This window comes from Nocardia kruczakiae NBRC 101016 (assembly GCF_001612965.1).
In the GTDB taxonomy this organism is placed as follows: domain Bacteria; phylum Actinomycetota; class Actinomycetes; order Mycobacteriales; family Mycobacteriaceae; genus Nocardia; species Nocardia kruczakiae.
The window spans coordinates 57,672-115,342 of the sequence record NZ_BDBL01000001.1 but is presented as its reverse complement, the minus strand read 5'-3'; the positions used below and the strand labels follow the sequence as shown (position 1 = coordinate 115,342).

23 protein-coding genes (2 of these 23 cut by a window edge) are annotated in these 57,671 nt (G+C 68.6%); 14 read left to right on the top strand and 9 right to left on the bottom strand.

Going from position 1 to position 57,671, the window contains the following annotated elements:
- From NK1_RS00230 to NK1_RS00220, 3 genes are all read left to right on the top strand, one after another.
- Positions 1-9,015, top strand: the 3' portion of a protein-coding gene (locus NK1_RS00230; protein WP_157104014.1) for an MFS transporter. 25,575 nt of this gene lie to the left of the window's left edge; the window shows 9,015 of its 34,590 coding nt (coding positions 25,576-34,590); its start codon lies off the left edge, out of view; its stop codon occupies positions 9,013-9,015.
- A 129-nt stretch (positions 9,016-9,144) separates the two neighbouring features.
- Positions 9,145-9,390 (top strand): DUF2630 family protein, encoded by a 246-nt coding sequence (locus tag NK1_RS00225; RefSeq protein ID WP_063006624.1) that lies wholly within the window; start codon positions 9,145-9,147, stop codon positions 9,388-9,390.
- A 16-nt stretch (positions 9,391-9,406) separates the two neighbouring features.
- Positions 9,407-10,927 carry a carboxylesterase/lipase family protein gene (locus NK1_RS00220; protein WP_063006623.1) on the top strand — a complete coding sequence of 507 codons (1,521 nt, stop codon included), beginning with the start codon at positions 9,407-9,409 and terminating at the stop codon, positions 10,925-10,927.
- Position 10,928: 1 nt separating this feature from the next.
- Here the strand turns inward: NK1_RS00220 and NK1_RS00215 are convergent, their stop codons facing one another.
- From NK1_RS00215 to cobF, 3 genes are all read right to left on the bottom strand, one after another.
- A complete protein-coding gene (locus tag NK1_RS00215) occupies positions 10,929-11,795 on the bottom strand; it encodes an Fpg/Nei family DNA glycosylase (RefSeq protein ID WP_063006622.1) in 867 nt (288 codons plus the stop codon).
- A gap of 62 nt (positions 11,796-11,857) precedes the next feature.
- Positions 11,858-12,814: a hypothetical protein gene (locus NK1_RS00210; protein WP_157104013.1), complete on the bottom strand. Its 957-nt coding sequence runs from the start codon at positions 12,812-12,814 to the stop codon at positions 11,858-11,860.
- 131 nt (positions 12,815-12,945) lie between these two features.
- Positions 12,946-13,698: a precorrin-6A synthase (deacetylating) gene (cobF, locus tag NK1_RS00205; RefSeq protein WP_063006782.1), complete on the bottom strand. Its 753-nt coding sequence runs from the start codon at positions 13,696-13,698 to the stop codon at positions 12,946-12,948.
- 71 nt (positions 13,699-13,769) lie between these two features.
- Between cobF and NK1_RS00200 the strand changes: the two genes are divergently transcribed.
- The 7 genes from NK1_RS00200 (at position 13,770) to NK1_RS00170 (ending at position 18,484) form a co-directional block, all read left to right on the top strand.
- Positions 13,770-14,582 carry a thymidylate synthase gene (locus NK1_RS00200; RefSeq protein WP_063006620.1) on the top strand — a complete coding sequence of 271 codons (813 nt, stop codon included), beginning with the start codon at positions 13,770-13,772 and terminating at the stop codon, positions 14,580-14,582.
- The gene (locus NK1_RS00195) at positions 14,579-15,085 is read left to right on the top strand and encodes a dihydrofolate reductase (RefSeq protein ID WP_063006619.1); all 507 of its coding nucleotides are present in this window, start codon (positions 14,579-14,581) and stop codon (positions 15,083-15,085) included. The genes NK1_RS00200 and NK1_RS00195 overlap by 4 nt, the downstream gene beginning before the upstream one ends.
- Positions 15,086-15,216: 131 nt before the next feature.
- The gene (locus NK1_RS00190; RefSeq protein WP_030517171.1) at positions 15,217-15,543 is read left to right on the top strand and encodes a cupin domain-containing protein; all 327 of its coding nucleotides are present in this window, start codon (positions 15,217-15,219) and stop codon (positions 15,541-15,543) included.
- Positions 15,544-15,607: 64 nt separating this feature from the next.
- Complete coding sequence (locus NK1_RS00185; protein ID WP_063006618.1) at positions 15,608-16,660, top strand: Dyp-type peroxidase; 1,053 nt, start codon at positions 15,608-15,610, stop codon at positions 16,658-16,660.
- Positions 16,657-17,457, top strand: coding sequence for a family 1 encapsulin nanocompartment shell protein (locus NK1_RS00180; RefSeq protein WP_063006617.1), 801 nt, complete (start codon positions 16,657-16,659; stop codon positions 17,455-17,457). The genes NK1_RS00185 and NK1_RS00180 overlap by 4 nt, the downstream gene beginning before the upstream one ends.
- A gap of 32 nt (positions 17,458-17,489) precedes the next feature.
- The gene (locus NK1_RS00175; protein WP_245660283.1) at positions 17,490-18,080 is read left to right on the top strand and encodes a hypothetical protein; all 591 of its coding nucleotides are present in this window, start codon (positions 17,490-17,492) and stop codon (positions 18,078-18,080) included.
- 5 nt (positions 18,081-18,085) lie between these two features.
- Positions 18,086-18,484 carry an NUDIX hydrolase gene (locus tag NK1_RS00170; protein WP_036505547.1) on the top strand — a complete coding sequence of 133 codons (399 nt, stop codon included), beginning with the start codon at positions 18,086-18,088 and terminating at the stop codon, positions 18,482-18,484.
- Positions 18,485-18,521: 37 nt separating this feature from the next.
- Here NK1_RS00170 and NK1_RS00165 read toward each other — a convergent pair whose 3' ends face one another.
- Positions 18,522-20,267 carry an MFS transporter gene (locus NK1_RS00165; protein ID WP_063006616.1) on the bottom strand — a complete coding sequence of 582 codons (1,746 nt, stop codon included), beginning with the start codon at positions 20,265-20,267 and terminating at the stop codon, positions 18,522-18,524.
- 139 nt (positions 20,268-20,406) lie between these two features.
- Positions 20,407-20,889, bottom strand: coding sequence for a MarR family winged helix-turn-helix transcriptional regulator (locus NK1_RS00160; RefSeq protein ID WP_036505548.1), 483 nt, complete (start codon positions 20,887-20,889; stop codon positions 20,407-20,409).
- A 104-nt stretch (positions 20,890-20,993) separates the two neighbouring features.
- Here NK1_RS00160 and NK1_RS00155 point away from each other — a divergent pair, with 104 nt between their 5' ends.
- From NK1_RS00155 to NK1_RS33355, 4 genes are all read left to right on the top strand, one after another.
- Entirely contained in the window at positions 20,994-22,109 is a 1,116-nt protein-coding gene (locus tag NK1_RS00155) for a GDSL-type esterase/lipase family protein (RefSeq protein WP_063006615.1), read from the top strand.
- A gap of 250 nt (positions 22,110-22,359) precedes the next feature.
- Positions 22,360-22,797 (top strand): hypothetical protein, encoded by a 438-nt coding sequence (locus NK1_RS00150; RefSeq protein WP_157104012.1) that lies wholly within the window; start codon positions 22,360-22,362, stop codon positions 22,795-22,797.
- Positions 22,797-25,193, top strand: coding sequence for a TPR repeat domain-containing protein (locus NK1_RS00145; RefSeq protein WP_063006613.1), 2,397 nt, complete (start codon positions 22,797-22,799; stop codon positions 25,191-25,193). Before NK1_RS00150 ends, NK1_RS00145 begins: the two co-directional genes overlap by 1 nt.
- A 9-nt stretch (positions 25,194-25,202) precedes the next feature.
- Positions 25,203-25,769, top strand: a complete 567-nt coding sequence (locus NK1_RS33355; protein ID WP_167354203.1) for a DUF3558 family protein — start codon at positions 25,203-25,205, stop codon at positions 25,767-25,769.
- Positions 25,770-25,840: 71 nt separating this feature from the next.
- On the opposite strand, the gene NK1_RS00140 is transcribed toward NK1_RS33355, so the two are convergent.
- The 4 genes from NK1_RS00140 to NK1_RS00125 form a co-directional block, all read right to left on the bottom strand.
- Entirely contained in the window at positions 25,841-27,418 is a 1,578-nt protein-coding gene (locus tag NK1_RS00140; RefSeq protein WP_063006612.1) for a hypothetical protein, read from the bottom strand.
- Positions 27,403-28,170: an ABC transporter ATP-binding protein gene (locus tag NK1_RS00135; RefSeq protein ID WP_063006611.1), complete on the bottom strand. Its 768-nt coding sequence runs from the start codon at positions 28,168-28,170 to the stop codon at positions 27,403-27,405. Before NK1_RS00135 ends, NK1_RS00140 begins: the two co-directional genes overlap by 16 nt.
- 109 nt (positions 28,171-28,279) lie before the next feature.
- Entirely contained in the window at positions 28,280-28,873 is a 594-nt protein-coding gene (locus tag NK1_RS00130; RefSeq protein WP_245660299.1) for a Uma2 family endonuclease, read from the bottom strand.
- 147 nt (positions 28,874-29,020) lie between these two features.
- Positions 29,021-57,671 carry the 3' portion of a non-ribosomal peptide synthetase gene (locus tag NK1_RS00125; protein WP_063006779.1) on the bottom strand. The gene runs 15,275 nt beyond the window's last position, so the window shows 28,651 of its 43,926 coding nt (coding positions 15,276-43,926); the start codon falls outside the window, past its right edge; its stop codon occupies positions 29,021-29,023.

Below are 57,671 nucleotides of genomic sequence, written 5' to 3'. Positions count from 1 at the left end.
GTCAGGCGGGGCCGAGTCTCCCTCCGAATCATCACACGAGGCCGCGGGTGGCTCGGGCGATTGTCCCGCGCGCCGCGGGCCGAACCTGCCGAGGCGGAGCGCGCTGCAACGAACGCCACCCGCTCCACCGAGACTTCGGACGAATCCGCGCACCCGGCCGAGAACAGCCGGGTCTACCACCGCCTCATGGCCCAACTCGGTGACCCGCGCATCGCGCGCGACCTCGCCGCCAAAGCCCACGCCCGCGCCCAGCGAGAACAACAACCCACCGACCCCGACGCCGCCGCACAACACCTGCTCCACATCGCCGACATCATCCTCGCCGAACACCGCGCCGCCATGGCACAACTCGACGACGCCGTGGACCACGAACCCACCCCCAGAAGACAACAACGCCTCACCCCCTTCCAACACGGCGGCGTCTTCTTCCACAACCAACCCGATGAGCCCCGGGACGGTGTGGGCTCGGACGGTGTTCCGGCGGAACCGAATACACATCGCCTGACCGACCGCGAGATCGAAATAGAACAGCAACGGAGCGAAACAGACCGTGCGCGTGTGGATCTCGCGAGGCTACTCGGCGTGGACCCGCGCCTAACAGGTCTGCGAGGGGCGCTACTACAGGTCCTCGATCAGGTGCAAATGGAGTTGCGCCTCCTCGACGACGAGGACTGGCCCGGGATCCGAGCCGAGAAACTTCCCGGCTGGCTGGGACGAGCTCTCGACCGTGAGTACCGCGCCCAGCGCGCGATGAGCGATGGCGCCACCGCGGAAGAACTCGCCCGGCTGGATGCGGATACCCGCCAACTCGAAGCAGATCTCCCCGCGATTCTCGGGCAAGAGCAATTGGCCCCCGGTTGGCGCGCCGCCGACAGCGACGACAAGCTACACGAACTTCGGCGACTGGCCACGCGCGCAAACGCGCCACAAGAGATCGCAGATCTCGTCGATGCGGCCGCACGCTTCCTCGGCCTGGCCCGGCCGACCCCGCCTGCCACGGATTCGCCGACCGTGGCAGGAGCGCGCGCGAGCATTCGTGAATTGCTCACTGCCGAAGCCGATATCGCCGCGGTCGAGCACATGCTCGATGCTCTGGTTCGCACGGCGGAGGGTCCGGTCGCAGTCCGGGTACGGCAGGAGGGAACCGGGAGCGTGCGGGTCGAGGTGCTCGACCACAGCCGGAACTTGCCGGTGCGTGATGAGCCGGATGAGGCGACAGGGCAAGTGATGCCGACGGAGGCGGGTAAGGTCACCGCGCTGTTGGACAAGTCCGGCCGGTGGGGCTTCCGGATGCACACCGACGGGTCGCGCACCCGATGGTTCGCTGCCGGCCGGACCCAGGCGGTATCGGCGTCGACCGAACCCGCGGTGCGGATGAGGTTCGAGCGGGGGCAGGTTCGGCAGGGCGTGGCGCGGGCTCGCGGGGATGTCGGCCGATTCCTGTCGGACAACACCCGGCTGCCCCAGACGACAATCGACGCCGCGGTGCTCGCCCTGTCGGAATTGCTGGGGAACTCCGCGCAGTACGCGAAACAAGGGGGAGCGGAAGTCACCGTCGAGGCGGACGACACCCGCGTGCGGATCGGCGTCACCGACACCTCACTCGGATTGCCGAAGTGGCGCATCGAGAGCGACGTCGATGCATCCGACGAGGTGGCTCCCTCACCCACCATCGACCTCGACGACGTCGACGCGTTCCTGGCCGGTATCGACCTGGCGGCGCTGGACTCCGCCCGGGCCGACCCGAACGAACTGGGGATCCGTGCCGATGGCGAGCACGGGCGGGGCGCGCGAATCGTGAGAGACAAGGCTTTCGCCGTCGGGACCGACGTGACCCGACACGGCAAAACCGTCTGGGTCGAATATCGAACTCCCCCGAAGAGCTATCCGGCATCCCCGGACGACGCGCTCGACCTCCCCTACGGGGGCGCGACCCGCGCCGACGGGGCTGTGATCGCCCCGTCACCGTGGACGAAGCGAGGACAGGCCGCAGAAGGGCCTTTCGCTTTCCGCACACCGCCGGGGAACACACCGGGTGTCGGGTCGATAGGCTCCAGACCGCGTGCGCTCCGAGACACATTGACCCGAGTCGATGAGAGCGGCGTCGATCCGACGACCGCGGCGCAGGTCAAACAGGCCATCGTCCGCCGCTACGAGCAGCAGCACCGGAGAAACACCACGAACGGTCGATCGCAGAATTCGGCAAGTGGTGAAGCCGTAGCACAGACCATCCGGTGGCTCGATGGCCTCATGCTTTTTCGGGCGCTCGAAGTTCTCGCATCCTCCGGCCGAGCGATGCCGGCGCCCCCATATACCGGCCCCACAGCCGAGGACCTCGCTCGTGACCCCAGTCGATTGCCGACCACGCTGGCGACGGCGCTCTCCGGCCTCACGAACGCCAATTCCGATACCACGGTGGCCGAACAGGCGAAACTCGCCGTTCTCAATATATTCAACGAATACCTGCAGTCGGCCACCGCGTCCATATACCGCGATCACCAGCTGAACAAGCACAACTCGTCGACAGACCTCGGCTTCCCGGAAAACGTCGCGGGTGTGCTGGCCCAGCTGTCAGCCGATTCTTTTATACGGACAGAGAAGGCCCACGCACTGGTCGCAGACGTCGCTGCGAAAATTACGACCCAGTGGCTCGACAAGACTCGTAGAAGGGCCGAGCGGAGCGAAAGCGACCTGGCGGACCTGCTGGCCGACATCTACCGGCGCAATCACATGCCCCTGTCGCCGGCGCGGCGACGCGAACTCCGGGACCGGTTGCGCGACATACGAGCCGAATTCGAGGAATTGGCACCCCGCCGAGCGGCTGTATTAGCTCGGGTTCCGGATGTGGCAGAGAGAGACGCGGCACGCTGGCCCGCGGGTTTCCTCACCGGACTCGCCGAGGTCGAACAGCTGTCCATCGCGGTCGACGCCTGGCTCGCCAGCGGGGTTCCGATCACCCCCCGCATGCTGAAGGAGATCATGAGCAGCGACCTCGCCCAGCTCGGCGGAGCCAAGGGCGAGGTCACGTTGGCCGAACAGCTCCAGGAAATCCACGCGCTGGGCACTCCCGTCCACGCCGAAACGCCGGATGGCGGTCGTTTGGAGAGCGAAGTCGACGTCTCGACCGACGGAGGCCGAGCCTGGCACGAGGCGAAGAATTACACCCTCGAGTGGCAGCGGCAGCGCCAGAGCAGACTCGAGGCACAGGCACGCAAGCAACTCCGCATCGCATATTCGAATCGCGATTACTGGGTGGATGGCTTCCCACCACAGATCAAGTGGCACTTCACAATCGGCGTCGACTCGGCGGTCCGGGCCGCCCTGGAGGCCATACGGATCGAAGACGAGAACGGGCGGACCCTCGACGATTACCGCATCGAGGTGATCGATGGTTCCAGCACCGTGAGTTCCGATCACCTGAATGTGCTGCTGTGGATCTCCCAGGGGTGGACCGATCCGGAGATCACCGAAGCGTTGCCGGACACGGGCATGGCGGCGACCTATATCCGGGAGTTGGCGGCGGCGCTCGAAATTCCCACCAAGCGCTATCTGATCGCCGCCGAAGGCGCACGTCGCGGGCTCGTTTCCGTGCAAGCGCCACTGACCGATCTCCGGGAGGTACTGACCCCGCGCCAGATCGTCGTGCTCGCGTACCTGTCTCGTGGACTCAGCAGACGGGAGATCGCCGACAAGCTGTCCATCTCGATTCGTACCGTCGACGAACACGTCGAGCGTTCACTGCCCCGCATCGAATCTCCCAGTCTGGTCACCGCCATGCCGCGGATCGTCGGCGCGCTCGACGCATTCGACGAGGACGAACTGACCAGGCTCGCCGAATCCGCGTCCGGCCCGGCCGCCCCACCGGGCGATGGCCACCCCTTGGCCCGCGCCCGCAAAAAGGTCGGGGATTCCTCGGAACGCCGGGCCGCGGCCTTGCTGGAAGAGCAGCGAGCCCGCCGCGCCGCCGGCGAGGATGCTCGGGCGTTTCGGCAATCGTCCGTAGGTTCGCCCGTTCCCGCACCCGACTCCGCGGCAGGAGCGCCGAATGCCGCCGGACGGATTCCCGAGATCGAGGATGCCCTCGACCTGCCCCGTGGTACGAACTCCCGCACCGACCGCACCGGACTCGTCGCACACCTGAGCACAGACCCCACCATCGTCTTCGCCGACGATCCGCGGGTCGGCGACGAGGGCCACGCCAACCCGGCACGCCGGAAGGGCGAGCAGCCGGACCCGGGCACCGGCACCGCCGGGCGGACGACAGCCGCTGCCGAAGCGAACGGATCGCTGCTCCGCCTGGTCCGCAACAGTGCCGAGGCGCGAACCCTCTTCTCCGGCCAACTGGTAGCCGAGATAGGCACCTCGGCGTCCCAGAACGCCCTGATTTTGCTGATGATGGGCATCGATCCGCAAACCGCGGCCGTCGTCGCGGGGCTGTCGGATGTGCCGAGGATCGTTCTGGCTCCCTTCATGGGCTACCTCGCCGACACCATAGAACCCACCAGGATGATGAAGGGTGCCAAGCGGGTCATGTTCGGCGCCTCCGCCGTAGCCGCTGCCACATCCGGATTCCATACGCCGTACATGGTTCCGCTCCTGCTCGGCGCGAATCTTGTGAACACCGCCGCCGACACGCTGTACGCGCCGGCCGCGACCCGGGTCAACCGCGCGATCCTCGGATCCGACATACGCTTGCAGCAGGGTTTCAGCCAATACAACGCCTTCGTGACCAACCTCTCCCGGACGATCGGCACCAGTCTCGCGGGGGCGTTGCAACCGTGGTTGATCTTCGGACTCGACTCGGCGGCCTCCGGCGTCAACGTGGCGGGGCTGCGCAGGGTTCGCACTCTGGCGCCCACACCCGGACAGACTGAGCCGCAATCGTTTCGAGGCCGTTTGCGCGAGGTGTTCGTACCCGGTTTCGAAGCGTTGCACCAAGACAAGATCCTGCGCAACTACACCTGGAATCTCGTCGTCACCAACGGATATCTGGGCGTACAACATTTCTTTTTCATCCACTCGCTGTCCGCGGCCGGACTTTCCGGCGCCCAGACCTCCGCGGCATTCATCCTGCCGTCGATCGGCGGCATCATCGGCAATTCCTTGCCCAAACGATGGTTGAGCAAGGTCGACATCCACAAACTGCTGGCCGCCAGGTACGTCGGTCTGACCGGGATGGCGGCCGGCGCCTTGATCACCGCGTTCACGAACGACCCGTACATCGGCGGCGCCGGTTACGCGGCGGGCTGGGTGGCCCTGGGAGCCGCCGGCGTGCACACCAACGCCTACTTCAACCGAAACGTGCCCGACGATCGGCTCGGGCGCGCGCAATCCTTCCTCACCGTCAGCCGAATCGCCGCCTACTCCCTGGCCGGTCTCGCGGGCGGCACGCTCATCGCCAACCAAGGAGCGACACCCACCGCGATCGGAATGACGGCGGCCATGGGCACCATCACCGCCGGATCGGTGATACGCCGATTCGATGTACTGGGCAAGGTGAGATACCTGGCCGCATCGCTGGACGGCACCTACGACACACCGGCTACACCGGTCCACCACCAAGTCCCGACCGAACTAGCCGCCGAACGAGGCACACGAGAACAACTGACCCGAGCGCATGTCCGGTCTGTCGACGGCACATGGGTGGTGGATCCGCTAGGCCGACCCGCCATCCCGGACGGCACGTACACGGTGACCTTCCCCACCGGCGAGATGCCCGGACGCCAACCAGTCGGGGCCGACGCTCTGGACGCCGCTCCGCGCAGAGTCGACGCGGCCCCGGCGATCGGAACGGTTGCGGGCGGCGTAACGCCATGGACCGGCACACGTTTCGATCCCGGTCGACCTCGTAACCCGGAGCAGCCCCACACCGAGCGTCCCGGCGCATCTCCCGAAAACCCGATGCCGCTCCAAGCCGGGGAAGCGACGGGCCGGGTGGCCGAGGACGGCGAAATCGGCTCAGCGCCCCGATCCGAGGAGACGAACAACGACGTTCCGGCACCCCCTCCGCGTTCGCTGATCGTCGCAGTAGCTGCTCGTCTGTACGCGGGTGCGGCCACTGATTCACCTGAGCCCACTGGCTACGGCTCCCCCCTCGGCACAACGACCGCCCCGGCCTGGATCGACGCGCACAACGGCAGCAACCGAATCTCGCCGGCCACCACGGAATTCCACGACCTCCCGAACGATGTGCTGTCCGAACATCTGCGATTGGCGGAAATCGCAGTGCCGATCGTGCTCGCCGCGCTGGATTCCGGGACAGACATTTCGACCGACGACTTCCTCGACGACCTGGGCAGCCGGATTCACAATGGCCGGCTCCAACGCCATTGGCGCATCGCCACCCCGCAACAGCGATTGCCATTCGATGATCCCGGCTACCCGGAGGAATTGCGTGAGCAGCATCGGCGTCTGGCTCGCGCGGCACGTGATTCGGTGGTGGCGGCCGGTGCAGTCGACCGGGCTGTGGCCGACCCGTTCGCATCCTGCACAACGGGCGCCGCGGTAGCCGCAGAGTTGTGGGACAGACACGCCATCCACATGTTCGGAATCGACATACCCGGCGTAACAGTGGAACTCGTTCGTGAGCTCGCTCGGGCGACACACCGGCTGTTGACGAAATACCCTTACGTTCAACTACACCGGATCGGGTTCGGCCCCATCCCCGAGCCGCGTTCGCTCGCCGTGAGCGACCATGTCGCCGGAACCGACACGAGTTACCCCTACACGCGGTCGATCACGATATCCGACGCCGTCGCGGCCGACCGAGCGCTCTTCGCTTCGGAATGGGCCGACATGGTGAACAGCGGCCGCGCTGTGGGATCCGTCGCGGAGCCGATAGTCGGGCTGATTCGCCGTGAGTTCGGCTACGCACTCGATGTCGCGACTCGGCTGATCGCACGACAAAAAGCCAAGACGACGCTGTTGGGCCACCATGAGAACAGTCACCAGGGGCCGATGCGCTGGTCTCCCCGTGAGGGATTCGCTTGGTCCAACAGCCAATTCCGCGAATACGGCCCCGATGGGAAAGGACGATTGAACTCGGCCGAGGCGCTGGCGGGAGCCTTCGCGGCCATGGAACACGATCCACGGGACACATCGGTCGGGGAGCAGGTGCTACACAACCTGCTGACTGTGCACGCGCCGCAGCGCCAAACCGGGAAAGACCGGGACCGAGAACAACTCACGGCCGAGTACCACCCGATCACGCCGATGGAACAACAGGCCAAGCTGGCCATGGCGGCGGCGCTGCGAGCCGATTACGGCGTCGACATCATCGGTCTCGACAACCCGGGCATTCCCGCGGCCACCGCTGGTGAGCTCGTCGCGGCTATACGGCACATGATCGCGCGATTCCCGATCCTCGGCGACTTGTCCGAGATCAGAATCGCTCCCGGGGACATCGGCGAATTCGCCCACACCTCCGTAGACGGCATCGAATTCAACGAATTGTGGATGACCGCACCGGCGCGAATGCACGCCGACGCGATAAAGCAGTTGACTGCCGAACGGCTGCGCCTCGATCTCGATCGGGTGTACTTCTGCTTGGCCATTCACGAGTTGGCGCATCTGCTGCGCAGACTCCTGCCCGTCCACGCGCCGAGGGCGTATGAGGTGGTCAGCCGGGCCTTCGAGGAAAGATACGGGTCCAACGACATTCCGGCTCTACGGGCCTGGATGGCGACCCAATTCAGCTCGTACGGCATCCGCCAGCAGGACGGGGCACTCGAACCGGACGAGGCCGAGGCCGAAGCAGTCGTGGCTGCCGAGGTCGACAGCCTGACGCCGACCGAGGGCGAAGCGATAGTCCACCGCAACATCAGCACGCTGGCCGCGGCCGAGGCCGAACGACGCGGCTCGACTGCGACCGACCCCCGCATCGGGAGGCGGCCGTCGTCCTCGACCGCATACGCACCCCAACCCGACCGGCTCGCCACGGAACTACTCGGTTTCGGGCCGAGCTTCGACTATGTCGAGGATCTGCTGCGCATCGCGGCGGGTGAACAGCACGGCCCGGCCTGGATCGACAGCCCCGACTACTGGGATTGGCAGCTGAACTGGCTGGCCGAACGCGGGCCACGGCTGAGTGCGCTCGCGGCATTCTCGGCCGCCGCGCTGGAGGCGGAAGCGGCTCTCGGCCTTCCCAATACGAGCGGCCGAAGGTTGCTGCTCGAACAGTCGCGACCCCGGACGCCCGGTGAGATGCTGCGCATCTACAAATACGGGACGATGTGGGGAGGTGAGCTGGAGCAGCCCAGCGGACCCGACACAGCGGCACATGCCAGCGCCATCGGCCGCGTGCAGCGCGACCTGTCGCTCGACGAGCTTCCACAGTATCCCTACCTCGCGATGATAGCGGCACGGCCGATCCTCCAGGTCGATCGTGACCTGACCCGGAAACTCTTGCGGCCGGAGGAGTTCCGGCATTTCGATCCCATTCCCCGCGACGGTGTCTACGGATTGAACTATCCGGGTTGCCGAGCCCTGGACCGGCAGACACCGGCATACTTCCGAGCACGATACGCGGGCGACAGCCTGCTTCCGATGATCGCCTGCCGCGCGGTCTACAACCGCTTCCTGAACCACTGGATCGAGCCGTATCAGCTGCGTCACGCCATGCGGTTGCGCGACGGATTCCAGGGCACGACATCGGTGGAGGGGCGAATTGCCCAGTGGTTCACCTCCACCGTCGCGAATGTGCTGGCCGCCGCACCGGATGCCGCTCCCGAGATACTCGACGACGCCCTGCGCACACAACTGCGCCGAACCCGCCCATCCACCCCCGCGAACGAGAGGCTGCGGCTGTTCGCGGCGGCAACGCACGAGTTGCTGGGTGGCGACTACGACTTCGGCCACTACCTGCGGCGCCGCGATCATCCGGAAGCCGGAGGGTACATCCGGACCGTGCGCGAAACCGTCCTGCGCCGCCATCCGGCCGCAGCGGTCGCCCGAGTCCCTTTCCTCGCCGGCATCATTGATGCGACCGGTACCCGCACGGCGCTCAGCGCCCCGTAAGGCCCCGAGCCCACGGTGCCGAGCGCCCTGGTCACGTGGGGAATGCATGAAGTCGACGATCCGGGGCCCGACCCCGTCGGCGCTCGCCGCCACAGTCCTGCCCGCCGACGCGCGCCGTACCATGGCCTCATGACCGAACAGGACATCCTTGCCCATATCCAGGACCTGGTGAAGCAGGAGCATCAGCTGCGGTCCAAGGCCACCAGCGGGGAACTCGATCACGAGACCGAGCGGGCCAAGCTGGCCGATCTCGAGGTGATGCTCGATCAGTGCTGGGATCTGCTGCGGCAGCGGCGGGCCCGCATCGAGCAGGGCGGCAACCCCGACGAAGCCCAGGCCAACCCCGTGAAGCAGGTCGAAGGGTATCTGCAGTAACGGTTACCATCGGGTAATGGTTGACATCACGACCGCCGACGGCGTTGTTCGCGGTCTCCGGCGGCGTCGCATCGCGCAGTGGCGTTCGATTCCCTTCGCCGCACCGCCCGTCGGCGATCTTCGTTTCCGCGCGCCGCAGCCCGTCGAGAGCTGGTCCGGGGTGCGCATGGCCACCGAATACGGATTCGCCGCGATGCAGCAACGCGACGGCGCCCGCATCGGCCCGCGCGGCCCGCAGCCGACGAGCGAGGACTGCCTGACCCTGAACGTCACCGCGCCCCTGGAACCGGCCACCGCCCCCCGGCCGGTCATGGTGTTCATCCACGGTGGCGGTTATGTGCTGGGCACCTCGGCGCTGCGGCTGTATTCCGGCGCCCGCCTGGCATTGCGCGGCGATGTGATCGTCGTGTCGTTCAACTATCGGCTGGGCGCCTTCGGCTACGTCGACTTCAGTGAATTCTCCACGGCGACACGGCCGTTCGAATCCAATCTGGGTCTGCGCGACCAGGTGGCGGCCCTGCAGTGGGTGCAGCGCAATATCGCGGCCTTCGGCGGTGATCCGAACAATGTGACCATCTTCGGCGAATCGGCCGGCGCGCACGCGGTGGTCAGCCTCCTCGCCACCCCGGCCGCGGCCGGGCTGTTCCATCGGGGCATCGCGCAGAGCGCGCCGGCGGACTGGTCGCTGACCGCCGAGGAGGCGCGGATCTTCGCCCGGCGCTGCGTCGAAAATCTGGGCGTCGACAATCCGGCTGCCACGTCGCACGAGGCGGCCGAGGCGCTGAGCAGCGCCGGTGCCAACGACATCCGCAAGGCCGCCGACCGCGCGATCGGCGATGTGCTGTGGCGGCAGCCGGGCAGCTTCCCCGCCGCCCCGGTCGTCGACGGCGAGTTCCTGCCGATGGATCCGATCGATGCCATCGCCGCCGGGCGCGCCCACGCCGTCCCCCTGATCATCGGCACCAACCGCGACGAGGCGACCCTGTTCAAACGCTGGGACCGCAGCCTGCCCACCACCCCCGGACAACTGCACGTGGCGCTGTCGCGATGCGGCGACGCCGACCTCGAAAAGCGGGTCGTGGCAGCCTATCCCGGCTATCCGTCACGGCGGGCCGCCGTGCGCATGGGCGGTGACTTCGTCTTCTGGCGTCCCACCGTGGAGGTGCTCGAGGGCCACAGCCGCCACGCCCCGACCTACGCCTATCGGCTCGACTACGCGCCGCGCGCGGTCCAGTTGGCCGGCTTCGGCGCCACCCACGCCCTCGATCTGATTCCGGTGTTCGGCGGGGTGGACAGCCCCATCGGACGTGGCCTGACCGCGGCGGGCGGCTATCGGGACTTCCTCGCGGTGCAGCGCGAATTCCAGGACAACTGGCTGTCGTTCGCCCGCAAGGGCGAGCCGCTGCCGTCCTGGCCGCAGTACACCGAGCAGCGCCGCAGCACCCGCATCATCGACAGCCCGGCGCGGGTGGAGGTCGATCCGGATCGCGCGAAACGGCTCGCGTGGCACGGAGTCCGGGTTCCGGCGCTGGTCTGAACTACTTGAGCAGCCGGGACATACGCCGATCGGCGAGGATCTTGCCGCCGGTCTGGCAGGTCGGACAGTACTGGAACGATTTGTCGGCGTAGGCGACCTCGCGCACGGTGTCACCGCAGACCGGGCACGGCAGTCCGGTCCGCGCGTGCACCTGCATGCCCGACCGCTTCTCCCCCTTGAGCCGCGCCGCGTCCTGGCCGACGGAGCGAGTGATCGCGTCGGTGAGGATGCCGCGCATCGCCCGGTACAGCTCGGCGACCTTGTCGGCGCCGAGGGTGGACGCGGTGGCGAAGGGCGAGAGCCGGGCGGCGTGCAGAATCTCGTCGGAGTAGGCGTTGCCGATGCCGGCCAGCACGGTCTGATCGGCCAATACGGTCTTCAATCGCTGCGAGGTGCCGGCGAGGAGTTCGGCGAAGTGGTCCTCGGAGATCTCGAGCGCGTCGGGGCCGAGGCGGGCGATTCCGGGCACCGACTGCGGGTCCGCGGTGATCCAGACGGCGAGCCGCTTCTTGGTCCCGGCCTCGGTGAGGTCGAAGGCGGGCGTCGCGCCCTCGGGGGTGAAGAAGTGGACCCGCAGCGCCAGTGGGCCTTTCCCCGGTTTCGGCGGCGCGGCACCGGGTTCGTCGATCCAGCGCAGCCAGCCGCCGCGCGACAGATGCGTGATCAGCCACAGCCCGTCGCAGTCGAGGCCCAGATGCTTTCCCCAATGCCCGGCGCCGGTGACATCACGCCCGGACAGCGCGGTCACCGGCGGATCGAACGTCTTGAGCACACTCAGCGCCGCGACGTCGACCCGCCCGACAACCGCGCCGACGGCATGCTCGACCAGAAACTGTTCGAGCGCCATGATCTCCGGCAACTCGGGCATTCCCGCAGCCTACCGGCGTCCACCGACAACCGGCCGCATTCGCGCGACGGCCACGGCCCGGATCACATCTGCGTGGGAGCCGCCTGCGGCGGTGTGGCCACACCGGGGGCGACCGCACCCTCGATCGCGCCTACTCCGGCCCCGATCGCGGCACCCGCGGCAGCGGCCGGCGCCGCGATCACCGCGTAACCGATGGCGGCGCCGACGACCGGCATGACGACCAGACCTGCGGGCAGGAACGGGATCCCGGCGATGAAACCGGCGACCGCGCCGACGACCGCGCTGGTGCTCGCGATCGGGCTGCTGACGATATTGCCCACGCTGGACCCGATCACCGCCCCGCCGAGGGTGTCCGCGGCGATGCGGTCGGAGCGCGACGGCTCGAATCCGGCCGAGTCCAGCGTCTGCGCCAAACCCGCCTCGGTCTGCGCGGCCGAATCGTTGATCTGCGCGGTCAGCTGCGGATCGATGAAATCGGGCCGGGGCGTGACGACCGAACCGATCCGGATGGTGCCCTCGGGCGCCTTGATCGGCGCCACCGGCGGCGCCGGATGGGCGAGGTCGGGCATATGCAGTGCGCCCGGATTCACCATGGCCGGCGCGGTGAGATCGGGGACCGCCCGAGTGCTGTCAGCGGCGTTGCGGGTCGTCGACACGGTGCCCGGGGCGGGCGCGGCGGCCGGCGCTTCGGCGGAGGCATTCGGTTCGGCATCTGCGACCGGGGCGGCGAAGGGCGGTACGGCCGGGTCGGTCGCGGCACTCGGCTGGAACTGCCACGGGTTGGCCTGCGTGACCACGCGGGCCACGGCATCCGCCGCGTTCGAGACGCCGGCGGCGACGGTCCCGGTGTCCGGCAGCATCCCGGCGGCCGGCGCCACACCCGAATCGGTGGTCGGCGCGGCCGCCCCCGCCACACCCGTCTGCCACAGCGCCACTGTCAGTGGCAACGCCCCGATGACGAGTGAGGAACCAACGCGCCGGCACCACTGTCCCGATGCCGCCGAATGCTGCCCTGCCATGAAAACCTCCAGTCGGATTTCGATCGAATGACAGTGATTCGAACCGGCCGGTGGTCTGGATCACATTCGTATCGATTTATTCCACAGCAATTTTGGGGCTATTTCGGACATATCCGCGGCACGAACACCCGCTAATCGACTCTGCGCAAGAGATATATGTCCATCACCCATCCTTTGGCGTCCCGAAGTTCGTTGCGGCGCCGGATGATTCGATCCTCGACCGCGCGCAGCGGACCCTCGATCAACGTCTCGTCCGGCATCCCGAGGTAGGCGCCCCACCAGATGTGCAGATCGTCGCCGGGCACCTGCGTGAACGAGCACTCGCCGTCGAGCATCACCAGCGTCGACCCGTCGACCGCCACGCCCTCGGTGCGCAGGCGGCGACCGGTGGTGATGTGCACCGGTTCGCCGATCTCGTGCAACACGATGCGATGCGCCGCCGCCAGGGCCTGGGCGCTGGTGACGCCCGGGATCACCGCGTACTCGAATCTCGTTCCCGCGTCCAGCACTCGCTGCACCATCCGCAGGGTGCTGTCGTAGAGCGAGGGATCACCCCAGACCAGGATGCCGCCGACCCCCTCGGTGGCATCGAATGCCTCGGCGAGCAGTTCGGCGCGGCGGCGATGCCAGTCCTCGACCACCTCGCGGTAATCGGCGGCGCCGGAGACCGTGCGTTCGCGCGGCGGATCGGCGATGGACACCACGCGATGCTCCGGATCGGCGTGTCCGGCGAGGATCGCGGCGCGGACCTCGGTCAGTTCCCGCTTGGTCTCGCCCTTGCCGATGACGAAGAACGTGTCGACCTGCCGAATCGCCTCGACGGCCTGCACGGTCACCTGCCGGGGATCACCGGCGCCGATTCCGATCACATAGAGCATGCGCACGGTGCCCCAGGCTAGCCAGCGGACCACCGGGCGATGAGGGCGGTGGTCGCCCGAAGGCTAGGCTTGCGGATATGGACGGCGCGCCCGGAAACGACACTCAGTACGAGGATCTGCTGCGGCTGGTACTCGAGCGCGGTACGCCGAAATCCGACCGCACCGGGACGGGTACGCGTTCGATTTTCGGACATCAGCTGCGCTACGACCTCTCCGCCGGATTCCCGCTGATCACCACCAAAAAGGTGCATCTGAAGTCGATCGTCTACGAATTGCTGTGGTTCCTGCGCGGCGATTCCAATGTCCGCTGGCTCCACGAGCACGGCGTCACGATCTGGGACGAATGGGCCGACGCGCACGGTGAACTGGGCCCGGTCTACGGGGTCCAGTGGCGTAGCTGGCCCACGCCGGACGGCACCCATATCGACCAGATAGCGCAGGTCCTGCAAACCCTGCGCACCGACCCGGATTCCCGCCGGATCATCGTCTCGGCCTGGAATGTGGCGGAGCTGCACAAGATGGCGCTGGCCCCCTGCCACGCGTTCTTCCAATTCCACGTGGCGGACGGAAAACTGTCCTGTCAGCTCTATCAGCGCAGTGCCGACCTCTTCCTCGGGGTGCCGTTCAATATCGCGAGTTACGCCCTGCTCACCCATATGGTCGCCCAGCAGACCGAATTGGAGCCCGGCGATTTCATCTGGACCGGCGGCGACTGCCACATCTACGACAACCATCTGGCCCAGGTCCGCGAACAGCTGAGCCGCGAACCATATCCGTTCCCCCGGTTGCATCTGCGGCCCGCGCCGAGCCTGTTCGACTACACCTTCGAGGATGTGGAGGTGCTCGACTACCGCCATCATCCGGCGATCAAGGCGCCGGTGGCGGTATGAGCCGCATCGGGTTGATCTGGGCGCAGACCCCCGCCGGCGTGATCGGCGCCGACAACGCCATCCCGTGGCGAGTGCCCGAGGATGTGGCGCATTTCAAAACGGTCACCGCCGATCATCCGGTGCTGATGGGCCGGCGCACCTGGGATTCGCTGCCCGCGCGCTTCCGGCCGCTGCCCGGCCGGCGCAATATCGTCATCACGCGGCAATCGCAGTGGTCGGCGCCGGGCGCCGAACGCGCCGATTCGGTGGCCGGCGCCATCGCACTGGCCGCCGCGGAGACCGTGTGGATCATCGGCGGCGGCGAAATCTACCGGCAGGCAATGGATTACGCGACCGATCTGATGGTCACCGAAGTCGACACCGATATCCCCGGCGACGCCTACGCACCCGCGATCGAGGGCGAGTGGCAGGTGGAGGACGCGCCCTGGTCGCAGTCGCGGTCGGGCCTGCGTTACCGGATCCGGCACTTCGCCCGCGACACCGCCCCGGCGACCGTCGGCTGAACGGGCCCGGCAGGTCTCGAACCCGAATCGCATCGGCGAAACGCCCGACCGGGCGAGGTGGGTCCGGCATACTCAGCGATATCCAGCCTGTGACCACAGCCCGATCCCGGCTGAACCGCGAGAGGCAGATCATGGACAAGAAATCGCTGACGGCGGCGGCTCGCCAGCAGCTGAAGCTGGCCGCGTCCGCCACGAGTGGACGCAGTTCGCAAACCCTCTACGGCGGCCACACCCACAGCCTGCGCCAGACCCTGATCGCGCTGACAGCCGGCCAGAGCCTGGCCGAGCACGAAACTCACGGTGAAGCCACCCTGCAGGTTCTGACCGGAACCCTGATTCTGATCTGCGGCACCAACGAGTGGAAGGGATCGCCCGGCGATCTGCTGGTCATTCCGTCGGCCCGGCACAGTGTGAAAGCGATCGACGACGCGGTATTCCTGCTGACCGTCGCGAAGTGAGGCCGGTCTCGCCGGGCCGGGCCGTCCGCACGCGCTGTCGGGCGGGCACCGTACCCTGTTGATCATGGGTGAGCCGCAGCCGATCCTCGATCCGCTCTCGCGCGCCGCGATCTTCCTCGTCGCGACCATCGACGAGGGCGGTGAGCCGGTGGTGCGCGATCTGCTCGCCGATCTGGCGGGACTGCGGCGCTCGATCGGATTCCGGGTGCCGCAGACGCGGCTGTCCTGCGTGACGAGTATCGGTTCCGCCGCCTGGGATCGGCTGTTCGCCGGTCCGAAACCCGCTGAACTGCACGAATTTCCGGGCTACGCCGGGCCGAAGCATCAGGCCCCGGCCACGCCGGGCGATCTGCTGTTTCACATCAAGGGCGAATTGCCGGACGCCTGTTTCGAATTGGCGATGCTGATCGGTTCCCGGTTGAAGGGTGCGGCCACGATCATCGACGAGACGGTCGGATTCCGCTATTTCGAACAGCGCGATCTGCTCGGCTTCGTCGACGGCACCGAGAATCCCGAGGGACCCGCCGCGGTCGCCGCGGCGCTGATCGGTGACGAGGATCCCGACTTCGCCGGCGGAAGTTATGTCGTCGTGCAGAAGTATCTGCACGATCTGGAGGCGTGGAGTTCGCTGACCGTCGAGGAGCAGCAGCTCGTCATCGGCCGTACCAAACTCGAGGATCTGGAACTGTCCGACGAGGACAAGCCGGCGGATTCCCATGTGGCGGTCAACACCCTGATCGATCCGGACGGCACCGAACGCCAGATCCTGCGCGCCAACATGCCGTTCGGCAGTGTCCGCGAGGGCGAATTCGGCACGTACTACATCGCTTACGCGGCCACCCCGGATGTCACCGAGCGAATGCTGGTGCGCATGTTCCTCGGCACCGACGAAGCACCGTACGACCGGATTCTCGATTTCTCCACCGCGATCACCGGCACGCTGTTCTTCACCCCGGCCAACGATTTCTTCGACGACCTTCCCGACGCCCCCGAGCAGGAGGCGGATGCGGAACAGGACCTGGAACTCGGGGCAGCCGGTATCGCCGAGCTGTCCGCGGCCGCGCCTTCCGGCGACGGCTCTCTCGGTATCGGCACGTTGAAAAGGATTCCGCAATGAACAATCTGCACCGTGAACTCGCGCCGATCACCTCCGAGGCGTGGTCGGCCATCGAGGAGGAGGCGACGCGTACCTTCCGGCGTCACATCGCCGGTCGCCGGGTGGTGGACCTGTCCGGTCCGCACGGCACCGACTACTCCGCGGTCGGATTGGGACGCACCACCGTCATCGACGCGCCGGATCAGGGCGTGCAGGCCCGCCAGCGCCTGGTGGCGCCGCTGGTCGAGCTGCGGGTGCCGTTCACGCTCTCGCGCGAGGAGCTCGACAACGTCGAGCGCGGCGCCGAGGACGCCGATCTGGATCCGGTGAAGGATGCCGCCCGCAAGATCGCGTTCGCCGAGGACCGCGCCGTCTTCGAGGGCTACCCCGCCGCCGGGATCACCGGCATCCGGGCGGCCGTGTCGAACACTCCCGTCACCGCGCCGAGCGATCCGCGCCTCATCCCCGAGGCGATCGCCCAGGCACTGAGCAAGTTGCGGCTGTCCGGTGTCGACGGGCCGTATTCGGTGCTGCTGAGCGCCGATCTGTATACCGCCGTGAGCGAGACCTCCGACCACGGCCACCCGATCCGCACGCATATCGAGCGGCTGATCCCCGAGGGCGAGATCATCTGGGCGCCCGCCATCGACGGCGCCTTCGTGCTGACCACCCGCGGCGGCGACTTCGATCTGCAACTGGGGCAGGATCTGTCGATCGGCTACCTGTCCCACGACGCGGAGACCGTGCAGCTGTACTTCCAGGAAAGCCTGACCTTCCTGGTCTACACCGCCGAGGCCGCGGTCCCGCTGCGCGGCTGAGCACGGCGCGAACGATCTTTCGAGGTGTCACCATGAGCGACGACGTCCCGCCCGTTTCCGGACCCGATGTCTCCCGCCGGTCCCGCGGGCCGATGCGTGCGGTGCGGGCCGGTGTCGTCACCGGCCGCCGCACCCTCACCTACAGTGCGCTCGCCGTGCTGTCGGTCCTGGTGATCTGCGGTGCCGTGGTGGTCCTGTTCGGCGTGAACCGGATCTTCACCGGACTGCTGGCCGGGGCGGTGGCGGGTATCGCGTTACTGGTGGCGCTGTTCGGTCGCGATGTCGTCGTGCTCACCGACCGCGCGATCTATCGGCGCACCCCGTGGGCCGAATCGCGGCTGGAGTGGGATCGGGTGGTGGCGGGCCGGTTCGCCCTCGACGAGCGGGCCCGCTGGTCGCTCGCGCTGGATCTGACCGGCGGCGACGAACCGCACGACGAGCTGGTCCTGCTCAGCATTCCGCCGGTGCGGCATCCGGTGTCCAACGCCTACGAACACCGCAAGCGCGAACAGGTCGCCGAGATTCGCCGGATCCTGCGCGAGCAGCGGATACCGGTCACCTTGTTGCCCGAGATCGCCTCGGCCCTGCACGAACACTGGAAGCTCGCACCGGCCGCGCAGTGAGCTCCATGATTCGCACCGCCGCGCTCGCCCACATCCGGAATCGTCGTCTGCTGCAGACACGGTCGACCGGCAAAGAGGTGTTCTACATGGCGGGCGGGAAGATCGACCCCGGCGAATCGGCGGTGCAGGCGTTGTATCGCGAGGTGCGGGAGGAACTGGGTGTCGACGTGACGGCCCACGACGAGCTCGGTGTCTTCGAATGTGAGGCGTACGGGCACACGCCGGGCACCGCGCTGCACATGACCTGTTTCACCGCGGATCTCACCGGCGAACCGACGCCGACGAGCGAGATCGCCGAACTGCGCTACTTCACGGTCGGCGAGTACGCGGCCATGCCGCATGTCGCGCCCGGCTCGATGCTGGTCTTCCGGCGCCTGCACGAACTCGACCTGATCGACTGGTGACGGCGACGGGTGATCCCGTGCGGTGACCGCGAGAGGTTTACGTCGCCTCGCCGCGTTCGACCGGCGCGGCGCCGTCGCCACCGATGTCCGGAGGCGTCTCGTCCGGCCGCTCGAGGTCTTGATCGCGGGCCACCGCACCGGGCGGTTCGGCACCGGTCCGCTCGGCGTCGAACTGTTCGGTGTCGGACGGGATGCGCGTGGCCACCACGAACGCCAGGAGCAGCACGACCGCGACACCGAGCAGGGCCACGCGAGTCGCGTCGGCGAATCCGTTGGCCAGCGCGTCGGTGACCGGGGCCGGTGCGTGCTGGGCACGCAGCCCGACGATCGCGCCGCCCGCCGAATCGCGGGTGGCCGCGCCCACGGCCCCGGCGGCGCGGGTGGCCAGACCCGGGACGTAGCTCAACCGGTCGGGCAGGAAGTGGCCGAGACCGATCGAGAGGGTACTGCCGAGAACCGCCACACCCAGCGCGGCACCGGCGGGCCGGGCCGTGGCCGCCGTGATCGAACCCGGATCCGATGCCATGGCGCCCGCGCCGGTTCGCATACTCGCCGTCAGCGGGGCGGCGGCCAGCCCGAGACCGATTCCGTAGCAGGCCAGTAGCACGGTCGGCACCCACGCCGAAATCGTCGAGGTCAATGCCAGCGCGGTCACCGCCATCGCGAGCAACGCGATCGCCAGGCCGATCCGCACCAGCCACAGCGGAGGCACCGCTCGCAGTGGTCCGGCGGTCAGTACGGCCGAGATGAGCGCGCATCCGGTCAGCACCACGAGGATCGAACCCGTTCGCAGCGTGGACAATCCGAGACAGTTCACCAGGTACAGCGGCAGCACGAAGAGCAGTCCGAACTGTGCCGCCGCGATCAGCAGGGCGGCGCCGTCACCCCAGTGCCGGGGATCGCGCAGCTGCGAGAAGTCCACCAGCGCGGCATGTTCCACCTTCACCCGATGTCGTTCCCAGAAGACGAACAGCACCAGCAGCAGCACCCCCACGCCGAGTACGAAGGGGATGGGCGAGCTCGCCGATTGGGTCGACCAGGTCACGCCGAACACGGTGAACTCGCGCCGCGGCCGCAACCAGCCGTAGCGCTGCCCCTCGATGAGGGCGAAGATCACCAGCGCGAACCCGGCGGTACTGAGCAACCATCCGTCCACGTCCGGTCCGGTGGCCGCGGCGCCGATGCGGGTTTCGGGCACGAGCACGGTCCCGATCAGGACGACCACCGCGAGCGGCACGTTGATCAGGAAGATCCACGGCCAGGTGAAGGAGTCGACGAACCAGCCGCCGAGTGCCGCGCCGACGACCGCCGCGGCGGCCGGAGCCACCACCCACGCGGTGAAGGCGATCACACGTGCCCGGCCGTGGAACATCGCGGCTACCGTGCCCAAGGATCCCGCCACGACCGCCGCACCGCCGATGCCCTGCACGAGCCGTCCCCAGATGAGCGGGCTCGCCGTATCCGCGGAGGCGGACAACAGGCTGCCGCCGACGAAGATCAGCACTCCGAGCGCGAAGAGGACGCGGCGGCCGAAGCGGTCGCCGATCCGGCCGACGGTGATCAGCAGGACCGCGAGCACCACCGAGTACACGCAGAAAACCCACTGCGCCTGGGTGAAATCGAGTCCCAGGTCACCGATGATCGCCGGCAGCGAGACACCGACGACGGTGCCGTCCAGCGTCACCATCGCGAGCCCCAGCGCGAGGACCGCGAGGGCGTACCACCGTCTGGCACCGGTGGGTGGCGAACCGAGCTCAGCGTCTGTTCGAACGTGATCAGCCATGCGCCGCTCCCGTCGTCGACCGATGTCGCTGGGAAGTAACTCGTATCGGTCGAGTCTACGAGCCGAACCGGGCGAATCTCGGCAATAGGGACCGGGCGATACCGGACCGTGCGGTGAACGCGAGCGTTCGGCTACCGGATCAGTCGGAGAGCCGGCCCGCCTCGGGGAAGGTGGCGTCGCGGATGATCCGCAGACCGCTGATCAGCGCCTCGCACTGCTCCGGGGTGAGCTGACCGTAGAACCAGGTGTCGAGGATCTTCAGATATTCCGGCAGCACCTTCGCCAGGCGCGTGGCACCGGCGGCGGTGAGGGCGGCATAGGAGCTGCGGCGATCGTTCGGATCGGATTGGCGGCGGGCGAATCCGTTGCGTTCGAGCCGATCCACCAGGCGGGTGACACCGCTGGTCGACAGCTGGGCCTGATCGGCCAGATCGGTCATCCGCAGCCGGCGGCCGGGCGAGCGGCTCAGACGCATGAGCGCCGTGAAGTCCAGCACCGACAGCCCGTGCGCCGACCAGGTCGGTTCGAGTTTGCGGCGGATGCCGCTCGTCGCCTCGAACAGCATCCCGATGTCGGAGAGGCGCGGGTCGTCGAAGACGTCGGCGTCGTGCGTGTGCTCCATGCGGTCAGCCTAACGCACTGTTGTTGTGCGGATAGTTGACATGAGGAATATCTTTCATATTATTGCTGCGAGGATATTCCTCACAGCAACTAAATGGAGATGTCATGACCAGCACCTGGCTCGCCGGATTCCGCTCCGCGATCATCAGCCCCTACGAGCAGTTCCAGTTGACCGAACCCCGCGGGTTCACCGATCGGACCGTGCGCCAGGTGCTGCACATGGCCGGCGGCGGGCGGCAGCTTCGGGTGCGATTGAGCAATCGGTACGGACGCGACGCGCTCGAGATCGGTGCCGCTCGAATCGCCTTGCGCAAGACCGGGCTCGCGACTGTCGCCGAGACCGATACCGTGCTGCGTTTCGACGGAGCGGACCGGGTGCGCATTCCGGCAGGTGCCGAAACAGTCAGCGACGCCGTCGATCTCGTGGTGAACGGCGGCGACGACCTCCTGCTGAGCCTGTATCTGCCCGGGCCGACCGGACTCGCGACCTTCTCCCATCAACCGATGGAGATCTCCGCCGTGGTGGCCGGTGATCGCACCGCCGATCCGGACCTGTCCGAGGTCGAGGAGGTTGCCTCGCGTTTCTACGTGACGGGCGTCGACGTACTGGCCGACGCGGCCACCCCCGTGGTGGTGGCGTTCGGTGACTCCTGGTTCGACGGTGCCGGCACCACGGTCGGCGCGAATCGCCGCTCGGTCGACGCGCTGAATTCGCTGCTGACCCGCGGCTGGGTGGTCAACCAGGGCATCGGCGGCAACCAGTTGCTCACCGACGAGGTCGGCGAACACGCCCTGGCCCGGTTCGACCGCGATGTGCTCGCGGTGCCGGGCGTCACCCACGTGGTGGTCAATCTCGGTATCAACGATCTCGGGCTGGGTGACGTGGCCGCGGCCGACGATCTGATCGCCGGCTACACCGAACTCGCCGCGCGGGCACACGCCGCCGGATTACCCGTCTATGCCAATACGATCGGCCCCTTCGCCGGGGTGATCTATCCGGAGGTGAATGTGGATCCCGCGCTGCCGGTGCGCATCGTAGTCAACGAATGGCTGCGGACCACAACGGTTTTCGACGCCGTCTTCGATGTGGCGGCCGCCGTGGCGGATCCGGAGCGGCCCGATTTCATCCGCCCGGCTCTCGACAGCGGCGACGGACTGCACCTCAACGACGAGGGCGCCCGCATCATGGCGGAGACGATGCGGATCCCCGGACTGCGCTGAAGCACCGCAGAGGCTCGGACCGGCTCCACGCTCCCGCGCCGCCAGCTCGACAGGTACCTGCGCGAGTATCGCCAGGGCACGGCTCACGAACGGCACTGTCGGCGTCCGTGATTCGAAAACCCCCACGGCCCGGCACTGATCTCCGCCCCGACGAGTGGGACACATCCAACACCGCCCTGAAAGCAGTCCACCTCCACCGGTAACCCCCCGGCGCCCGCCAGCACCCGCCCCGGCAGCGGGCGCAACCGGGGTGTTCGAGACCGATCACGAGCGCGCCGCCCTTCGCCGCCGCGAACGGGTTGCCGATCAGCCCGCTCTGCACAACTGGGTTAGTGTCTGGGGTCGTTCGTTCGATCAGGTGGGGAGGATCTCGATGGCACTTCTGAAGGCAGATGTCGACGAGCTGCACAAATTGGCAGGCACGCTGGCCGGCGCCGCGATGAACATCACGAAAGTCGACGCCGCCGCGGCCGCCGCCGGTATCGGCGCCGCACTCGCGGGCAGTGGACTCGATGGGGTATGCACCCAGGCCGCCCAGTTCGTCGATGGCGCCTACCAGCGGGTTGCCGGCAAGCTGACCCAAGTCTCGGGCAAGATCGAGACCACATCGCGGTGGTATCTGGAAACAGACGACAGCTTCGCCGCCGAGATGCGCAAATTCGACGTCCACCACGCAGGCGGCCACTGATGGTCGCTCCGGGAACGACATCGCTACTGCGGTCGCAGGTCGAGAAATGGAGCGTCACCGCCCTGGCCGACCTCGGGGCCGCGATCGCAACAGCCAATAACGACACCTTCCTGGTGAACATCGACAACACGAAAAAGTTCTTCACCGATGCCGGCAACTCCTGGCAAGGTGTGGCCTACAACGCGGCCTACGATCGCGTGGGTGAGGATCATGATCAGGCCCGAAGGGTCTGGGCTTACGTCGACGACCTCGCCACGGCGATCAAAACCGCTGCGTCCGATATTGATTCACATCGCACGGTGCTGATCGGCAAGGTCGCCGAAGCGAGCGAGGCGGGACTTCGAGTGGCGGACAACTGGGTGGTCTGCGAGAAGGAAGGCGTTGCCGCGGACGTCATCACTTCTCATCAGGACGCAATCAACGGCGCGTTCCACCCGTTCTCCGATGCAGTCTCCACCGCGTGTACGAAAATCGCTGAGGCGGCCGAGCTCGTCCGTGCCGCCGGCGACCTGTTCGGCTCCGATCTCGATGTGAACGACGCGAGCACGCAGAGTGGTCGGCTCGGAGACGAGGACGGCAAGGAAGCCGCCGACGCGGCCAAGAACGGAGATCAGGCCAAGCTCGATGAGGTGGCGTCGCATCTGCCTACCTACGTGCTGACACCGGATCAGATTCAAGCTCTCTCCGAGGGCAAAGACGTGCCGACGTTGCCAGCTGAAGTACAGGACTATTACAAGCATTTCTTCAATTCGGCCGGCAAGGACGGTCTGCTGGCGCTGAACGATCATCTGCAGGAGCAGGCCACTGCCACCCCGGATCATCCGGCCAGCACCGTCGCGGCCTCTCAGCAGCGCGCGTTGGCCGACGGCATGATGGCGATCACCAACGAACACCTGGGAACCGGCACCGGCCCGGACGGCAAACTCACCTCGGCTGGGGCCTACACCAACCTGCCACCGGACATCCGCCAGGTGCTTTCCGGCCGTGCGGAAGAACGCAACAGCGACGGGACACCGAGCCCCAACGCCAACCGTCAGACCATGCTGGACAAGGCCCGGCTCGCGAACCTGCTGTCCAAGTCGGATCCGAATATGGTGGGCGGCACCACCTTCAGCATGGAGGCCGCGCGCCAGGGCGCGAGCCTCGCGAACTATGTGGACAACGTCGACAAGAACACGAACGGCGTGATGCCCCCCGGATTCCAGGACGGCGACAAGGACGCGCTGAAGAACGCGGCTTCGCAATACCTGGGAGTCGGCGTCCGCAATCATGTTGCCGACTACCAGTTGATGACCGGCCTGGATGCCACCACTGGCAACAAGATCCCCGACGACCTGTCCTTCGGCGCCCAAGGCGACAAATACCTCGCTCACGGCAACTACGATCCGCAGAAGTTCAACAGCGTCGTCTTCGGCCATGACTGGGGTGACCAGGGCAAGACCGCATCGGAAATGTATGGCTGGACGGCGGATCACGCCCACGAGCAAGGACCCCAAGGAGACCTGGCCCGCAAGACCATGAGCGCACTGCCGGAAGTCTTCGCCCCTCGCGACGGTGACAAATTGATCACCGACAAAGACGGGAAACAGCTGTTCCAGCAGACCGTTGAAGATTTCAACAAGAATCCCGAGCTCGCGAATGCGCTTGCGCGGGTCGATGCATCGAACATCGATGCCTTCTCCCAGGTCGGATCCGACCCCAATGCGCCGAAGCCGGCCGCTCCCATGGAGGTGCGCGACGCCCAGCGCATGGCGTTCCTGGCAAGCCAGACTCAGGACGGACGGACGACGCTCGATCTAGCTCGCCAGACATACGACAACGCCACGCTCTACTCGATCACTCATGGCGGCACCGGTGGTGATGTGGCCGCACAGGATGCCATCCAGAAGATGGCCAGCATGGATGGAATCATCGGCGACGCACAGCGAAACGCTCTGATCTACCAAGACCACAATGAGGTCGCGGACCATAACGAGCAGGCACAAAAATCGCACGATGACAAACAGGAGATCGGCGACAACGTCAAGAGGGTTGTCGACGCGATTCCTGTGCCGGGCGGAACAGCAGTGAACACGGTAAAGGACTTCGTGGAGGATCCGGCGTATAAAGCCTTGATGAAGGATATAAATCCTGATCCCACGCCCAGCACCGTTCAGTATCCATCTGTTCTACAGGTCGAGAAGGACGGTCAACAGGAATTTCGAGACCGTTTCGACAGGTTCAACGTCGATAGCGATCATCCGCTCGACGAGGCCACACGCGAAAAATATCGCGCGACATACGATTGGGAATACAACGCCACCGTATCCGCAGACCAGGTGCATGACAATAATTCGTTGGACGACCTGGTCAAGGGTGGGGCGCAGGCACCCGATAACTCGGGCCCTAAGAAATAGGATATGCCGATGGTCAGTTCACCGATCTGCCCCAGGGTGCGCATAGGTACGCTGTTACTTCTCGCAGCGATTGTTCTCGGAATCCCGACGATGGCCGCGTGCGGAACCGCTCACGACAATTCGGCACAGAACACCATACTGCCGACCACTTTGTCCAAGGTATTCGATCCGTGCAACGACATCCCCGCAACGGTCATGGAGTCCGAGCACCTGAATCCGTCCGGCACACCAATTCCGCCCAGACTGGGCGGCGACGGCGAGCAATACAGGGGGTGTCGATTCCGGGCACAAGATGACGCCGAGTCAGAGCTCGGTCCCGGCATATCGATTCAACTGACAAACATGACGATCGAATACTTCACTCGCAATTTTGCACCGGGACGAAAGTTCACAACACTGAAGATCGGCGGGCGGGATGCAGCTACGGCCGGCCAAGATGACGGCTATTGCACGATGCTGGTTGCTCTTGAAACCGGCGGAGTGTATCTCACCGGTTTGAGTTCAAAAAAAGACACATGCCTGATCGTGACCGACGTAGCGAATGCGATCGCGCCAGCGATACCCCCAGGGGCGTGAGAGAAGGCTTGGGGTGCAGCCAGCGTTGCCGGCCAGTGCAAGTGCGGACGGTGGCTGGACCGGCAGCATTCTTACCGGGGTTTCACCTCGGCGAGCAATTCCGGACCCCTGGATTCCACTCGCCGGGTGACCAATCGGGCGGCCAGGAGGGTGGCGCCGAGGCCCAGGGCGAGGCCCACCGGGAATGCGCACCATGGGATGAATGCGTTGTGTAGATACGTGCCTACGCCGAGGATGGCGAGGACGGGGAGGTTGACGACCAGCTGGCCGAAGCCGACGGTCAGCTGGACCAGAGCGCGGGCGCAGCCGGGGTTTCCGCTGTTGCCGGCGAAGGGGTTACCTCGTTGCTGGGGAAGCGGATACGCGGCGTAGACCGAGAGGTAGAGGGCGGCTGCCACACCTACGCCGAGTACTACCGGGAGGGTCGAGACGGCCCAGGGGTACATGGTCGAGCGGCCGGTCACGCCCGGGAGGACGAGTGTGAGAACCACCGCCAGGGGGCTGACCACCAGCAGCCAGGCGATCATGCGACCGCGGACGTCGGCGCGCACGGCGCCCGGAATCACCAGGGTGTGCCAGAGGGCGGTGCCGTCGAAGGCGTACATGTTGGCACTGGCCATCGCGGCCATCCACACCACGAACACGCCCGCGAAAGGCAGACTGGCACCACCGTTCTGCAGTCCGAGAAAGATGGGCAGGACCACGCCGATGAGCATCAGCGGTAGCAGCGCCGCCCGCCGCCGGCCGTCGCGCGACCAGGTGCGTAACTCTTTGAGTACCACCGCGCCGACCGGTGTCGGGCGGACGAGCCGGTCGAGGCGTCCCGAACCCGCCTGTGCGCGAACGGGTCCGGCGGGCGCGGCGGCGGTGGTGAGACGCCGGCGCAGCAGGACCGCCCACGCCTGCCACAGCAGCGCCGACAGGGCGGCGAGTCCCGCCAAGGCCCCGACGCCGAACAACCAGTGACCTTCCTCGGCTGCCTGCACCGCGTAGGGCGCCCATCCCGAGGGCAGGACCCGCAATGTCACGCCCAGGCCGGGCGACACGTGCTCCAGGCGCGGCCCGAGATAGGACACCAGCAGTTGCAGTGGGTAGTACGCCAGGCCGGTCAGGCCCGCCAGCACCACACCGAGATCGCGGCCGCGCCGCGAACGCATCGCGGCGCCGATCCACGCGAGTACCGCGCGGGAGAGCAGCACCACGAAGATCAGCTGCAGACACATCCCGGTGACAGCGAACAAGGTTGGTACCACGCCCAATTGGGCCGCGAGCGCGACGAGCCCGGCGAAGGCGATCAGATTCACCGCACCGGCCGGACCGGTGAACGCCACCGCCGCGAGGCCGATCGAGAGTTGGCGATAGCTCAGCGGCAGCAGCCGGAAATGTTCGGGCTGCAGCGTTTCGTCGCTGCTGCCGGTGATGATCGGGCCGGCCAGCCAGCCGAGCGTCCACACCGCATACAGCGTCGCGGCCACGTTGATCGCCGCGCGGGTATCCCAGGCGTGGCCGGCCGATGCCATCACCACCGCGGTGGCGACAGCGGCGAGTATCCCGAAGACCAGACCGATCCAGAAGCCGACCGCCGCGCGTCCGTGGCTCATCGCGCGGACGGTCAGCCGCCAGCGCATCCGGATCAGGACGCCAACCACGACAGCCCCTCGTCTCCCCCGATGCGACCGCCGACCAGACGGACGAACGCCTCCTCCAGACTGCCCTCGCCTCGCACCTCGGCGACCGAGCCGGCGGCGACCACCCTCCCCTTGTCGATGACGGCGAGGTGATCGCACAGATTCTCCACCAGCGCCATCACGTGACTGGACAACACCACCGATCCTCCGGCGGAGACGAACCGCTGCAGAATCGTGCGAATAGTACTGGCCGACACCGGATCCACCGCCTCGAACGGTTCATCGAGCACCAGCAGCTTGGGCCCGTGCAACAGCGCGGTGGCGAGCCCGATCTTCTTGCGCATCCCGGCCGAATAGTCCACGACCAGAGTGTTTTCCGCCTCGATCAGCTCCAGCACCGAGAGCAATTCCTGCGCGCGATCGGCCACCGTCCCCGGCGGAAGCCCGCGCAAAAGTCCGGTGTAGGTGAGTAATTCGCGTCCGGTGAGCCGCTCCGGCACGGCCAGACCGTCCGGCAGTACCCCGACGATCGTCTTGGCCCGCACCGGATCCGCCCAGACATCGGCGCCGAAGATCTGCGCCTGCCCCGCATCCGGCCGCAGCAACCCGACCGCCATCGACAACGTGGTGGTCTTACCGGCGCCGTTGGGCCCCACCAGCCCGAAGAACGACCCGGGCGGCACCACCACACTCACCCCGTCGACCACCCACGGCCCACCGAATCGCTTGTACAGCCCGCTCAATCGCAGCGCGGGCGTGACATCGGCTTGCATATCCCCTCCTCCACGGGTGACGCACCCGCTCCCTGACAGATATCGCCCCCGCGAGGACATCGTTGCGAATCGCGACGACCGTATATGGCGGTAACCGCGGTGGAACCTGCTATCGAAGTAGGGTTTTGGGGTCGACCGTGAATTCGAAGGGCGCATGTAAGGTGACCTCCGCGCCGGCAGCCGCACGTTGAACGAGTTCGTATTCGTTATCCTCGTTCAAGGCGTAGGCGAACAAGACCGGAAGGTCTTCACCGGGCAGGCGCCCCTTGACGGAATTGATCTCGATGCGCCAGTAGTTCGGAATGCCCGCTTGCGCGTAGACGATCGGCTTGACCATCCTGTCCTGCAATGTCGTAGAGGCTGACACGATCTCCACCGCCAAGTCGACCTGCTCGGCGTGAACGCCGCGCTCATCCTTGTCGACGGCCCCTCGGCCCGCGACAAGGTCGGGAATCGGCTCGTCATCGCCGATGAGGACTCCGACCCCGGGCAGGACCCAGTGATCCTGCGGCATCGCCGAGGTGAGCGCAATCAGCAGCCACGTCAGCAATTCCTGATGCCGCGGTTTGGGCGCTGCGTTCACGATGAGCTGGCCATTCAGCACCTCGTAGCGGATTCCGTTATCGGGCAGATGCGCCAGATCGGCGGAGGTCCAACGGTCCGCCATCGGCTGCAGCATCGAGGACGCATCAGGTGTCGGCATCGCCACGGAAACCACCTCCACTCCCTCTGATCTGGGCGAACGTTTCTTCCTACGCTTGGCGAGTCTATCGGACCCGCGGGCCGAAAGCCGGTGCCGGAGAGCAGCCGCACCCCGTTCGGGCAGCCGCACCCCATGCACCGGCCTCGTTCACTCCGCCTCGATCACCCGCACCTCGCCGTCGGCGGCATCGGTCGCCTCGCCCGGCACGGTGAACCAGTGGCTGACCTCGCCCTCGGCCAGGTCGCCGGCGATGTCACCGCTGGGCAGGACGGAGAGGGCGCCCGCGGTCGCGGAGGTCAGGAATTCCGCGAGCGCTGCCGGGCCCGCCGCCGCCGTGGTGTACGTGGTCGACTCGTAGTCGATCTCGTGCTCGGCGCGCAGGGCGTCGGCGTGCTCGAGGGCCTGCTCCTGGGTCAGCGTGCGCAGGGTGCCGTCGGCTGCCCGGACCACGAAGGCCGGATGGTCGTCCTGCAGGACCCGGACCCGGTCGGCGTAGGACACCGGATGTGCCTGCGCCGCATCGATTTCCGCGCGCACCTTCGGATCGGTCGGGACCAGCCAGCGCACCGACTTGGCCGCCGGTTCCAGCGCGATACCCCAGCCGGCGCCCGCGGCGACGATGTCGCCGAAGGACAGGCCGTCGGCGAACAGCGCCGCGGCGCCGGCCTTCTGGATCGCCCACAGCGCCACCACGGCATCCACCGAATGCGGCAGCGCCACCGCGACGATGTCACCCGGTCCGACACCACGCCCGATCAGCACCCGGGCCAGCTTCGACGACCGCGAATCCACCTCGTGATAGGCGATTTCGGCGTCACCGGACAGCAGCGCGGGAGCCTGCGGATCCTCCTCGACCACATCGCCGAGGGCCTTGGCCACCGTACGGCTGCCGACCCGGCCGGGCTCGGCGACCGGTTCGGCGGTCACCGCGGCGCCGGCCAGGATGCGCGCCCGCTCCTCGGCGTCGAGGATGTCGATATCGCCGACCGCGGCCGTCGGATCGCCGATCAGCGCGTCCAGCACCCGGCCCAGTCGCTCGGCGAGAGTGTGTACCTCCTCGGCGGTGAAACGACTGGTGAGGTACTTCCAGGTCACCTCGATCGTCGATTCGGCGGTCACCAGCAGCGTCAGCGGGTAGTGGGTCGCGTCGTTCGTGCCGACACCGGTCACCGACATGCCGTCGATCGAGCTCGCCGCGGCGATCGCGTCGGTATCCATCGGATACGACTCGAACACCAGCAGTGTGTCGAATTGTGCTCCGGCACCGGCGATCCGCTGGATATCGGTGAGGCCGACGTAGTGGTGGTCGAGCAGATCGGCCTGATCGCGCTGCAGGCGCTGCAGCAGCTCACCGACCGACAGGCGGTCGTCCACACCCACCCGCACGGGCAGCGTGTTGATGAACAGGCCGACCATCGATTCCACCCCGGTCAGCTCCGGCGGGCGGCCGGAGACCGTCGCGCCGAACACCACGTCGTCGCGGCCGGTGAGCCGGCCGAGCAGAATGCCCCACGCGACCTGCACCAGCGTGTTCACCGTGACCCCGACCTCGGCGGCGTACTTGGTGATCCGGCGCGTGCGGTCCTCGTCGACCTCGGCGACGAACTTCTCGATCTCGTAGTGCTCGGGTCCGCGCGCGGGCGGTGCGAGCTGGGTCGGCTCGTCCGCACCGGCCAGTGCCCGCGACCAGGTGCGCAGCGATTCCTCGCGGTCGCGCCCGGCCAGCCAGCTCAGGAAGTTCCGGTACGAGGACACCCGCGGCAGCGCGGCGGTATCCCCGCGCACCGCGTAGAGCACCAGCAGATCCCGCATCAGCAGCGGCATCGACCAGCCGTCCACCAGGATGTGGTGGGTCGTGATGGCCAAGTGGAAAGCATCACCGTCGGTCCGGTACAGCGTGAACCGCAGCAGCGGCCCCCGCGACATGTCGAAGTGCGTCGCCCGATCCTCTTCGAGCAGGCGCTTCAACTCCGGAATCCGCTGCGGCCGATCCAGATCCGTCAGATCGACCGTCTGCCACGGAACCTCGACCCGATCCGAGATCAGCTGTACCGCCCGGCCACCGGCATCGGTGACGAAGGAGGCGCGCAGGTTCGGATAGCGGTCCAGGATGGCCTGGCCGGCCGCCCGCAGCCGGTCCTCGTCGACCACGCCGCCCAGATCCACCACGGCCTGCATGGTGTAGACGTCCACGGTCTGCTGGGTCATCATCGCGTGGAACAGCAGACCCGACTGCAGCGGCGAGAGCGGCCAGACATCCGACAGACCCGGATACTGCTGTTCCCACTCGTCGATCTCGGACTGCGCCACCTCGACCAGCGGCAGATCGGACGGCGTCAGACCGCCCGCCTCCGGCTGCCGGACGTGGTCGGCGAGCGCGGTCAGCGCCGCCACCCACAGATCCGCGAACTCCTGCACGCGCTGCTTGCCGAACAGCCCGGTCGGGAACGCGAAGGAGGCGGACAACTGCGCGCCCTCGGGCCCGTCGGTGACGATCGCGTTGATGTCGATCGCGGCGTTGGCGGGCATATCCGGATCCATATCGGCATCCAGCTGTCCCAGGTCCGCCACCGGCGCCCAATCGAAACCGACCGGGCCCGAGGCGGTTTCGGCCGTCTCGGCGCCCGCACCGGTATCCGCGCGGCCCAGATAGTTGAAGCTGATCTGGGGTGCGGTGCCGGTCGCCAGTTCGGTTCCGGTCGCGGCATTCAGGTAGCGCAGCAGGCCGTATCCGATGCCCTTGTCCGGCACCGCGAGCAGCTGCTCCTTCACCGATTTCACGATGTCGCCCAGCGCTTTTCCACCGCGCAGGGCGGCGGCCACATCGGCGTCGCCCAGATCCAGCCGCACCGGATAGGCACTGGTGAACCAGCCGACCGTGCGCGACAGATCGGCGCCCGGAACCACGCTTTCCTCGCGGCCGTGGCCCTCGAGCTTCACCAGCGCGGCACCGCCCGCGGATGCACCGCGCCACGTGCTCACCGCCAGCGCGAGCGCCGACAGCAGACCGTCGTTGACGCCGGCCCGGTACTTGTCCGGCACGCCGGTCAGCACCGCATCGGTCACCTCGGCCGGGAGCAGCACCTCGACCCGATCGACGGTGGCGAAGGTGTCGACCGCCGGGTCGAACGCCCGCTCGCCCAGCACCGGATCATCGACCGCCGAAATCCGCTGCCAGAACGGTAGTTCCGCGGTCCGCGTGGCCGCGGCGTCGACCAGGGCGTGCGCCCAGCGGCGCATGGAGGTGCCGTTCGCCGGCAGCGTCACGGCCTGATCCGACTTCAGCTGCGACCAGGCCACCGCGAGGTCCGGGATCAGGATGCGCCACGACACACCGTCGACCACGAAGTGGTGGGCGACGATCACGAGCACGTCCCGGCGACGCGGCGCGGCGTCGTCCTGCGCACCGGTGAAGGCGAACCACAGGAACTGCGTCATCACCGCGTTCGCCGGATCGAGGCGACCCAGCGCGGCGTCGTATTCGGCGCTGGCCCGGCGCGACAGTTCCGCCTCCGAGATGTCGCCGGGCAACTCGACCCGACGCACCAGGGCGTCGACATCGATCGCGCCCTGCTCCAGCGCCTCGAACGTCCAGCCGTCCGTGGCGTCCGCGGGAGCGGATTCGTCGCGCCGCAACCTGGTTCGCAGCACATCGTGGTGATCGACGACCGCGGCGACGGTCGCGACCAGGGTCTCCCGGTCGGTGTCGTCGGGCAGTCGCAGCGCCATGGCCTGCGAGAACCGCTGATACGAGGAGCCGGTGCCCAGGATCGAGGCCATGATCGGCGTCAGCGGGATCTCGCCGACACCGCCGCCGGGCAGTTCGGCCAGCACCTGCTGCTCGGCCTCACCGGCGCGGGTGGCGATCTCGGCCAGCGCGGCCACGCTGCGCCGCTCGAAGACCTGCCGCGGCGTGAACAGCACACCGCGCGCCTTGGCCCGCGAGACCAGCTGGATCGACAGGATCGAGTCACCGCCGAGCGCGAAGAACGAATCGTCGAGCCCGACCTGATCGACGCCCAGCACCTCGGCGAACACCTCGGCGATGGTCGCCTCGAGCGCACTGGTCGGCGCCCGGAACTCGCGCGGCGCCAGCTGAGGTTCCGGCAGCGCCTTGCGGTCGAGCTTGCCGACCGGGGTCAGCGGAATCTCGTCCAGGACCACGATCGCCGAGGGCACCATATGCGGCGGCAACACCGCGGCCACATGGTCGGTGACCGCCGCGGGATCGACCGCACGCCCCGGCACGCCGAGCACGTAGGACACCAGAATCGTTGCACCGGCGGCGGTTTCGCGTCCGATGGTGATCGCGAATTCGACATCCGGATGCCGTCCGAGCACCGCGTCGATCTCACCGAGTTCGATGCGGAAGCCACGGATCTTCACCTGGAAGTCGGTGCGGCCGACGTAGTCGAGTTCCCACGGCACCTCCGGGCGGGCGATGTTGCCACCGCGCACATCCGGTTCGGCGTACCACCGCACCACGTCACCCGTGCGGTACATGCGGGTTCCGGGCTCACCCCACGGGTTGGCGACGAACCGCTCCGCGGTCAGCCCCGGCCGCTGTTGGTAGCCGCGGGCCACCGCACCGCCGGACAGGAACAGCTCACCGGCCACACCCGGCGGCACCGGGTTCATCCGGGCGTCGAGCACCAGCGCCGACATACCGTGCACCGGGGTGCCGATGGTGATGTGGTTACCCGGGAACAACCGCGCGTACGAGGAGATGATCGTCGTCTCGGTCGGACCGTAGGCGTTGAAGTACTTGCGTCCCGGCTGCCACTTCGCCAGCAGTTCCGGCGTGGTCACGTCGCCACCCACCGACGTCACCAGCAACTGCTCCTGGTCGGCCGGGTCCATCGTGCCCAGCACCGCGGGCGTGATGATGGTGTGGGTGACCTGCTCGGTGCGCAGCAGCTCCGCCAGTTCCGGGCCACCGATGATCTGCGACGGCGTGATCACCAGGGTGGCGCCGATGTAGAACGCGCACACCCATTCCAGCACCGAGGGGTCGAAGCTGGGCGAGCAGATGTGCAGGAACCGATGCTGCGGCTCCAGGCCGTACAGGCTCGTCGCCACATCCGCCAAGCCGCCGAGACCGGCATGGGTCACGGTGACGCCCTTGGGCTTACCGGTCGAACCCGAGGTGTAGATGACGTACGCGGGGTGCGCCATCCGCAGCGGGGCGCGCCGGTCGGCGTCGGTCACCGGCGCCGCCGACTGCGCGGCGCACAGCTCGTCGGTCGCCGGATCGTCGAGGACCAGCCAGTCCACGTCGCCGGGCAGATCGCCGACATACGCCGAGCCGGTGATACCCAGCAGCGCACCGGAATCGGTGAGCATGTGGCGCACCCGATCCTCGGGGTAGTTCGGGTCCACCGGCACGTGCGCGCCACCGGCCTTGGTGACGGCCAGCACGGCCAGCACCATCTCGTAGGACCGCGGGAACGAGACCGCGACCAGTTGCTCGGGTCCGACACCGCGTTCGATCAGCACCCGCGCCAGGCGCGAGGACCGGTCGTCGAGTTCGCCGTAGGTGATCGATTCGCCGTTGTAGCGCACCGCGATTCGATCCCGGCCGAGCCGGACGCCGTGGCTCATCAGATCCGGCAGCAGGCCGGTCGCCATCACCTCGTCGCCGTGGACGTGGGTGAGCAGCTCGTACTCGTCGGCGGCCAGCAGCGACAGATCGCCGACCGCGGTCTGCGGCTGCGCGACGATCGCCTCGAGCAGACGGGTGAACCGCTGCGCGAACACCTCCACCGTTGCCTCGTCGAAAAGGTCACGCGCATAGGAGAATTCGGCGTACATGCCGTTGCGGCCGTCGCCGGATTCCCGAACCGTCAGCGACAGGTCGAATTTCGCGGTGTCGACGTCGAAATCGAGTGCCGAGACGTGCAATCCGGGCAGTTCGAACGTGCTCTCGGGCAGGTTCTCGAACGACAGCGCCACCTGGAACAGCGGATGCCGCGCGGTGGAGCGTTCCGGATTGAGCAGTTCGACCAGCCGCTCGAACGGAATGTCGGCGTGCGCGAAGGCCTGCAGGTCCGCGTCCTTGGCGTGACTCAGCAGCTCACCGAAGGTCAGCTCACCGCGCACGTGGGTCCGCAGCACCAGCGTGTTGACGAACATGCCGATCAGATCGTCGAGTTCGGCCTCGCCGCGGCCCGCGATCGGGGTGCCGATCGCGATGTCGTCGGTACCCGACATCCGCGCCAGGAACAGCGCGAGCGCGGTGTGCACGACCATGAACAGCGTCGCGTTCTGTTCGCGGGCGGTGCGCTGCAGCCCGTCGTACAGCTCGTTGCCGATCGGGAACAGCACCCGGCCGCCCTGGAACGACTGCACGGTCGGCCGCGGCCGGTCCGCGGGCAGGTTCAGCTCGTCCGGAATCCCCGCCAGCGCCTGCCGCCAGTAGTCGGCCTGGGCGCTGAGCAGGCTCTCCGGATCGTCCTCGGAGCCGAGCAGAGCGCGCTGCCAGATGCTGTAGTCGGCGTACTGCACCGGCATCGGCGCCCACGCCGGTGCCGCACCCTCGGCGCGCGAGGCGTAGGCCACCATCAGATCCCGGGTCAGCGGGCCCATCGACCAGCCGTCGGCCGCGATGTGGTGCGCGACGAAGACCAGCACGAAGTCGGTGTCGGTGACCTGGAACAGGCGGATGTGGAACGGAATCTGCGCGGTCACGTCGAAACCGGTCGTCACCGCGGCGGCGACGGCCTCGACCACGCCGGATTCATCGATCCGCACCGGCTCGAGATCGATCGCCACCTCCGCCGGCGACAGCACCCGCTGCACCGGACCGGCGTCGGTCTCGGGATAGACCGTGCGCAGGATCTCGTGGCGTGCGATGAGGTCGGCGACCGCCTCACGCAGCGCGGACACATCGAGCGCGCCCGAGAGCCGGATCGCCACCGGGATGTTGTCCACCGACGAGGTGGTGTCGAACTGGTTGAGGAACCACATGCGGTTCTGCGCCAGCGACAGCGGGATGTGCTCGGGCCGCGGTCCCGCGGTCAGCGGCGGCCGACCACCGGCACCGGCCTGCTGCTCGACCTTGGCGGCCAGCCCGGCCACCGTCGAGGCTTCGAACAGCGCCCGCACCGGCACCCGGGTGTCGAGCAACGCACCGAGGCGCGCGGCGACCTGCGTGGCCAGCAGCGAGTTACCGCCGAGGGCGAAGAAGTCGTCGTCGGCGCCGACCCGCTCGACCGACAGCACGTCGGTGTAGACGGAGGCGACCGCCTCTTCGATCGGTGTCGAGGGCGCCCGGAAGGCGGTGGTCTCGAATTCCGGTTCGGGCAGCGCGCGCCGGTCGAGTTTGCCGTTGATGTTCAGCGGCAACGCGTCCAGTTCGACGAACGCCGAGGGCACCATGTACGACGGCAACGCCGCGTTCAGCGCCGCCTTCACCGCGTCGAGGTCGAGGCTCTCGCCCGCCGGGACCAGATACGCGACCAGCCGGTCGCCGATGCGCGGATCCGACTTCGCGAGCACCGCGACCTGCGCGACCTCGTCCAGGCCGAGCAGCGCCGACTCGATCTCGCCGAGTTCGATGCGGAAGCCGCGGATCTTGACCTGGAAGTCGGTGCGGCCCTGGTAATCCAGCTCGCCCTGGGCGTTCCAGCTCACCAGGTCACCGGTGCGGTACATCCGGGTGCCGGGCTCGAAGGGGTTGGCAACGAACCGGTCCGCGGTCAGATCCGGCCGCGCGAAGTAGCCGCGGGCCAGCTGCGCACCGGCCAGATACAACTCACCGGCGACGCCGTCCGGAACCGGATGCAGGCGCGAGTCCAGCACGTAGACCCGGCTGTTCCACTCCGGCGCACCGATCGACACCGACTGCTGTTCGTCCGCGGTGACGCGGTGGCTGGTGATCGAGACCGCGGCCTCGGTCGGGCCGTACAGGTTGAACAGTTCACCGGCGTTGTCACGGCGGAACCGCTGCGCGGTCGCACCCGGCAGCGCCTCACCGATCGCCAGCACGCGACGCAGCGAATTCGTCAGCGTCCCATCGGATTCGGTGAGCAGCGCGTCCAGCATCGAGGGCACCACGTGCAGCGTGGTGACCGCCTCGCGGGCCATCAGCTCGTTGAGGTAGGCCGGATCGCGGTGGCCGTCCGGCGCCGCGATCACCAGACGCCCGCCGGCGACCGCCGCGGACCAGAACTCCCAGACCGACAGGTCGAAGGTGGCCGCGGTCTTCAGCAGCACCGAATCCTCGGCGCCCAGGCCGAATTCGGCGATCTTCCACAGCAACTGGTTGACCACCGCGGCGTGCGGGACCGCCACACCCTTCGGCCGACCGGTGGAACCGGAGGTGAAGATGACGTAGGCGGTGTGCTGCGGGAGCAGCGGCGCGACCCGCTCGGCGTCCTCGATCGGTGAATCGTCACCGGTGGTGTCGAGGTCATCGACGCGGACCACCGGTGCGACATCGGTCTCGAATCCGGCGTCGGCATCGGTGAGCACACACACCACATCGGCGGTGTCGAGGATGTAGCCGGTGCGTTCGGCCGGCTGATCCGGATCCACCGGCACATAGGCGCCGCCGGCCACGGTCACCGCGTACATGGCGACCACCAGGTCGACCGAGCGGCGCATCGCCAGCGCGACCCGCGACTCCGGACCGACACCGAGCGAAATCAGATGGCGCGCCAGCAGATTCACCCGGCGGTCGAGTTCGGCGTAGGTCACCCGGGTGCCGTCGGCCCCGACCAGTGCCTCCCGCTCGGAGTGGGTGTCGACCGTCGCGTCCAGCAGCGAGGCCAGCGTCGCCGACCGGTCCACCGGGTGATCGGTGGCATTGCGGGCGGAGACCAGCGCATCGTGTTCGGCGGCGTCGAGCAGATCGATATCGCCGACCGCGGTGCGCGGTGCGGCCACGATCGCGCCCAGCATCCGCACGAAGCGATCCACGAAGCCCGCCACCGTCGCGTGGTCGAACAGGTCGGTCGCGTAGGTGAAGAATCCGGTGATGCCTTCGGGCGCACCGGTGTCGCTGTAGCGGTCGGTGGCGATCAGGTGCAGGTCGAACTGCGAGAGCTGGGTGTCGAAGTCCAGTCCGCTGACCCGCAGGCCCGGCAGTTCCAGCGTGGCCTGGGCCAGGTTCTGGAACGACAGGCCCACCTGGAACAGCGGATGCCGCGCGGTGGAGCGCACCGGGTTGAGCACCTCGACCAGCCGCTCGAACGGCACGTCGGCGTTGGCGAAGGCCTGGATGTCGATATCGCGCTGACGCCCCAGCAGTTCGGTGAAGCCGGCACCGGCGTCGACCTGGGTGCGGAACACCAGCGTGTTGACGAACATACCGATCAGGTCGTCGAGTACGGCTTCACCGCGACCGGCCATCGGGGTGCCGATGGCGATGTCGTCGGAACCCGAGAGCCGCGACAGCAGGACCGCCAGCGCGGTGTGCACGACCATGAACAGCGTCGCGCCCTCGGTGCGGGCCAGGTCGATCAGCGCGCGATGCAGGTCGGCATCGATGCGCATCTCGACCTTGCCACCGGCGAAGCTCTGCACGGCCGGACGCGGGCGATCCGACGGCAGATCGAGCTGATCGGGCAGCTCGGCCAGCGCCTGCTTCCAGTACGCGACCTGCTTGGAGGCCAGCGAATCCGGATCGTCCTCGCTGCCCAGCAGTTCGCGCTGCCAGATGCTGTAGTCGGCGTACTGGACCGCCAGCGGCGCCCAATTCGGCGCCAGCCCGGCCGCGCGGGCCGCGTAGGCGGTCATCAGATCGCGGGTCAGCGGGCCGACCGACGAACCGTCGCCGGAGATGTGGTGCACGACCATCGCGAGCACGTATTCGCCTGCGCCACTCGCGGTTTCGGTATCGCTGCCGGAGCGGACCTCGAACAGCGCGACCCGCACCGGCACCTCGGTGGTGACGTCGAAGCTGGTGTTGATCAGCGCGACCACCTCGGACTCCACCGCGGCGGCATCGACCACGCGCAGTTCGAGCTCCGGAATCGCCTGGGCCGCGGGCAGGATCACCTGCACCGGGCCCTGGTCGGTCTGCGGGTAGACGGTCCGCAGAATCTCGTGGCGCGCCACCAGATCCGCCATCGCGGCCCGCAGCGCCGAGACGTCCAGCGCACCGCTCAACCGCACCGCGATCGGCACGTTGTAGGCGGCCGAGGCGGTGTCGAAGCGGTTGAGGAACCACATCCGCTGCTGCGCCAGCGACAGCGGGATCCGCGGCGGGCGCGGTGCGGCGGTCAGCGCGCGGCGACCGCCGGCGTCGGCGTGATGCTCGACCCGGGTGGCGAGCGCGGCGACCGTGGACGCCTCGAACAGCAGGCGCACCGGCACCCGGGTGTTCAGGGCCTCGCCCAGGCGCGCGGCGACCTGCGTGGCGAGCAGCGAGTTACCGCCCCACGCGAAGAAGTCGTCGTCGCGGCCCATCGTGCCGGATTCCTTGCGCAGCACATCGGCGAAGGTGTTGGCCACGATCTGCTCGATCGGGGTCACCGGCGCGCGGAAGACGGCCTTCTCGAAGACCGGTTCGGGCAGCGCGGCGCGGTCCAGTTTGCCGTTGGCGTTCAGCGGCAGCGCGTCCAGCTGCATGAACACCGACGGCACCATGTAGGACGGCAGCTGTTCGGCCAGTGCGGCCTGCAGCGACTGCTTGTCCAGTTCGGCGGCGCCGACCACGTAGGCGACCAGGCGATCGCCCAGATTCGGATCCGCGTGCGCGACAACGGCGGTCGCGGTGACGACCGGCTGCCGCAGCAGCACCGCCTCGATCTCGCCGAGTTCGATGCGGAAGCCGCGGATCTTCACCTGGAAGTCGGTGCGGCCCCGGTAGTCCAGTTCACCCCGCTCGGTCCAGGCCACCAGGTCACCGGTGCGGTACATCCGCGTGCCGGGCGCCCCGAACGGATCGGCGACGAACCGGTCCGCGGTCAGATCCGCACGACCGAAGTAGCCGCGCGCGAGCTGCGCACCGGCCAGGTACAGCTCACCCGGCACGCCCACCGGAACGGGCCGCAGCCGCGAATCCAGCACGTACACCCGGCTGTTCCACTCCGGCGCACCGATCGACACCGACTGCCGGTCGGCGGTGGTGACGCGATGGCTGGTGATCGAGACCGCGGCCTCGGTCGGGCCGTACAGGTTGAACAGCGCGGCCCCGGCGGTCTGCAGGAAGCGCTGCGCGGTCGCGGCCGGCAGCGCCTCACCGATGGCGAGCACCCGCTTCAGCGACGAGCTGAGCATGCCTTCGCTCTCGGTGAGCAGGGCGTCCAGCATCGACGGCACCACGTGCAGGGTGGTGACGGCGGTGCCGAGCATCAGATCGTTGAGGTAGGCCGGATCGCGATGCCCCTCGGGCGCGGCCACCACCAGGCGGCCACCGCAGGCGGCGGCGGTCCAGAACTCCCACACCGACAGGTCGAAGGTGGCCGCGGTCTTGAGCAGCACCGAATCCCCGGCGCCGAGGCCGAATTCGGCGATCTCCCAGCGCAACTGGTTGACGATGGCGCCGTGCGACACCACCACACCCTTGGGGCGACCGGTGGAACCGGAGGTGAAGATCACGTACGCGGCGTTGGCGGCGGTGAGTTCACGCAACCGCTCCCCCGCGGTGATCGGCGCCGCCGAGTACCCGGAGAGCTCGAGCCCGTCGAGTTCGATCACCGGACGCTGCGGGGTCCAGCGCAGCGCGCTCTCCTCGTCGTCGCCGGTGGTGTCCGCGACGACGGCAGAGGTGGTCAGCACACAGGCGGGAGCCGCCGTCTCCAGGATGTAGTCGATGCGTTCGGCGGGCTGGCCCGGATCGATCGGCACGTAGGCCGCACCGGTCTTGGCCACCGCGTACATCGCGACGATCAGCTCCACCGAGCGGCCCAGTGCCAGCGCCACCCGATCCTCGGTACCGATGCCGCATTCGACGAGGTAGCGCGCCAGGCGGTTCACCCGCGCGTCGAGGTCGCCGTAGGTCAGCACCTGCTGCGCCGTTCCCGTGGCCTCGGTGTCGACCACCAGCGCGACCGCGGTCGGATCGGCGGCGACCGTCGCATCGAGCAGCGACACCAGCGTCGCCTCGGTGTCGATCGGATGGGCGGTCTCGTTCCACTGCCGCAGGATCCGCTCGTTCTCGGCCGGATCCAGCAGGTCGATATCGCCGACCGGGCCGGACACGTCCGCGATCACCGCATCGAGCACCCGGACGAACCGGTCCGCGAAGCCCTGCACCGTCGCCTCGTCGAAAAGGTCGATGGCATAACCGAATTCGGTGATGATCTCGGCCGGTGAACCGTCCTCGGCGTAGCGGTCGTAGAGCGTCACGTGCAGATCGGTCTTGGCCAGCTGGGAATCGAAATTCACCGCGCTCACCGAGAGACCGGGCAGTTCGAGGGCGGTCTCGGCCAGGTTCTGGAACGACAGGCCCACCTGGAACAGCGGGTTGCGCGCGGTGGAGCGCACCGGGTTGAGCACCTCGACCAGCCGTTCGAACGGCACGTCGGCGTTGGTGAAGGCCTCGAGGTCGCGCTCGCGCACATCGGCGAGCAGTTCGGCGAAGCTCGCGTTGCCGTCGATGCGGGTGCGGAACACCAGCGTGTTGACGAACATGCCGATCAGATCGTCGAGTTCGCGCTCACCACGTCCGGCGATCGGGGTGCCCACGGCGATGTCGCCGGTCCCCGAGAGCCGCGAGAGCAGGACGGCCAGCGCCGCGTGCACGACCATGAACAGCGAGGCGTTGTTCGCGCGCGCCAGCTCGTGCAGGCGGGCGTGGCGCTGCGGGTCGATCTCGAAACGAATCGCCTTGCCCTGGAACGACTGGGCCGGCGGACGCGGACGGTCGGTCGGCAGTTCCAGCTGATCCGGCAGCCCGTCGAGAGCCGCGGTCCAGTAGGCCACCTGCTGGGCGGCCAGCGATTCCGGATCCTCCTCGGAACCGAGCACCTCGCGCTGCCACAGCGCGTAATCGGCGTACTGCACCGGCAGCGGCGTCCACTGCGGCGCCTCACCCTGGACGCGTGCGGCGTAGGCCGCCATCAGATCACGGGCCAGCGGTCCCATCGAGGAGCCGTCGGCGGCGACGTGGTGGACGGTGAACGCGAGGACGTGTTCCTCGGCCGACTGGTCGCCGCCGGTGATCCGGAACAGCGCGACCTTCAGCGGCACCTCGGCGGTGACGTCGAAGGTGGTCATCGCGAATTCGATGATGCGGTCGAGCAATTCGGACTCGTCGACCGCCACCGGCTCCAGCGGGGGCGCGGTTTCGGTCGCGGGCAGGATCACCTGGTGCGGGCCGTCCGCCGAACGCGGGTAGGTGGTGCGCAGCACCTCGTGGCGGGCCAGCACGTCACCGAGCGCGCGTTCCATGGCCGCGACGTCGAGCGCACCCGACAGCCGCACCGCGAGCGGAATGTTGTCCACCGCGGAGGTGGTGGTGTCGAACTGGTTGAGGAACCAGTAGCGCTGCTGCGCCGGCGAGAGCGGAATCCGTTGCGGCCGTTGCCCGGCCACCAGCTTCGGCCGGGTCCGGCCGGATCCGGCGCCCTGCTCCAGGCGCGCGGCCAGGGCGGCGACGGTCGACGCCTCGAACAGATCGCGCACCGCCAGCTGGGTGTCGAGCGCGGAGCCCAGGCGTGCGGTCACCTGGGTGGCGATCAGCGAGTTGCCACCCAGTTCGAAGAAGTCGTCGTCGAGACCGACCCGGGTGACACCCAGCACATCGCTGAAGGTGCCGGCCACGATCTCCTCGATCGGGGTGGCCGGGGCGCGGAACTGCCGGGCCTCGAACACCGGCGCCGGCAGCGCCTTGCGGTCCAGCTTGCCGGAGGCGTTGAGCGGGAACGCGTCCAGCACCACGAACGCCGAGGGCACCATGTAGCCGGGCAGCGCCTCGCCGAGTTCGGTGCGCACCGCGTCGGCGTCGACGGTGGCGCCGATCGCGGGCACCACATAGGCGACCAGCTGATCGCCGAGCCGGTCGTCGGAGCGCACGACCACCACGGCCTGCGCGACCGCGTCGACCGCCACCAGCGCCGATTCGATCTCGCCCAGTTCGATGCGCAGACCGCGCAACTTCACCTGGAAGTCGGTGCGGCCCAGGTATTCCAGTTCGCCGGCGGAGTTCCAGCGCACCAGGTCGCCGGTGCGGTACATCCGCTCGCCCTCGGCTGCGCCCATCCCCCCGGACCCGCCCCCGAAGGGGTTGGCCACGAACCGATCCGAGGTCAGATCGGCGCGCGCGACATAGCCGCGCGCCAGCTGGTCGCCGGCCAGGTACAGCTCACCCGCGACGCCGGTCGCGACCGGATGCAACCGCGAATCCAGCACGTAGACCCGGGTGTTCCACACCGGGCGGCCGATCGGCACCGCGACGGTGTCGGCCTCGGTCACCTCGTGATAGGTGACGTCGACCGCGGCCTCGGTCGGGCCGTAGAGGTTGTGCAGCCGGGCGCCGGTCAGCTCGATCAGGCGCTGGGCGGTGACCGCGGGCAGCGCCTCACCGGAGGCGAACACCCGGCGCAACGTCGTGCAGTCGGCGCCGGAGGCGTCCAGCGCGGCGACGAAGACCGACAGCATCGACGGCACGAAGTGCACGGTGGTGATGCGCTCGGCGTCGATCAGCTCCGCCAGATAAGCCGGATCGCGGTGGCCGTCGGGCTTGGCGACGACCAGACGCGCGCCGACCTGCAAGGGCCAGAAGAATTCCCACACCGACACGTCGAAGGTGGCGGGCGTCTTCTGCAGCACGACGTCGTCGAGGTAGAGGTCGTACTCGTCCTGCATCCAGGCCAGGCGGTTCACGATCGCGGCATGGCTGACGGCCACACCCTTCGGCCGCCCGGTGGAACCGGAGGTGAAGATCACGTAGGCGGTGTGCGCGGGACGCAGCGGCGCGATGCGGTCGGCGTCGGTCACCGGGTCGTCGGCGTAGTCCGACAGCTCCAGGCCGTCGATCGCGACGACCGGCACGTCCGGCCGTGCCGCGAGCGGGCTGTCCGAGGTGGTCAGCACGCACACCGGATTCGCGGTCGCCAGTACGTATTCGGTGCGCTCGGCCGGGTGATCGGGGTCCAGCGGCACGTAGCCGCCACCGGCGACGGTCACCGCGTACATGCCGATGACCAGTTCCAGCGAACGCCGCATATGCAGCGCCACCAGCGAATCCGGGCCCACGCCCTGCTCGATCAGGTAGCGGGCGAGCCGGTTCACCCGGGCCGCCAGCTCGGCGTAGGACAGAGTTGTCCCCTCGAACGTCAGCGCCGGTTCGTCGGGATCGCGGTCGACCTGCCTGTCGAACATCGAGGCCAGTGTCAGCGCGACGGTACCGGCCGCCCGGCCGAGCACGACGCGGTCGACGTCGTAGGCGGTGGCGTTCCAGTTGTCGACGATGGTGCGGCGTTCGACGGCGTCGAGCAGGTCGATATCGCCGAGCGCGGCGGCCGGATCCGCGGTCACCGCGTCCAGCATCCGGACCAGGCGATCGGCGAAGGCCGCGACCGTCCGGGCATCGAACATGTCGGTGGCGTACGCCAATTCGGCCGACATACCTTCCGCGGACCCGTCGGCGGCGAAGCGCTCGGTGAGGTTCAGGTGCAGATCGAACTTCGCGGTCAGCACATCCAGCGGCAGGCCGCCGACCTCGAGATCCGGCAGTGCGAACGAGGCCTCACCGGTGTTCTGGAACGACAGCATCACCTGGAACAGCGGATGCCGCGCCTGCGAACGCGCCGGATTCAGAATCTCCACCAGCCGCTCGAACGGCAGATCCGCGTGTCCGAAGGCGGCGAGATCGGATTCCTTGGTGCGCGCGAGCAATTCGGTGAACGACATCGCCGGATCGACACTGCTGCGCAGCACCAGCGTGTTGACGAACATGCCGATGGCATCGTCCAGCGCGGCCTCACCACGGCCGGCGACGGCGGTGCCGATGGCCAGATCGTCACTGCCGGACAGCCGCGCCAGCAGCGCCGCGAAGGCCGCGTGCGTGACCATGAACAGGCTGGCGCCGTGGGTGCGGGCCAGCGCGTTGAGCCGGCGGACCAGCTCGGTGTCGAGCGAGAACTCGTGCACGCCACCGCGATACGTGGCGACCGCTGGGCGCGGACGGTCGGACGGCAGATCCAGCTGCTCGGGCAGACCCGCCAGATGCTGCGACCAGTACGACACCTGCTGGGCGATCAGCGATTCCGGATCGTCCTCGGAACCGAGCGTTTCCCGTTGCCACAGGGCGTAATCGGCGTACTGCACCGGCAGCGGCGCCCAGCCCGGCGCGGCACCCTGCGAGCGCGCCGCGTAGGCGAGCATCACATCGCGGGCCAGCGGCCGCACCGACCAGCCGTCACCGGAGATGTGGTGGACGACGAAGACCAGCACGTAGTCCGGCGCCGGCTCGCCCGCGCCGTTGCCGCTCGCGTGCTCGACGCGGAACAGCTTGGCGCGCACCGGAACCGCGGCGGTGACGTCGAAGCCGGTGAGGACGAGCTCACGCACGCGCTGGGGCAGTTGCGCCTCGGTCACCGGTTCGGCGTCCAGTTCCACCGCGTCGCGGTCGGCGGGCAGGATCACCTGCACGCCCTGGCCCTCGGAGGTTTCCGGGTAGACCGTGCGCAGCACCTCGTGGCGTTCGATCACATCCGCGACGGCCTCGCGCAGGGCGTCGACGTCGAGCGCTCCGGTGAGCCGGACCGCCATCGGGATGTTGTTGACCGCGCTGGCGGTGTCGAAGCGGTTGAGGAACCACATCCGCTGCTGTGCCAGCGAGAGCGGAATCTCCTCCGGACGCGGCCCCGCCACCAGGGCGCGGCGGCCACCGGAACCGGCGTGTGTCTCCAGCCGGGCGGCCAGCGCCGCCACGGTCGGCGCCTCGAACAGGGTCCGCACCGGGATGCGGGTGTTCAGCGCCTGGCCCAGGCGGGCGACCACCTGGGTGGCGATCAGCGAGTTGCCGCCCAGTTCGAAGAAATCGTCGTCGAGTCCGACCGGTCGCGCGTCGGTGTCGATGCCCAGCACTTCGGCGACGGTGGCGGCGACGATCTCCTCGACCGGAGTGGCCGGGGCGCGGAACTCCCGTGCCTCGAATTCCGGTGCGGGCAGTGCGCGCCGGTCCAGCTTGCCGTTCGCGCTCAGCGGCAGCGCGTCGAGCACGACGATCGCGGCCGGAACCATATAGGAGGGCAGCCGCGCCGCGAGCTGCGCGCGAACCGCGTCGACATCGATCTCACCGGCGCCGGCGGCGGGCACGACATAGCCGACCAGCTGTTCGCCGATCCGCTCGTCGGAACGCACCACGGCCACCGCCTGTGCGACCGAATCCTGTGCGGTGAGCGCGGATTCGATCTCGCCGAGCTCGATGCGCAGACCGCGCAACTTCACCTGGAAGTCGGTGCGGCCCATGTATTCGATGGCACCGTCGGCGCCGCGGCGCACCAGGTCACCGGTGCGGTACATGCGGGAACCGCCGCTGCCGAAGGGATTCGCGACGAAGCGGTCCGCGGTCAGGTCGGTGCGGCCGAAGTAGCCGCGCGCCAGCTGCGCACCGGCCAGATACAGCTCACCCGCGACACCGGCCGGAACCGGATGCAGCCGCGCGTCCAGGATGTAGGCCTGCGCGTTCCACACCGGCAGGCCGATCGGCACCGCGCCGGCGATATCCGCCGCGACCGGCATCGCGGTGGCGTGCACGGTGAATTCGGTGGGGCCGTACAGATTGTGCAGTTCGGCGGTGCCGATGCGGCGGTAGGCCTGCGCGGCATCGGCGGTGAACGCCTCACCCGCGATCAGCAGGGTGCGCAGCGACGACACCTGCGCGGCGGTACCCGCGTGCACGCTGTCGGAGAACACCGACAGCATCGACGGCACGAACGAGGTCATCGTGACCTGCTGGGCCGCGATCACCTCGGCGAGGTAGCCGGGATCACGGTGGCCGTCCGGCGCCGCGACCACCAGGCGCGCGCCGGTGGCGGTCGCGCCGAACAGCTCCCACACCGACACGTCGAAGGTCGGCGGCGTCTTGAACAGCACCACGTCATCGGCGCCGATACCGTATTCGGTGGTGATCCAGCGGATCTGGTTCACCACCGCGGCCTGCGAGACCGCCACGCCCTTCGGCCGTCCGGTGGAGCCGGAGGTGAAGATCACATAGGCGAGGTGCTCCGGCCGCAGCGGGGCGCGCCGTTCGGTGTCGTCGAGTTCGCCAGCCGGGAAGCCGGACAGGTCCAGCTCGTCGATGCGCACGGCGGTCGCGGCACCCTCGAGCGCGCGATCGATGTCCGCGCCGTCGCGTGCGGTGGTGAGCACGGCGATCGGGGCGGCGGTGTCGACCACGTAGCGGATGCGCTCACCCGGCTGTTCCAGATCCAGCGGCACATACGCGCCACCGGCCTCCAGCACCGCGTAGGCGGCCACGACGAGGTCGAGCGAACGCCGCACGGCCAGTGCCACCCGCGTGTCCGGGCCCACACCCGCATCGACCAGATACCGCGCGAGTCGCTGTGCCCGCGCCGCGAATTCGGCGTAGGTCAGCGTGACGCCGGCCTCCGGATCGACGACCGCGACCGCGTCCGGGGTCTGCTCGACCTGGGCGTGGAAGTCGGCCAGCAGGGTGGTGGCGCCCTCGCGCCGCACCGGCAGATGACGTGCCGTGTTGTTCCAGCCGCGCAGTTCGCGCGCCGCCTCGGCGGGAGCGAGCAGATCGATGTCGCCCACCCGGGCCGCCGGTTCGGCGACCACGGCGGTCAGCACCCGCACCAGACGGTCGGCGAAGCCGGCGATCGTCGCGCCGTCGAAAAGGTCGGTGGCGTAGACGAATTCGGCGGTGATACCGGCGGCCGCACCGGCGCCGTCGGCCGTCTCGGCGGTCTCCTCGGTGAGCACCAGCTGCAGATCGAATTTCGCGGTGTCGATCGGCAGTTCCACACCGCTGACCGTCAGCCCCGGCAGTTCCAGGGCGTTCTGGCCGGTGTTCTGGAACGACAGCATCACCTGGAACAGCGGATGCCGCGCCTGCGAACGCGCCGGATTCAGAATCTCCACCAGCCGCTCGAACGGCAGATCCGCATGCCCGAAGGCGGCGATATCGGTGCTGCGCACCGACTGCAGCAGATCGGTGAAGCTCGCGCCGCCGTCGATCTCGGTCCGCAACACCAGGGTGTTGACGAACATGCCGATCAGATCGTCGAGCGCGCGCTCACCGCGGCCGGCCACCGGCGTGCCGATGGCGATATCGGCCTCCCCGCTCAGCCGCGACAGCACCAGCGCCAGCGCCGCGTGCGTGACCATGAACATGGTCGCGCCGCGGGTGCGGGCCAGTTCGGCGAGCCGGGCATGCACGTCGGCGTCGATGTGGAAGGTGTGCGTCGCGCCGCGGCCGGAGGCGACGGCCGGACGCGGCCGGTCGGCGGGCAGATCGAGCTGTTCGGGCACTCCGCGCAGTGCGTCGCGCCAGTATTCGATCTGGTCGGCGATCACCGATTCCGGATCGTCCTCGCGGCCGAGCACCTCGCGCTGCCAGAGCGCGAAGTCGGCGTACTGCACCGGCAGCGGCGCCCAGGCCGGTTCGCCGCCCTCGACGCGCGCACCGTAGGCGGTCATCACGTCGCGGGTCAGCGGGCCCATCGAGAAGCCGTCGGCCGAGATGTGGTGCACCACCAGGGCCAGCACGTGTTCGGTCGGGCTGACCTCGAACAGCCGGGCCCGGAACGGCACCTCGACGGTGACGTCGAAGCCGGTGCCGACCAGCTCCGAAATCCGCTGCGGCAGTTCGGTTTCGGTGACGTCGATCGGCGTGAGATCGGGGATGACCTTCGAGGTCGGCACGATCTCCTGGTAGGCGGTGCCGTCCACCTCGGGGTAGCGGGTGCGCAGCGATTCGTGGCGCGCCAGCACATCGGCGACCGCGATCTGCAGTGCCTGCCGGTCCAGCAGACCCGACAGCCGCACCGCGGCCGGGATGTTGTCCACCGCCGATTCGGGATCGAAGCGGTTGAGGAACCACATCCGCTGCTGCGCCAGCGACAGCGGCACCAGCTCGGGCCGATGCTGCGGCACCAGCGCCGCGCGACCGCCCGCACCGGAACGGGTTTCGGCCCGCGCCGCCAGTCCGGCGACGGTGGAGGCCTCGAAGATCTCGCGCACACCCAGCTGGGTGTCCAGGGCCGAGGACAACCGCGCGGCCACCTGGGTGGCGATCAGCGAGTTGCCGCCGAGGGCGAAGAAATCGTCGTCCAGGCCGACCCGGTCCACGCCGAGCACCTCGGCGAAGGTGCCCGCGACGATCTGCTCCACCGGGGTGACCGGCGCGCGGAACACCGCCGCCTCGAACACCGGGGCGGGCAGCGCCTTGCGGTCCAGCTTGCCGGAGGCGTTGAGCGGGAATTCGTCGAGCACCATCACCAGCGCGGGCACCATGTAACCGGGCAGCTGCCGGCCCAGTTCCTCGCGCACCGCTTCGGCGTCGACCGGAAGGCCCGGTGTGGCAACGACATACGCCACCAGCTGATCGCCGGTGTGCTGGTCGCCGCGGACCACCACGACGGCCCGGTCGATCTCGTCGAGCCCCGTCAGCGCCGTCTCGATCTCGCCGAGTTCGATGCGCAGACCGCGCAACTTCACCTGGAAGTCGGTGCGGCCCAGGTAATCCAGTTCACCCTGTTCGTTCCAGGCCACCAGGTCGCCGGTGCGGTACATCCGCTCGCCCGCCGAGAAGGGGTTGGCCACGAACCGGTCGGAACTCAGATCCGGACGCGTCACATAGCCGTGCGCGAGCTGGGTGCCCGCCAGATACAGCTCACCCGCGACACCCACCGGAACCGGCCGCAGACGCGAATCCAGCACGTAGACACGGGTGTTGAAGACGGGGCGGCCGATCGGCACGGAATCGACATCGGCATCGGTCACCTCGTGATAGGTGACGTCGACCGCGGCCTCGGTGGGGCCGTACAGGTTGTGCAGCGCGGCGCCGGTGAGCTCGCGCAGGCGCTGCGCCGACTTGGGCGCCAGCGCCTCACCGGAGGCGAACACCAGGCGCAGCGTCGTGCACTGCGCGGCCGCCGCCTCGGCGACGAAGACCGCCAGCATCGACGGTACGAAGTGCGTCACGGTGACGCCCTCGCCGACGATCACCTCGGCCAGATACGCCGGATCGCGATGGCCGTCGGGCCGCGCCACGACCAGCCGCGCACCGATCTGCAAGGGCCAGAAGAACTCCCACACCGACACGTCGAAGGTCGCGGGCGTCTTCTGCAGCACCACATCGGCGGGAGTGAGGCCGTATTCGGCCTGCATCCACACCAGCCGGTTGACGATCGCCGCATGCGACACCGCGACGCCCTTGGGGCGGCCGGTGGAGCCGGAGGTGAAGATCACGTACGCGGTGTTGGCCGGGCGCAGCGGGCCGCGGCGCTCCGCGTCGGTGATCGGCTCGATCGCGTAGCCCGACAGGTCGAGCAGGTCGATGCGCACCTGCGCGGTGTCGATGTCGAGATCGTCACCGGAGGTCAGCACGCAGACCGGATCCGCGGTGGCCAGGATGTATTCGGTGCGCTCGGCCGGATGATCCGGATCCAGCGGCACATAGGCGCCACCGGCGGCGGCCACCGCGTACATGCCGACCACCAGATCGATCGAACGCCGCATACCGAGTGCCACGAAGGTGTCCGGGCCGACGCCGCGCTCGATCAGCCAGCGGGCCAGCGCATGCACCCGGGCCGCGAAGTCGGCGTAGGACAGACCTGTCCCCTCGAAGCTCACCGCGGTGGCGTCCGGGGTGCGGTCGACCTGCGCCTCGAACAGCGAGACCAGGGTGGCCGAGCCGTCGACCTCGTGGTCGGTCGCATTCCATTGCGACACCACGAGTTCGCGTTCGGCGGGCTCGAGCAGTTCGATATCGCCGGCGCCGACCGCGGGGTCGCCCACGATGGTGGTGAGCACCCGCAGCAGCCGGTCGGCGATACGGCGCACCGCGTTCTCGTCGAACAGGTCGCGCAGATAACCGGCCCGGATCCGCAGGGTGGAGCCCAGCGAGGCGATCAGGCTCAGCGGGTAGTGGGTGGCGTCGGTGGCCTCGAGCCCGGCCACCGCCATACCGTCGATATCGGCGGCCTGGCGCTGAATGCCCTCGGCATCCACTGGATAGGACTCGAACACCACCAGGGTGTCGAACAGACCGCCGACGCCGATCGCGTCCTGGATATCGGCCAGGCCGAGGTAGTGGTGGTCGAGCAGATCCGCCTGCTCGCCCTGCACCCGGGTGAGCAGCTGCTCCGCGGATTCGGCGGCATCCAGGCGCACCCGCACCGGCACGGTGTTGATGAACAGGCCGACCATGGACTCGACACCGGCCAGCTCCGGCGGGCGGCCCGAGACGGTGGTGCCGAACACCACGTCGTCGCGGCCGGTCATGCGGCCCAGGACGATGCCCCAGGCCGTCTGCAGCACGGTGTTGGCGGTGACGCCGAGGCGCGCGGCGAATTCGGTCAGCCGCGCGGTCCGCGCGGTGTCGAGTTCGAAGACGTACTCGTCCGACAGCGCGGTGATCTCGCGGCCGGCGTCGGGGCGCGCCAGCAGGGTCGGCTCGGAGATGCCGGCGAGGGCATCGGTCCACGCCGCCAGCGAGGCCGAATGATCCTGCTGGGCAACCCATTCCAGGAAATGCCGGTAGGAGCGCACCGCGGGCAGCGCGCCGGAGTCGGCGTGCGTGGCGTAGAGCACCAGCAGATCCCGCATCAGCAGCGGCATCGACCAGCCGTCGAGCAGGATGTGGTGGTTCGAGACGACCAGCGACCAGCGCTGTTCGGCCACCCGGATCAGGGTGAATCGGATCAGCGGCGGCGCGGCCAGGTCGAAGCGGCGGGTCCGGTCGGCCTCGATCAGATCCGCGGCCTCGCCGGTGTCGCGGCGGTCGTGTTCGGCCCACGTCGCCCGCACGCCGTCCAGCACGACCTGCACCGGATGACCCTGCGCGTCGGTGACGAAGGCCGTGCGCAGCGTCTCGTACCGATCGATCAGAGCCTGTGCGGCACTGCGCAACCGGGCCGGATCGACGCGTCCGGTGAGGTCGAGAACGGCCTGACCGGTGTAGACGTCGACGGAGGCGGCGGCCAGTTCGGCGTGGAACAGCAGACCGGCCTGCAGTGAGGACAGCGGCCACACCTGCGAGATCTCACCGAAGCGCCGCTCCCAGCCGTCGATATCGCTCTGGCCGACGCGCACCAGCGGGAAGTCCGACGGGGTGTGCCCACCGGCACCGGCCGATTCCGCGTGCCGCGCGACGGCTTCCAGCGCCCGGGTCCACAGTTCGCCGAATTCTCGCACGGCGTCGGCGCCGAGCAGCGTGGTCGGATAGCCGATCCGTGCGGTCAGCCGGTCGCCGACCACGATGGCGTTGATGTCCAGCGGCGCCATCGCCGGCATATCGGCGTCGTAGTCGCCGGCCAGTTCGCCGAGTTCCGGGGCGGGAATCCAGCCGAAACCGCGCAGCGCCTCGGGCACCGCGTTGTCGGAGACCCGGCCCAGGTAGTTGAAGCTGACCTGGCCCGGCATCTGCTCGGGCAGCTGGGTCGCCGTACGCGGGTTCAGATAGCGCAGCATGCCGTAGCCCAGGCCCTTGTCGGGCACGGCCAGCAGCTGTTCCTTGACCGCCTTCACGACCCGGCCCATCGCCGGGCCGCCGGTCAGCGCCGCGTCGATGTCGAGACCCGACAGGTCGAAGCGGACCGGGAAGATCGCGGTGAACCAGCCGACCGTGCGGGACAGATCGGCGCCCGGCACGACGTCCTCTTCGCGGCCGTGGCCCTCGAGGCGCACCAGCGCACTGTCGGCCCGATCGTCCGAACCGGCGTGCGCGGCACGCCATTTCGCGACGGCCAGCACCAGCGCGGCCAGCAGACCGTCGTTGATTCCACCGTGGTAGAGCGCCGGCACCGCGGTCAGCAGGGCCTTGGTGACCTCCGGCGAGACCTCGACCTCGACCTTTCCGGCGACCCCGGCCACATCGACGGCGGGATCGAACGGCCGCTCGGTGAGCAGCGGGTCCGGGCCGTCCACGACCGCACGCCACCAGTCGAGTTCGTCGTCGCGGTCGGCGGCGGCACGCTCGAGCGCATGCGACCAGGTGCGCATGCTGGTCGGCGGCACGGCAAGCTCGGGGGTCTGCCCGGCCGAGAGCTGTCCCCAGGCGGTCACGAAGTCGGGCACCAGGATGCGCCACGACACACCGTCGATGACGAGGTGGTGGGCGACCACGATCAGGCGTCCGGCCCGGTCGGCGGCCGAGGGCTCCAGCCAGGCGAAGCGCACGACCACGCCGGCCTCCGGATCGAGCCGGTCCAGGCTCGCGTCCAGGGCCGCGGTCGCGATCGCGAACAGTTCCGAATCGGTTGCGGCGGCGTCGAATCCGGTGTGGTCGAGCAGCGACTCCACATCGACGCTGCCGGGCGCGGCGGTCTCCACGATCCATTCCGCGCCCGCGTGCCGGCGCAGCCGCGCCCGCAGCATGTCGTGGCGATCCACGACGGCGGCGACGGTGGCCAGCAGCCCGGCCCGGTCGATGCCGATCGGCAGTTCGAGAGCCAGCGCCTGATGGAACCGGCCGAACGAACCCGACCGCTCCACCATGAACCGGGCCACCGGAGTCAGCGGCATGGTACCGACGCCGCCGCCCGGCAGCTCGGCCAGCACCGGCACCGAATCACCCTGTCCCGCAGCGGATTCGGCGACCATCGCCAGCCCGGATACGGTGCGCTGTTCGAAGACGTCGCGCGGGCTGAACACCACGCCGCGCGCCTTGGCCCGCGACACCAGCTGGATGGAGACGATCGAGTCGCCGCCCAGCGCGAAGAAGGAATCGTCGACGCCGACGCGTTCGATGCCCAGCACCTCGGCGAACACCTCGGCGATGGCGTGCTCCACCGGCGTGCGCGGTGCGCGGAAGGTGGTGTCGGTGGCGAACTCCGGTTCCGGCAGCGCCTTGCGATCGAGCTTGCCGGCCGGGGTCAGCGGCACCCGGTCGATGACCATGATCGAGGACGGCACCATGTAGCCGGGCAGGCGCTGTTCCAGATGCGCTGTCACATCCGCGACGTCGATCGACGCGCCCGGGACCGCGACGACGTACGACACCAGCGAGGTGGCGCCGGCGCCGCGGGTGTGGCCCACCGTCACCGCGAAATCGACGGAATCGTGGGCGGTGAGCGCGGCGTCGATCTCGCCCAGTTCGATGCGGAAACCGCGCACCTTGACCTGGAAGTCGGAACGGCCGACGTATTCGACCTCACCGGTGTGGTTCCACCGCACCACGTCACCGGTGCGGTACATCCGCTGACCGGGCGCGTAGGGGTTGGCCACGAAGCGTTCGGCGGTCAGGCTCGCCCGCGCGTGATAGCCGCGGGCCAGCTGCACGCCGGACAGATACAGCTCACCCGCGACACCCACCGGCACCGGCCGCAACCGGGCGTCGAGGACGAGCGACTGCATACCGCGGATCGGGCCGCCGATGGTGACCGGATCGCCCGCGGCCAGCGGATCGCTGATGTTGGTGGCGATGGTCGCCTCGGTCGGACCGTAGGCGTTGTGGAACCGGCGCGCCGACCCGTCCGGGGTCACCGACCACTTGGCGACCTGTTCGACGGTGACCGCCTCACCGCCGGCGATGACGACCCGCATCCCGGCCAGATCGGCGGGATCGAGGGTGGCCAGCACCGACGGGGTGATCAGGGCGTGGGTGACGCCCTCACGGGCGATCAGCTCACCGAGTTCGCTGCCGCCGTAGGTGCCCGGCGGCACCACGACCAGCGCACCGCCCGCACCGACGGCGAGCAGGAACTCCAGAATCGAGGCATCGAAGCTGGGCGAGGCGAAATGCAGTGCGCGCGAATCGGAATCGAGCCGGTAGCGCTCGTTCTGTTCGGCGCGGAAGTTCGCCAGGCCGGCGTGGGTGACCACCACGCCCTTGGGCACACCGGTGGAACCGGAGGTGTAGATGACGTAGGCCGGATGCTCGACACGCAGCGGGCGAACCCGGTCGGCGTCGGTGATCGCGGCGGCGTCGTAACCGTCGATTTCGAGCTCGTCGAGAACCAGCCAGTCCACCGACTCCGGCAGATCGTCGCGCACCGAGGCCACGGTCAGGCCGACGGGCGAACCCGAATCGGTGACCATGTGGTCGATGCGGTCGGCCGGGTACGCGGGGTCGATCGGCACGAACGCCGCACCCGACTTGGTCACCGCCCATTCGGCCAGATAGCTCTCGGCCGAGCGCGGCACGGCCACCGCGACCAGATCCTCGGTGCCGATACCGCGTTCGATCAGCAAGCGCGCCAAGCGGTTCGACCGCTCGTCGAGTTCCCGGTAGGTGAGGGTGCGCCCGTCGGCGATCACCGCGGGAGCCTGCGGGTCGCGGCCCGCGGCCTCGGCCAGCAGCTGGGGCAGGGTCGCCGCCGCGACCGCCGGGCCGCCCGTGCGCGCGAGCAGGTCCGCGCGTTCGGACGCCTCGAGGATGTCGACCGCGCCGACGGCGATGCGCGGATCGGTGGCCACCGCCCGCAGCACCCGGATCCAGCGATCGGCGATTTCCGAGGCGGTCTGCTCGTCGAACAGATCGGTGGCGTAGACGAGGTTCAGCGCCATGCCGTTGGCGGCCGCACCGTCGGCGTCGCCGACCCGTTCCGACAGCGTGAACTGCAGGTCGAAGCGGGCGATGTTCTCTTCCCGCTCGACCGTGGACACGGTCAGGCCAGGCAGCTCGAGGCTCGCGCGGTCGAGGTTCTGGAAGGCCAGCATCACCTGGAACAGCGGGTTGCGGGCCTGCGAACGCTCCGGCGCCAGCAGTTCCACCAGCCGCTCGAACGGCACGTCGGCATTGCCGAAGGCCTCGAGGTCGGTGTGGCGGACCCGCTCCAGCAGTCCGGTGAACGACTCGTCGGGGTCGATGCCGGTCCGCAGCACCAAGGTATTGACGAACATGCCGACCAGATCGTCGAGCGCGGCCTCACCGCGGCCGGCGATCGGGGTGCCGACGGCGATGTCCTCGGTGCCCGACAGATGTCCCAGCAGGACGGCCAGGGCCGCGTGCATCACCATGAACAGCGACGAACCCTGTTCGCGCGCAACGCCTTCCAGCGCGCCGATCAGCTCGGGCGTCAGGGTGCGATGCAGTTCGGCGCCGCGCAGCGAGGCGATCGCCGGGCGCGGGCGGTCGGCGGGCAGGGTGAGCTCTTCCGGAATTCCGGACAGCGAGCGCTGCCAGTAGTCGACCTGGCGGGCCAGCAGCGACTGCGGATCGTCCTCCGAGCCCAGCACCTCGCGTTGCCAGATCGCGAAATCGGCGTACTGCACCTCGAGCGGCGCCCAGCCGGGGGCGCTGCCCTGGGTGCGGGCGGTGTAGGCGGTCATCACGTCACGGGCCAGCGGGGTCATCGAGAACCCGTCGGCGGCGATGTGGTGCACGACCACGACCAGCACGTGTTCGTCGCTGTGCACCTGGAACAGCCGGGCGCGCAGCGGAACCTGTTCGGCGACATCGAATCCCGCGGACGCGAAATCAGTTACCGCGGTGGTCAGATCGGCATCCGAGACCGGGTAGGCGCGCAGATCCAGCACGATCTGCTCGGCCGGCACCACCAGCTGCATCGGCGTGCCGCCGTGCTCCGGGTAGCGGGTGCGCAGCGACTCGTGCCGGCGCACCACGTCGAAGACGGCCAATTCCAATGCGGCCGTGTCGAGTTCACCGGAGAGCCGCACCACCAGCGGCAGGTTGTAGGCCGCCGAGGAGGTGTCGTACTGGTTCAGGAACCACATGCGCTGCTGCGCGAACGACAGCGGCACCGGTTCCGCGGCGGCACGCGGGCGGGCGATCAGGCGCGGGCGCGCCTCGCCGCCGGTGTGCGTTTCCAGCCGTGCGGCCAGCGACTCCACGGTCGAGGCCTCGAACAGCGCGCGCACACCCACCGTCGTGCCCAGCGCCGCCCCGATGCGGGAGACGACGCGGGTGGCGATGAGCGAGTTGCCGCCCAGATCGAAGAAGTCGTCGTCGAGCCCGACCCGTTCCACGTCGAGCACCTCGGCGAAGACCGCGGCCACGATCTCCTGGACCGGGGTCTCGGCGGCCCGGAAGGCGCGCGACTGCACCGCGGGGGCGGGCAGGGCGCGGCGGTCCAGTTTGCCGTTGACGGTCAGCGGAATGCGGTCCAGCACCACGAACGCCGAGGGCACCATGTACGCGGGCAGCCGTTCGGCCGCACCGTCGCGCACGACGTCCAGCGCCGGTTCGGTCTGTCCGGACGGGGGCACCACATAGGCGACGATGCGCTGGTCGCCCGGCTGGTCCTCGCGCACGACGACCGCGGCCTGCGCGATCCCCGGCTGGGCCAGCACCGCGGCCTCGATCTCGCCGAGTTCGATGCGGAAACCGCGCACCTTGACCTGATCGTCGGCGCGGCCCAGATATTCGAGTTCCCCGAAGCGGTTCCAGCGCGCCACGTCACCGGAGCGGTACAGCAGCGTCCCGGGCTCACCCAGCGGATCCGCGACGAAGCGGGCCGCGGTCAGATCCGGGCGGCCCAGATAGCCGCGCGCCAACTGCGGACCGGCGATATACATCTCGCCGGCGACGCCCACCGGAACCGGATGCAACCGGTCGTCGAGCACGTACACCCGCAGTCCGGCGATGGCGCGGCCGACCACCGAACCCGTTGCGGCGGCGATGGTTTCGGCATCGAGCACCCGATGCGAGACGTGCACCGTGGTCTCGGTGATGCCGTACATGTTGACCAGTCGCGGCGCGGTGTCGCCGTGGCGGGCCACCCAGTCCGCGAGCCGGCGCAGCTCGAGCGCC

Coding starts and splice junctions, on each gene's coding strand:
- NK1_RS00135 (WP_063006611.1), bottom strand. CDS start 28,170: ATGCAAGCCGATGTCACGCCCGCGCTGCGATTGAGCGGGCTGTACAAG.
- NK1_RS00195 (WP_063006619.1), top strand. CDS start 14,579: ATGAGCCGCATCGGGTTGATCTGGGCGCAGACCCCCGCCGGCGTGATC.
- NK1_RS00185 (WP_063006618.1), top strand. CDS start 15,608: ATGGGTGAGCCGCAGCCGATCCTCGATCCGCTCTCGCGCGCCGCGATC.
- NK1_RS00220 (WP_063006623.1), top strand. CDS start 9,407: ATGGTTGACATCACGACCGCCGACGGCGTTGTTCGCGGTCTCCGGCGG.
- NK1_RS00210 (WP_157104013.1), bottom strand. CDS start 12,814: ATGGCAGGGCAGCATTCGGCGGCATCGGGACAGTGGTGCCGGCGCGTT.
- NK1_RS00190 (WP_030517171.1), top strand. CDS start 15,217: ATGGACAAGAAATCGCTGACGGCGGCGGCTCGCCAGCAGCTGAAGCTG.
- NK1_RS00200 (WP_063006620.1), top strand. CDS start 13,770: ATGGACGGCGCGCCCGGAAACGACACTCAGTACGAGGATCTGCTGCGG.
- NK1_RS00130 (WP_245660299.1), bottom strand. CDS start 28,873: ATGCCGACACCTGATGCGTCCTCGATGCTGCAGCCGATGGCGGACCGT.
- NK1_RS00215 (WP_063006622.1), bottom strand. CDS start 11,795: ATGCCCGAGTTGCCGGAGATCATGGCGCTCGAACAGTTTCTGGTCGAG.
- NK1_RS00155 (WP_063006615.1), top strand. CDS start 20,994: ATGACCAGCACCTGGCTCGCCGGATTCCGCTCCGCGATCATCAGCCCC.
- NK1_RS00225 (WP_063006624.1), top strand. CDS start 9,145: ATGACCGAACAGGACATCCTTGCCCATATCCAGGACCTGGTGAAGCAG.
- NK1_RS00160 (WP_036505548.1), bottom strand. CDS start 20,889: ATGGAGCACACGCACGACGCCGACGTCTTCGACGACCCGCGCCTCTCC.
- NK1_RS00175 (WP_245660283.1), top strand. CDS start 17,490: ATGAGCGACGACGTCCCGCCCGTTTCCGGACCCGATGTCTCCCGCCGG.
- NK1_RS00180 (WP_063006617.1), top strand. CDS start 16,657: ATGAACAATCTGCACCGTGAACTCGCGCCGATCACCTCCGAGGCGTGG.
- NK1_RS00165 (WP_063006616.1), bottom strand. CDS start 20,267: ATGGCTGATCACGTTCGAACAGACGCTGAGCTCGGTTCGCCACCCACC.
- NK1_RS33355 (WP_167354203.1), top strand. CDS start 25,203: ATGGTCAGTTCACCGATCTGCCCCAGGGTGCGCATAGGTACGCTGTTA.
- NK1_RS00170 (WP_036505547.1), top strand. CDS start 18,086: ATGATTCGCACCGCCGCGCTCGCCCACATCCGGAATCGTCGTCTGCTG.
- NK1_RS00145 (WP_063006613.1), top strand. CDS start 22,797: ATGGTCGCTCCGGGAACGACATCGCTACTGCGGTCGCAGGTCGAGAAA.